Below are 57,671 nucleotides of genomic sequence, written 5' to 3' on the forward strand. Positions count from 1 at the left end.
AGATACTGCTCGCGAATCGCGCGGGCAGACCAGTAAGCCAACGCGGCCACGGTGCCGGTCGGGTTGTAACCCAGCCCTTGCGGGAAGGCCGACGCGCCGATGGAAAACACGTTGTGCACGTCCCAGCTTTGCAGATAGCGGTTTACCGCGCTGGTCTTCGGATCTTCGCCCATTACCGCACCGCCGTTCATGTGCGTGGTCTGGTAACTGGTGGTGTCAAAATGGCTGTTGGCGTTTTTCGGGCTGCCGGCGATCAATTTCGGGTTCATCGCTTTGGCGATCGGCGCCATTTTGTCGTACATGAATTGCGCCATCTTGACGTCGTTTTCCTGCCAGTCGAACGTCATGCGCAGCAGCGGCTGACCAAACACGTTCTTGTAGGTGGGATCCAGGTCCAGATAGTTGCTGCGGTACGACTGATGCGCACCGTGGGCGTCCATCGACACGTGATGGGTGTAGGCATCCGCCACTGCCGCTTTCCACTTGCTGCCCCAGGCAGGGGTGCCCGGAGGCGTCGGCAAGCCGGAAATCGGTTTGGTGCCCGCCTGGTTGACCCAGAATGGCGAACCGCCGACGAAGCCTTCTTTGGCGTGGTCGAAGTTATCGGCGTTGAAATCGTCCACCCCGACGCCGTTGCCGCCAGCGCCGATGAACGGGTTGGTGAACACGTCTTTGTCGAAGAACGCCTTAATGGTGGTCAAGTTCTGATAGGCGAAATTACGCCCAACCACGCCCTCACCGGTCACTGGATCGTAAGGTTTGCCAATGCCGGACAACAGCATCAGATGCACGTTGTGGAATTGGAAGGCACCCAGGATCACCAACTCAGCCGGCTGTTCAATTTCGCGGCCCTGGGCATCAACATAATTCACGCCGGTAGCGCGGGATTTGTCAGCGCTCAGGTTCACTTTCAGCACGTTGGCGTTGGTACGCAGCTCGAAGCGCTTCTCCATGCGCAACGCCGGCAAAATATTGACGTTCGGCGATGCCTTGGAATACATGTAGCAGGCGTAACCACTGCAGAAACCGCAGAAGTTGCACGGCCCCATCTGCGCGCCGTAGGGGTTGGTATAGGAGTCCGAGGTGTTGGCGGAAGGCAGATTATACGGATGATAACCCACATCCCGCGCCGCCTTCTCGAACAGCTGCGCCGAAAAAGTATTCTTTTGCGCCGGCAGCGGGAAATCGCTGGAGCGATCGGCCGCGAACGGATTGCCGCCCTTTTGGCTCACTTTCTGCCCGTTTACCGTCCAGGCGGTGCCGGACGTGCCAAACACTTTTTCGGCTTTATCGAAGAACGGCTCCAGCTCGTCGTAAGTCACGCCGAAGTCCTGAATGGTCATGTCTTTCGGGATAAAACTCTTGCCGTAGCGCTCTTCGTAGTGGCTGCGCATGCGCAACTCGATCGGGTCAACGCGAAAATGCACGCCGGACCAGTGCAGGCCCGCGCCACCTACGCCGGTGCCCGGCAGGAAGGCCGCCAGTTGGCGATAAGGCACTGCGGTTTGGCTGGTGTTATGCCGAATGGTCACGGTGCTTTTCGACAGATCCTGGAACAATTTTCGGCGGATATTATAGGTAAGCTCGTCAATCACCTGCGGGTAGGAGCCGTCCGGATAGGTATCGCGCATCGGGCCGCGCTCCAGCGCCACCACGTTCAGGCCCGCCTCGGTCAGTTCTTTGGCCATAATCGCGCCGACCCAGCCGAAGCCGACGATCACCGCGTCCACTTTTTTCATTACCGTTGCCATTGTTACCCCCTCTCCCCACGAATTGATACCGGTGGGAAGGGATAACGTTCCCCTCGCTCAACCCAGTCCATAAAGTCGGCGCGCGCACCCGGAAAATTAATCAGCTTCCAGCCAACCATGTCTTTGTTGCCGCCATGGATTGGATCGCTGAAGAAACCTTCGCGGGTGTTTTGCAGCAGGTAGGAAAAGAACAGTTTGGCCGGTAACTGCGAGAATTCCGCCTCACCTGATTCAAACTTCTGCAGCAGCGCATCCTGCTGTGCAGCGTCCAGCTCGGCAAAGGGCTTGCCGGCGGTTTTCTTGCAGTAGGCATCGGCGTCACTGATACCCAGGTTATAAATCTGCTTCGGCACCAGCGGTAGCTGGTAACCCATCTCTTTCGGCACATCCGGGTTGAATGGCCCTTGCATGTACCAGATTGAACCTGTGGCATACGGAGTATTCATCTGGCGATCGATAAACTCCGGCACGCCGGCTTCCAGGGCACCAGGGCCACGATCGTCAGCCGGGATCAGGCGCGCCGCAGCAGCCTTGATAAATGCCCATTCTTCCGGGGTGAAAAACGTGGGCTGGTAGTCCGTTGGGGTGTCTGTAGCTGCGACAGCTGGCATAGGTGCCGTCAGGGCGCTGACGCCACTGCCGCCAATTACCGCTGCGGGAATTAAAGTCATCGATTTCAGCAGGAAATCGCGCCGTGAGTTGTTAGTTTTATCGTCCGACATGTCACATTCCATCCAAAGATAATCACAACTATTTAACCTCAACCTTGTGAACATTGCGGGATTTAAAAATAATTTGTTACGTATTTGTCTATTTTTTGAAGGTTATTTTGTGAACTCAAGCCAGAATGTTACCGGTAACTTATTGAATGAACGTAAAGAAATGACCGTGAATGTAAAATTAACTATTTGTGCGGTTTTTGAGGTAACAGGATGGGAAATAACGAAAAATGAGAGATACGTCGCGATGTTGCCGCGTCGATAACGAAAAACCGGCCGCTGCGAGCGACCGGTTTTAGTGAGAAATAAAGTTTACTGCGACATCGCCTGATAGGCCGTCGTGACCTTCCATAAATAGCGCGGCGCTTGCGGGGCCGGGTGCTTTTTCTGGATGTGCTGGTAAAACTCATCCGGGCTCATCTGATTAATGCGGTTTACCGCCACGCGCTTGTCTGATGAGAACGTGCGCAACATGGCGCCGGCCCCATTGACATAAGAAACGATGGTGGCGTAACGCAAGGTCTGTGGGTTGTTGATCCCGGCTAGCTGCTGGCTTTGAAGAATATTGATATAGGCCGTTCCCAGATCAATATTAACCGCCGGATCCTTCAACTCACGCGAGCTGGGCTGCCCGCTTCTGCCTTTCAAACGATAGGCGTCACGCCCGGCGGTTGACGGTTTCAGCTGCATTAATCCCACGGCGTTCGAGGTGCTGACCACGTTCGGGTTAAACCCGGACTCCACCTGAATAATCGCTTTAATCAGCGTTTCGTCAACGCCATAACTGCTGGCGGCCTGACGAATGTAATCGTTATAGGCTATCGGCGTCCCTGTACGGTTAACCGGAGCCTGCGGGGGAGTCTTTAACCAACCGCCGCGCGATGTGCCACTGCCCGAAATAGTACTTGTCGTTTGCGGGTCTTTGGCGCACCCCGACAAAAGCAAGATTGCCGTCAGGCAACCGATTTTTGTTTTCACAGAATCCCTCACTCCTTTCAATGGGTTGCGTAGCATATACAACTTGTAAGGACGCCTGCATAATTTTTTTGGTCTAATCTCAAGCTATTCATATACCAAGAGGTGATTTATGAGTCAATCTGCGACGACGTGTTTTGTGGTGACTTTCCGCTATCAGGAAGAAGGATTGGCTGATTTGGCCAAGCTTACCGGACAATTAACCCGCGATGGATTTGTCACTTCGGTGACAGACGAACAGGGCATTCCGCATCCGTTGAGCAGCAACAGTTTTGCGTTTATAACCTCATTGGATCAACAGGATGTACAACAGTTGGCGCAAAAGCTCGGGGAGGTTGCCCTGGGGAAAACGCCGGAGGTCGACATAGCCCGCTATGAGGAGTACGTTAAGCGGTTACATACTGATACATAAAATGCTATAACTCACCTGACGGTATTATTTTTGCAATGGATTAGTAACCTGCCGTCAGCCTGAAGGTGACGCTTGACTTTGCCATAAATGATATTGATAATCATTTTCATTTGAGCCAGGAGATGTCACCATGCTTTTGAAACAACGCGCTTTTCCCCGCCTGCCACTCATTCAGGCTACGGCGTTTTACCGCCCTTTTGCCCTGCTGTGTCTGCTGCTCGTCGCGGGCCTCGCCGGCAATCCCGCTTTAGCGGAAAAGAAACTGCGCGTGGTGACGACCTTCACCATCATTCAGGACATCGCTCAAAACGTGGCCGGCGACGCCGCGGTGGTTGAATCTATTACCAAGCCAGGAGCGGAGATCCACGATTATCAACCCACGCCCCGCGATATCGTTAAAGCGCAGCACGCCGATTTGATCCTGTGGAACGGCATGAACCTCGAACGTTGGTTCCAACGCTTCTTCGAAAACATCAAACAGGTTCCCGCCGCCGTGGTGACCGAAGGCATCACCCCGCTGCCAATCCGCGGAGGGCCGTATAACGGCAACCCGAATCCGCATGCCTGGATGTCTGCCAGCAATGCGCTTATCTATATAGAAAATATCCGTAAAGCCCTGGTGCAGCACGACCCGGCCAACGCAGAAACCTATAACCGCAACGCCAAGGCCTATGCCGCCAAAATCAGCGCGCTGGATGCCCCGCTGCGCGAGCGCCTGTCGCGTATTCCTGCAGCCCAACGTTGGTTGGTTACCAGCGAAGGCGCATTCAGCTATCTGGCGAAAGACTATCAGTTGAAAGAAGTCTATCTGTGGCCAATCAACGCCGACGAGCAAGGTTCGCCGCAGCAAGTTCGCCGGGTCATCGACGCCGTTCGCGCCAACCGTATTCCTGTGGTCTTCAGCGAAAGCACCATCTCCGACAAACCGGCCAGGCAGGTGGCGAAAGAAACCGGGGCGAAATACGGCGGCGTGCTGTATGTCGATTCGCTGTCTACCCAGGGCGGCCCGGTACCGACGTATATAGACCTGCTGAACGTCACCGTACAAACCATCGCCAAAGGATTTGATCAATGACCACCGAGGTTTTTGTCCGCCCTGAGCTGATCGTGGATGACGTTACCGTTACCTATAACAACGGCCATACCGCGATCCACAACGCCAGTTTTAACCTGAGCGGCGGCGCCATTTGCGCGTTGGTCGGCGTCAACGGCAGCGGCAAATCGACGCTGTTCAAAAGTATCATGGGGCTGGTCAAGCCCACCACCGGCCGTGTGCAGTTGAACGACAAACCGGTGGCGCAAGCGCTGAAAAAAAATATTATTGCCTACGTCCCGCAAACCGAAGATGTCGACTGGAACTTCCCGGTTCTGGTGGAAGACGTAGTGATGATGGGCCGCTACGGCAAGATGAATTTTCTGCGCATTCCCTCCCGGGAAGACCGACTACGCGTCGACAAAGCGCTGGAGCGCGTTGGCCTGAGCGAGCTGCGTACTCGCCAGATCGGCGAGCTTTCCGGCGGGCAGAAAAAACGGGTGTTCCTGGCGAGGGCGCTGGCGCAACAAGGTTCCGTACTGCTGCTGGATGAACCCTTCACCGGCGTGGACGTCAAAACCGAGAACGCAATTATCGATCTGCTGCGCGCGTTGCGTGACGAGGGCCACCTGATCCTGGTTTCCACCCATAACCTGGGCAGCGTGCCGGAATTCTGCGACCGGGTGATCCTGATTAACCGCACTGTGCTGGCCGCCGGCCCAACCGAAACCACTTTTACCCAAAGCAACCTGGAACAGGCATTCGGCGGCGTGTTGCGCCATATCAACCTGTCCGGCCCGGATCTGCACGACGATAACGATCCGCGCACCGTGACGGTATTGACCGATGACGAACGCCCGGCGGTGTTCTATGGCCATACCAAGAGCGACCCTCCGGCGCAAAGCCAGCCAAAGGAGAAGCAACTCTGATGCTGGACATTTTGCTGCAACCCTTCCATTACAACTACATGGTCAAAGCGATCTGGGTCAGCGCCATCGTCGGCGCCGCCTGCGCGTTCCTGTCGGCCTACCTGATGCTGAAAGGCTGGTCGCTGATGGGCGATGCGCTGTCGCACTCGGTGGTGCCTGGCGTCGCCGGGGCCTATGCCCTTGGTCTGCCGTACGCCGCCGGGGCCTTCTTCACCGGCATGCTGGCCGCGCTGGCCATGACGCTGGTACGCCACGTCACCCGCCTGCGCGAAGACGCCATCATCGGCTTTATTTTTTCGACCTTCTTCGCCGTTGGGCTGCTGATCATTTCACTCAATCCTACGTCGATTAACGTACAGTCGATTATCTTCGGCAATATTCTCGGCATCGCCGACGAAGACGTGCTGCAGGTCGAGATTATCATCGGCGTTTCGCTGCTGATTCTGTGCCTTGTGTGGAAAGACCTGCTGGCGGTGTTCTTTGACGAAAGCCACGCGGTGTCGATTGGTCTGTCGCCGCTGCGGATGAAAATCCTGTTCTTCACCCTGCTCAGCGCCTGCACCGTCGCGGCGCTACAAACCGTCGGGGCGATTTTGGTGATCGCCATGGTGATTACGCCAGGCGCCACCGCCTATCTGCTGACCGACCGCTTTAGCCGTTTAGTGATCATCGCCATCGTAATCGGCGCACTGACCAGCGGTGTCGGTGCCTACCTGAGCTTCTTCCTTGACGGCGCTACCGGCGGCGTGATCGTGACCCTGCAGACGCTGGTGTTCCTGGCGGCGTTTTTCTTCGCCCCCAAACACGGCCTGCTGGCGTCCCGGCGCCGCGTCGCCCGTGAACAGACCGGAGATCACTGATGGAAACCCTATATCAACTGCTCAGTGAACCCTTCGCCTACCCGTTTATGCAGCGGGCGATCCTGGCCGCTATCGTGACCGGCGTGGTGTGTGCGGTGCTGTCGTGCTATCTGGTGCTCAAAGGCTGGTCGCTGATGGGCGATGCTATCTCGCACGCTGTTCTGCCAGGCATTGTCGTGGCGTTCGTACTTGGCATCCCGGTGGTTATCGGCGCGTTTTTCTCCGGCATTTTCTGCGCGGTAGCCACCGGCTATCTGAAAGAGAACAGCCGGGTGAAAGAGGACACGGTGATGGGCATCGTTTTCTCCGGCATGTTCGCCTTCGGGCTGGTGCTGTTTTCCCGCGTCGATACCGATCAGCATCTGAGCCACATCCTGTTCGGCAATATGCTGGGGATTACCGACGCCGAGCTGAAACAAACGCTGCTGATTGCCGGCATTACGCTGGTGGTGGTATTGCTCAAGCGCAAAGATCTGATGCTCTACTGTTTTGACCCGAGCCATGCGAGGGTCATCGGTCTGCCGGTAAAACTGCTGCATTATGGGCTGCTGTGCCTGCTGGCGCTGACGATTGTCGCTTCTCTGCAGGCAGTCGGGGTGATACTGGTGATTGCGATGCTGATAGCCCCGGGCATCATTGCCTTTATGCTGTGCCGCAGTTTCGATCGCATGCTGATCATCGCGACGCTGGTGTCGGTATTCTCCTGCGTGCTCGGTACCCTGATCAGCTTTCACATCGATGGTGCCACCGGCCCCTGTATTGTGATCGTTCAGGCGATTGCGTTTATTATCGCCCTGCTCTACAGCAAACTCAGGCCATTACAACGTCACGAAGAGGCGTTGCGCAACGAGAAACCTTAACGCTTGCAGCGGTGAGCCCCCTCACCGCCGCTTATCCTTACCGCTGCCGGTAGATATCTGGCCGAACGATATGCCAGACATAGTCCTGACGATTCAGCGCTTCATATCCCACTTTTTGATACAGCCACGGCGCGGTGCCGGTCACCAGTATAACGCGCCGCAACCGCTGCAGCAGTGGATGTTCCAGCGTGCAGTCCATCAGCCAGCGGGCCAGCCCACGCCCCTGATAATCCGGCGCGACAAACACATCGCACAGATAACCGAAGGTGGCGTAATCCGTCACCAGACGCGCAAAACCTATCTGTTGCCGGTGATGATAGAGGCCAAAACACAGGCTGTTGTCGATGGAAAGTTGCACAGTCTCCTGAGAAATGCCTGACGCCCAACTCGAGGTGGTCAAAAATGCGTGAGTGAACGCCAAATTTAATTCACTTTTATCCGTATCTATCAGGTATTCGTCGCGACGCCACTGCCGGTTCTGCTCCATAACTCCCTCATCTTATTGATTATAAAAATCATTCTATACGAATCCTGTTGCCGCCAACCTGATAAACATCGCTCCGGTGCCATGAAGTTGCAATAGGCCGCGTGCTTAAATGAATCAATAGCGTATATACTTTGAGCAAACGCGACTGGCGAAAAAATCGCCTTCCGTCGGTGCCAGCTGTGCGCCAGGTCGTGTTTTCGGAACGGTAAAGAGGCTAACCTAATGAATTCGCAGGCAACACAGAGGGGGTGTACCATGTGGCAAGCCGTTAGCCGTCTGTTAAGTGAACATCTTGGCAGCGCAGAAATCCGCGAAAGGACTGAACTGCCCGGGGGAGAGATCCACCCGGCGTGGCGCGTGAGTTACGGTGACAACGAGGTATTTGTCAAATGTGATGCCCGCGAAATGCTACCGATCTTTACCGCCGAAGCCGATCAGCTGGCCCTACTGGCACGCAGTAAAACCGTGCGGGTGCCGCAGGTTTATGGCGTCGGCAGCGATCGTGACTACAGCTTCCTGCTGCTGGAATACCAGCCGCTGAAACCCTTCGATGCCCACGGCGCTCATTGCCTCGGCCAACAGCTGGCTCATCTGCATAAATGGAGTGAACAGCCGCAGTTCGGCCTCGACTTCGATAACGATTTGACCACCACTCCACAACCCAATGCCTGGCAGCGCCGCTGGTCGGAATTCTTTGCCGAGCAACGCATCGGCTGGCAGCTGCAGTTGGCGGCGGAGAAAGGCATGACCTTTGGTGATATTGATGAAATTATCGACGTAGTGTATCTACGCCTGCAACACCATCAGCCGCAACCTTCACTGCTGCACGGCAACCTGTGGCCGGGAAACTGCGGCATGACCGCCGACGGTCCGATCCTGTTCGATCCTGCCAGCTACTGGGGCGATCGCGAGTGCGATCTGGCGATGCTGCCACTGCACCCTGAGCTACCGCCGCAGATTTATGACGGGTATCAGAGTGTCTGGCCGTTGGAACATGGCTTTATTGAACGCCAGCCGCTGTATCAACTGTATTACCTGCTTAACCACAGCAATCTGTTCGGCGGCCAACATCTGGTCAAGGCGCAGCGTGCGGTAGACGCGTTGCTGCACCCTCAAGCGCGATAGTATCAAGGCGCTGAATCCAGCGCCTTGGCCTCGTCCAGTCTTAAGCGGCGCCAGCCAGTTGGCCGAGTAACTTGATGACGAACCAGGCAATGACCGCGATCACTACCGGCAGAATGTACAACGGGAAGTACTGCAGAAAAATGGTGTGGCGTGGCAGCGTAATGCGTTCTTCCAGTTGCACACGCGTATGCCCTTCACTGCCCTTGGCCTGCTCGAGGATCATCTGGTCCTCCAGGCCTTCACGGATAAACTTCACCTGGCGTGACATGCGTGCACCTGAGGCTTGCAGCGCCAGCCCGACAAAAATCAAAAAATAGATAACGATAAACATCAGATTGGCGCCGCTGAACAGGCTTTTCGCTACGTCCGGCACCGGCGAGTTATACCAGAAGATATTCAGGAACGGCGTATTGAAGCGCACCATATCCACCATGACGTGGACAAAATCCAGCATCACCGCATTAATGCCTTTGGTCTTCTCACTGTGCTGATAGAAAAACAGCAGCAGCGAGATCAGCGTTGACAGCAACGCGGGGATGAAAACTACCCAACCAAGAATACGTTTCACAATGGCGATGCGCCCAGCCTGTTGATACGTCATGTGTTCCCCTTGTAAGCGACGTAACCGTAATTGGCTAAGTCTACCTGTAGTTACTGAAACTCGCCCACCGTTTTCTTTAGCCTTGCTGTGCTACAAGCGTAGCCGGGATTATCCGTTTTCAACAACTTAACGGTGACAACGCATTCTCGTTAAATGGCTATATAGTTAATTCAATCCGTTCTGAAAGGGGGCGCCATGGTTCGCCTTATCATCTTGTTATTGGGTCCACAGGCGCTGCGCGGTCAGCGGCGTGCGCTGCTGCTGTTTGGCTGGGCATGGATCGCCGTCGGTCTGCTGATGTTAATTGACGTGCTAGAAGATGGCCGCTCGGTGTTGGCGCTGGACGCACTGGCGGTGGTACTGGCACTCGAGGGGCTGGTGGCGATCTCCGCCGCACTGGTGATTGGCTCCACTGCCAGCCGACCGGTATTGCTAAAGGGGCTGGGTTTTCTGGTGATGGCTTTTTTGGTGCTGGACGTCCCCGCAGACGACAATATTGTCGCCACTCTGGTGTTCGGCAGCGCGTTGCTGCTGGACGGTTCAGTGCGTATCGCCTCTTCTACCCTGATCCAGCACAGCCGCTGGAAACTGATCGCGTTGGCGGGCGGTTTCGAAATCTTGCTGTCGCTATTTATTTTTACCGGCTGGCCGGTGCCGCACCGCATGACGGTCCCCTTTTGCGTCGGCGTCATGCTTTTGCTGTCGGGCTGGGCGTTACTGCGCATTGCACAGCGGCTGGAGAGCTTCTCCCTGAACCGACAGCAACCTGCTGCTGCGCTAACGGTTCAGGCTGCCCCCTTGACGGTCTATGTCTGGACTCCGGTGGCGGCGGCGAAAGATGCGCGCCGGCGCTACATTGTTGACCGCTATATCGCCGCAGTGGATGGCGGCGGCCATATCTCCACCGGGCATGCCGCTCTGGCGCTGGCCCCGGATTTGTACATCAGCCATTATCCGCTGAATGACATCAGCCATTCAGTGCAGGATTTCCGTCAGTTACTGCACTCCGGCGAACAAAACAACGTCGAGGGTCGCTTTCTGCCCGGCTTGCAGCAAGAGGTGGCGGCCTGGTGCGCACCCGACAAGAAAATCCAGTTCCGCCGTTATAACCCAGCTGCCTTGCACGCCTTCTGGCAAGGGTATCGCCAGGACACAACCTACAACCTGACGCGCCGCAACTGTTCCACCACGGTGATCCTGGCGCTGGACAGTGCGTTGGAGGGCGTATTGGGCGACAAACCTCTGTGGCGGCGCTTTCTGTTTTTGATCCTCGACCCCAACCTGTGGATGCTGGCGGTGTTGCGTAGCCGCGGAGAGACCATGACCTGGACGCCGGGGTTGGTGCTGGACTATGCCCGCATGCTACAGCAGGTTACCGAGCGACAGCACCAGCGCTGGTGGTCAAAACTGCGCGATCTGTGGCGTATCCTGCGTTTCGGCAAGGCGCCAAAAGCGAATGCGACGCAATCCGGCAGGCAAAAATTTTAGTCTGGTTCCCGGCGATGCTAAAGTGGTGGCACATTCACCGACGCCGGCAGGAGCTCATCGCTAATGGCCTATTCGCAACGCATTGAAACCGCTATTTTTGATATGGACGGTTTGTTGATCGACTCAGAACCGCTGTGGCTGCAGGCGGAGCTGGATATCTTTGGCTCGCTGGGGCTGGATCTGTCTGACCGCCATAAACTGCCGGACACCCTCGGGCTACGCATCGATCTGGTGGTGAAAATGTGGTTTCAGGCCATGCCGTGGCAAGGCGTTTCGCTGGAGGAAGTCTCCGCGCGGATTATTGAACGCGCCATTGAGCTGGTACACGAAAAAAGGCCGTTGCTGCCGGGCGTGCAACAGGCGTTGGAACTGTGCCGCAGTCTGGATCTGAAGATTGGCCTGGCCTCCGCATCGCCGCTGCACATGCAACGACAGGTGTTGAAGATGTTCGATCTGGCGGGGTATTTCGATCAACTGGTGTCCGCCGAATATCTGCCTTACAGCAAACCGCACCCGGAGGTTTACCTTATCGCCGCCGAACGTCTCGGCAGCGATCCGTTGCGCTGCATCACGCTGGAAGACTCGTTCAACGGCATGATTGCCACCAAGGCCGCGAGAATGCGTTCAATCGTCATCCCGGCGCAAGAGTATCGCCACGACACGCGCTGGGCACTGGCGGACCATAAACTCGATACCCTCGAACAGCTCACTCCCGGCCATCTGGCGTAATCTTTCGCGGTGGCGTTATCGCGCTGCCGCCCTGCCTCTCTCTTTTATCCCCTGGTTCCTCCCGCTAATTTTCAAGACCCTGCCTTAGGCCTGAAAATAAATAAAACATTATTTCATTTTTATTGAATTAATGTACCGGAATATCTATGCTGAGGCATCAAGAAAGCGCCGGGTAGCCGGTAAGCGCTGTCACTGCCACGCAGCGCAACTCTGCCGCTCGGCGCTTTCTCCCGCAGGCCTACAGTCGAGATGCATTCGCTGGAGGTAGTCAACGCATTCCTTACGATCATCCACGGCATCCACAACGGTCAATGCTTAACCTTTTACGTAACAACTCGTTGTAAAACCGGGTAAAACAAACAATTAGTTACAGGGTAACCGCTTCCGCAACTGTTAATTTTCCCATATACTGGATAAATTAACAGTTTATCAGCCGGAACAACAACAGCATGACCGCGGAAGGACATCTTATTTTCTCTGTCGCTTGCGCGATTTTCGCCAAGAAGGCCGAGGTGACACCGGAGCTGGCCACCGGCGACTGGTGGCACATTATCCCTGCCGCACTGCTAACCTCACTGCTGCCCGATATCGATCACCCCAAATCGGTCCTGGGCCAACGCCTGCGCTGGATTGCCATTCCCATCTCCAGAGCCTTCGGGCATCGCGGTTTCACCCACAGCCTGCTGGCGATCGCCGGCGGTATGGCGCTATTCCAGTTAGATGTGCCGCGCAGTTGGCCTATCCCGCCCGACGTGCTGCATGCGATGATTATTGGCTATTTCAGCCACCTGTTGGCCGATATGCTCACCCCTGCCGGCGTACCCTTGCTCTGGCCCTGCCGCTGGCGCTTTCGCCTGCCGGTGCTAAATTCCCAGAAAGGCAACCAGTTGGAGCGAGCCCTTTGCCTCTGCCTGGTGGCCTTCGCTATCTATTGGCAAGGAGGGTGCACCATTCCTGTGCAGTCCTATTTTGAGCAAATCAAAAATATCAGACTGTGATCACAAAAAACCGGCCACTAACCATTCATAAAGCATATTAATTAAACAAATTCACATTCAAAGTTATATCAAATTCCATTTGAATATAAGTGAGCTGTTGCGCAAACTGTTACGATATTTGATTCGTTACACCTTGGCGCGTAGCCGTTTTTATATAAGAAAAATGATTGGAGACATTGGGGATGAATTTTCCGCTGGTAATTAACGTGGTGGTTTTTGTCGCCCTCCTTTTGCTGTTGGCGCAAACCCGCCATAAGCAATGGAGCCTGGCGAAAAAAGTACTGATCGGCCTGGTGATGGGCGTAGTGTTCGGCCTGGGCCTGCAACTGGTGTATGGCTCGGATAACCCAGTCCTGAAAGAATCCATCAGTTGGTTCAACATTGTCGGTAACGGCTATGTGCAACTGCTGCAAATGATCGTAATGCCGCTGGTATTTGCCTCAATCCTGAGCGCGGTAGCCAAGCTGCACAATGCCTCTTCACTGGGCAAGATCAGTTTCCTGACCATCGGCACCCTGCTGTTCACCACGCTTATCGCCGCATTGGTGGGTGTGCTGGTGACCAACCTGTTTGGCCTGACCGCAGAAGGCCTGGTCCAGGGCACGCAGGAAAGCGCGCGCATGGCGGCTATCCAGAGCAACTACGTCGGTAAAGTGGCGGACCTGACCGTACCGCAACTGGTGCTGTCGTTCGTGCCGAAAAACCCGTTCGCCGATCTGACCGGTGCCAGCCCAACCTCAATCATCAGCGTAGTGATCTTCGCCGCCTTCCTGGGTGTGGCTTCGCTGCAGTTGCTGAAAGACGATAAAGAGAAAGGCCAGCGCGTGCTGGTGGCTATCGACACCCTGCAATCCTGGGTGATGAAGCTGGTGCGCCTGGTGATGAAACTGACTCCGTACGGCGTACTGGCGTTAATGACCAAAGTGGTGGCCGGTTCCAACATCCACGACATCGTCAAACTCGGCAGCTTCGTGGTGGCATCTTACCTCGGTCTGGCAATCATGTTTGGGGTACACGCCCTGCTGTTGGCCTTCACCGGCGTTAACCCGGCGAAATTCTTCCGCAAGGTCTGGCCGGTCATCACCTTCGCCTTCACCAGCCGCTCCAGCGCCGCCAGCATTCCACTGAATGTTGAAGCGCAGACTCGCCGCCTGGGCGTGCCGGAATCCATCGCCAGCTTCTCCGCTTCGTTCGGCGCTACCATCGGCCAGAACGGGTGTGCAGGCCTGTATCCGGCGATGTTGGCGGTTATGGTTGCCCCAACCGTTGGCATCAACCCGCTGGATCCGGTGTGGATCGCCACGTTGGTGGGTATCGTCACCATCAGCTCTGCCGGCGTTGCCGGTGTGGGCGGCGGTGCCACCTTCGCTGCGCTGATTGTACTGCCTGCGCTGGGCCTGCCGGTCACGCTGGTTGCCCTGCTGATTTCGGTCGAACCCTTGATCGACATGGGGCGTACCGCACTGAACGTCAGCGGCTCAATGACCGCCGGCACCGTCACCAGCCAGTTGATGAAGCAGACGGACAAAAGCATCATGGACAGCGAAGACGAAGTGGAACTGGCTCACCAATAAGTGAGCGTCCGCAATAAAAAAACCGGAGCTGCGATGCTCCGGTTTTTTTATGTCTGCGATAGCGGTTCATTTAAAGGATAAAGGCGCTCCCGTGAACGGCACACCTTTAGGCATCAACCACCGGCAGGATCAAAAGGGATAATCGTGGTAGCCCATTTGATCGGAAATGTTACGTGCGGCAGCATGCAGGCGTTTAACGTAATCCGCCTTGGCCTCCTCGGAGAAACGGATAGTGGGGAACGAAATGCTAAGCCCGGCGATCACCACGCCAAAGCGATCGAATACCGGCACCGCAATGCAACGCAGCCCCTCTTCCTGTTCTTCAATGTCTTCACCCACTCCGTGCTCGCGCACCTGTTCCAATACTGACAGCAGCGTAGCGGCGCTGGTAAGGGTATTCGGAGTACTGCGGGTAAACTCAATCTGCGACAGAATTGCTTCCACTTCCGCCCGATCGCGCCAAGCCAGCAGCACTTTACCGATGGCGGTGCTGTGCAGCGGATTACGGCGGCCGATGCGCGAATACATCTGCAGGTTGTACATCGAGTCGATTTTATGGATGTAGACAATACTGTCTTCATCCAGCGCCCCGAGGTGAATGGTTTCACGGGTGTGATTCGACAACTCGCGCATCTGAATATCGGCGCTGCGGACCAGATCGACGTTCTGCAGCGACTTGGCACCGAGTTCAAACAGCTTGAGAGTAAGCGCATATTTTTCCGATTCCCCTTCCTGCGACACATAGCCCAGCGACTTCATGGTCTGCAGAAAACGATAGACGGTGCTTTTGGACATCATCACCCGTTGGGAAAGCTCAGTAATGCCGATTTCGCGTTCATCGCCCAGTGCTTGCAAGAGACCAAACACTTTCAGCACTGATGAAACAGAATCCGGTTGTTTATCTAAATCTGCGTTAGCCATAGTAAATGCCCTACTCAGCTTTTCTGTTTTAAGAAATTTGAACACGGGTTTCAGTATACGCGCAAGCCTTGATACCCTGCAATGAAACCAAGAAAAAATGCTTGAAGATGAATGAATTAGACTCTAATTCTCATCGGTTATTACAATTGAGCCGGCCACTGAAGGTGCAATTACCGACGAATATGATTAGCATGTTAATACTCCCCTGTATTAATACCTTCGAGATCAACATGCGTTCTTGTACTGACGGCCTCCCCGTCCCTCAACGCTATGGGGCCATCCTCGCCATCGCCCTGGGCATTACCGTTTCCGTGCTTGACGGTGCGATCGCCAATGTGGCGCTGCCCACCATCGCCCGCGATCTGAACGCCAGCCCAGCCAGTTCGATCTGGGTGGTTAACGCCTATCAGTTGGCCATCACCATTTCGCTGCTGTCGCTGGCCTCGCTCGGTGACCTGATTGGTTATCGCCGTATCTATCAGGCCGGCTTGTTGGTCTTCAGCATTACCTCGCTGTTTTGCGCGCTGTCCGATTCGCTGGTGACATTGACCATAGCCCGCGTGCTGCAGGGGTTTGGCGCCGCCGCCATCATGAGCGTCAACACCGCGCTTATCCGCATTATCTATCCGCAGCGCTTTCTCGGGCGCGGCATGGGCATCAACTCACTGATTGTCGCTTTTTCCTCGGCGGCGGGCCCCACGGTAGCGGCGGCGATACTGTCCGTGGCATCCTGGCAATGGCTGTTCGCCATTAATCTGCCGATTGGCATTGTGGCGCTGGCGCTGGGGATGAAGTACCTGCCCGCCAACAGCCAGAAAAGCAGCAATCAGCGTTTTGACCCGACCAGCGCCGTGATGAACGCCCTGACCTTCGGGCTGCTGATCACTGCCATCAGCGGCTTTGCCCAGGGTCAGAGCCTGACGCTGATATTCAGCGAGATCGCCGTACTGATGGTGATCGGCTTCTTCTTCGTCCGTCGCCAACTGCGGCAAGAGTTTCCGCTGCTGCCGGTCGACCTGCTGCGCATCCCGATTTTCGCCCTGTCGATGGGCACCTCGATCTGTTCCTTCGCTGCACAAATGCTGGCGATGGTTTCGCTGCCGTTCTTTCTGCAAAGCACGTTGGGCCGCGATGAGGTAGCTACCGGGCTGCTGCTGACACCCTGGCCGCTGGCGATTATCGTTATGGCACCGATCGCCGGGCGGCTGGTGGAGCGCGTTCACGCCGGGCTGTTGGGCTGTATCGGGTTGGGAGTGTTTGCGCTAGGGCTGTTCCTGCTGGCGATGCTGCCGCATAACCCGTCGGACCTGGATATCATCTGGCGTATGGTGCTGTGCGGCGCCGGATTCGGGCTGTTCCAGTCACCCAATAACCACACCATTATTTCTGCCGCGCCCCGTAACCGCAGCGGCGGCGCCAGCGGCATGCTCGGCACCGCCCGCCTGTTGGGACAAACCTCCGGCGCCGCGCTGGTGGCGCTGATGTTCAATCTGTTTCCCACCTCCGGTACGCACGCCTCGCTGATCCTCGCCGGCACCTTCGCCACGCTGGCGGCAGCGGTCAGCAGCCTGCGAATCACCCAACCGCGCGCGGAGCCGGTGGAACACAGCCCGCAAGCCAAATAGCAGACATAAAAAAACCCCGGCAAGCCGGGGTTTTTAACCTTCTCAGCGTTACTTCAGGTACTGACCTGAACGCAGCGCTTCGATACGCTTGTCGAGCGGTGGGTGCGACATGAACAGTTCGCTGAACGACTTGGATTTGCCGTTGATGCAAAACGCCATCATGCTGCCCGCTTCCTGCGGCTCGTAGCTGGTTTTCAGACGCTGCAGCGCAGCAATCATCTTCTCGCGGCCCACCAATTTGGCGGAACCTGCATCGGCGTAGAACTCACGGTGGCGTGAGAACCACATGGTGATGATGCTGGCCAGAATGCCGAACACCAATTCCAGCACCATCGACACGCCGAAGTAAATCATCGGGTTGCCGTTGCTTTCGCCTTCACCGTCGCGGTTGCCGAGGAAACCGGCGGCCACTTGCGCAATCAGGCGCGAGATAAAGATCACGAAGGTGTTCACGATGCCCTGAATCAGCGTCATGGTGACCATGTCGCCGTTGGCGACGTGGCTGATTTCGTGCGCGATAACCGCTTCCGCTTCATCCCGACTCATGCTCTGCAACAGGCCGGTACTGACGGCAACCAGCGAGGCATCGCGGCGTGCGCCGGTGGCGAAAGCGTTAATGTCCGGTGCGTGATAAATAGCGACCTGCGGCATGGCAATGCCCGCCTGCTGCGACTGGCGGCGCACCGTTTCCAGCAACCAGTTTTCGGTTTCGTTACGCGGCTGTTCAATCACTTCCCCGCCTACGGAGCGCAGCGCCATCCATTTGGACATCAGCAAGGAGACAAACGAACCGCCGAAACCAAACAGACCGGCCATAATCATCAGGCCCTGAACGCTACTGGATTGGATTCCTGTCAGGCTGAGCACCAGCCCGAAAACCAACATCACCGCCAGGTTGGTGAGCAGGAACAGAGCTATACGCATCATAAAATGTTTACTTCCTCATAAATGTTAACAAAACGCTGTCTCGGATACCCTAGATCGTATGGGCATTCGTCACAGTTTCAAGAGTTGCACGCCATTAACCTACTAAAAATACGAAACTTTACAAAATCGGCGTTCCAGCATGGCTTTTCAAATTGTAAACGATTGTTGCGTAATGCGGTGGTTTTTCTGCGGCAAATCAGCGGTGTTTGTCGTTCAAACGCCCAAGGTGGGTATAGGCGAAACCTTGGGCATATTTCAACCCGTAGCCCAAGGTGCGGTCAAAACCGATATGGGCACACCAAATCAGCGCCGTTATCAGCCAGAACGGCTGTGGGAAAAGGACAAACAGTAAGGCGCACAGCACCGGGCCGATATAGGAATGAGCAAGGTTATAACCGATCGCCCCCACCTTTTTGCCAAACGCATAACCCAGGAACGACATGTCCGGTATCAGGAAACAGCCAGCGAACAGCCACCAGCTGTATTCCTGGTGCTGATACAGCGCTACGGACACCAACAGAACCAGCAGCGACTCAAGCCGCAGAATAACGCGCATCGGGGGCGTTAGTTCGCTCATCATTGCCTCACAGGATGTTTGGCGCCTAAATGCGCCTTCAACTGCGCTTAACAAAAAACGCACCCGAAGGTGCGTTTTTTTATTTACCCGGCTGCGTTACTTCGCCGCCGGCTGCTGGGTTGGCTGCGCCTGTTCAAGGTGAGCCAGATCCAGTGCGATATGCACGCTTTCATCCAGGTATGGGTCCGGCTCCTGGTAATCCTTCGGCAAATCTTCCAACGCCTTCAACGGTTTCTTACCGGCACGCTGCAGACGATCGTTGATGCGCTGCAAACGGGTAGCGTCATCATCGTGGTTCTCTTTCTCGCGCTGAGCAAGATTGAGTGAGACGATGTTACGCTTGTCTTTCAACGCCTTGTAATGGGCGATGTCCTGCGCGATGTACTGGAACTCCGGATCCTTGGCGATACGCTGCTCATGGTCCTTCAGCAGTTCAGGATCGAACGCGGTCAGGTCGCCGGTTTTGCTGTAAGTAGCCGCATTGATGCTGTCCCAAGGCATGGCATTATCTTCGAACGCCTCACCGGTTTCCGCTGGATCGACGCCAGTAGGCATCAGGATATCCGGCGTTACGCCCTTACGCTGGGTGCTGCCGCCGTTAACGCGATAGAACTTCTGGATGGTGTATTGCACCGAGCCCAGCGCCGGCCATTCCGGCCGCAGCATTTGATCGTAAATGCGGTTCAGCGAGCGATACTGTTGCACGGTACCTTTACCGAAGGTCGGTTCACCGACGATCAGCGCACGGCCGTAGTCCTGCATCGCTGCGGCAAAGATCTCGGAAGCCGAGGCGCTGAAACGGTCAACCAGCACCACCAGCGGGCCTTTGTAATAAACGACGCCGTCGGTGTCCGCGTCTTCACGCACTTTGCCGTTGTTATCACGCACCTGCACCACCGGGCCGCTAGGAATGAACAAGCCGGAGAGCGAGACCGCTTCGGTCAGCGCACCGCCGCCGTTGGTCCGCAGATCGATAATCAGGCTCTTGACGTTCTGCTTGGCCATCTTCTGCAGTTGCACTTTCACGTCATCGGTCAGGCCCACGTAGAAACCAGGAATGTCCATCACCGCGACTTTCTCTTTGCCGACGGTCTTGATGGTCATTTTCACCGCACGGTCTTCCAGGCGGATACGTTCGCGTGTCAGCGTAACAACGCGGGTTTTGGTGCCCTTGCCGGCAGGCAGGATTTCCAGGCGGACTTTACTGCCCTTCGGCCCTTTGATCAGGGAAACCACGTCGTCCAGACGCCAGCCGATAACATCGACCACAGGTTTACCCGTCTGACCGACGCCGACAATGCGGTCGCCCACGGTGATCGCCTTGCTCTTGGCGGCCGGGCCGCCCGGTACCATGGAGTTGATCAACGTGTAATCGTCATCCATCTGCAGCACCGCACCAATGCCTTCCAATGACAGGCTCATCTCGGTGTTGAACTGTTCGGTGTTGCGCGGGGAGAGATAGTTGGTGTGCGGGTCGATCTCATGCGCAAAGGCATTCATCGCCAGTTGGAACACGTCTTCGCTGTTGCTTTGCGTCAGGCGCTTAATGGCGAACTGATAGCGCTTGGTCAGCGTTTCGCGGATTTCTTTGTCGGTTTTGCCGGTCAGCTTGAGGTTCAGCTCATCATATTTGACTTTCGCATCCCACAGGCTGTCCAGTTCGGCCTTGTCTTTCGGCCACGGCGTTTTGCTGCGGTCGAGATCGATAGTTTCGTTGCCGGTAAAGTTCATCGGCTTTTCGAGCAACGACAACGCATAGGTGTAACGCTCAAAACGGCGTTTCTGAGCCAGATTGTACAGCGCATATGGCGTATCCAGCTTACCGCTTTTCAGTTCTTCGCCCAGTTGATTGCGCTTGTCGGCGAACTGCGCCACGTCGGAGGCCAGCAACACGTTATGGTTGTAGTCCAGCATATTCAGGTAGCGATCGAAGATCTTGCCTGAAAAATCCGCATCGAGGGCAAACTGACGGTAATGAGAGCGAGTGAAGCGCGAGGTTACGCGCTCACTCACAGTAGCATGCTGCGGTTCCTGATGAAGCTGAGGCAGTTGATCGATGCGGATGTTGGCTGTATCCGCTCCGTAACTGACACCCGCCCACAACAGACCCGCGACTGCTGTTAATCTGACAAATTTGTTCATGCCTTGGTTGGCCTCCGTATCAGAACTGCAAGTGTTCTGCGCGCACAATCATCGCCAGACCGGAAGAGAGCTGCACACGTACGCCATCTTTAGCGATTTCAAGTACGGTTGCATCCATCGCGCTCTGGCCTGCTCTGACTTTGATTTCTTGGCCAATTTGCAGTTTAGAGATATCCGTGACTGGCACATGACGCTGCTGGCTTTCCTCTTTTGCTGCACGAGGTTGACGAGCTTGCTGTGGGCGAGGCTTGCGGTTCTCCGGTGTAGCTCCGCCTTCGCGACGCGCAGCAGGTTTTTTACCGGCTGGACGTGGACGGCGTGGCTCGGCATCGGCTGATTCACCGGCAGCTTCACGTTTTTTGGCATTTTGTTCGGCACGCTGTGCCTGAACGCGCGCTTTGGCTTCTTCAAGCTGTTGGCGGGCATGATCGACATGCTGCTGTTCCAGCTCACCGCACGGATTACCGTCCAGATCGACGCGCTGCGCGCCAACTTTGACACCGTACAGATAACGCCAGCTTGAGGTGTACAGGCGCAGTGCAGAACGTAATTGCGTTTTGCTTAAGCTTTCTTCCCCCTGAACACGCTCTACCAGATCTTAAAAAATACCGATTTTCAACGGGCGAGCTTCGCCCTCGGCGCTAAAGCAGAGCGGAAAACGCTCGGCAAGAAAAGCAATGACTTCTTTACTAGAGTTCAACTTAGGTTGATTTTCCATGAAATTTCCTGATTACAACGGGTTGCCAACAAGCCACAGGCATGAACAGGCGTCATTATAATGACGTCATCGGTAAATGCCACGTTAACCGTAGATCAACTTGCCGTCACAGTGATGTATTTCGCACTATCACAGTGTTCCAGTTGCACGCAAAGCCCCGCCACCACTGCTTCCAGGCCCTGTTGGTCCTGTTCGTCGAAACGTTGATAAACTGTGCTGTCGATATCAAGAACGCCGATGATCTGACCGCTAACCCGCAGCGGCAGTACGATTTCCGCATTACTGGCCGCGTCGCAGGCGATATGGCCAGGGAACGCGTGGACGTCGCCAACGCGCTGCACGCGATTTTCCGCCACTGCGGTTCCACATACGCCCTTGCCCACCGGAATGCGCACGCAGGCGATTTTCCCCTGGAACGGACCGAGCACCAGTTGGTTACCGTCCATCAGGTAAAAGCCGGCCCAATTGACGTCGTCGAGACGCTCATTAATCAACGCGCTGGCGTTGGACAGTGCGGCAATGAAGTTGGTTTCCCCGTCGAGCAGCGCACTCAAATCGCGTTTTAATTCCGCGTAGAATTCTTCTTTTGTCATTAGTTAACCATGGTTATCTGTTCCCATGCCGAATAGAGAGAGAAACACAGGAACCAGTCATAATGTATGCAAGCGGCAATAGATTTGATTTTCTATTGTATATCATGCAGGTAGTTTCGCTGTCTTGCCATTTTCCTGTCGGCTTGCCCCCAGCATAATTGCTATTGCGTCGCGTTGTCCAAAGCAATCATGAGACGTTTTGAAACAGGGAGTTAGCACAAGGAACGACGGGTCAACCGCCATGAACTTTATTCTTTTAATATCAATGCATTGGTAATTATGACGTTCAACGACGCTCAATGTCGGCCCTCCATTGCCCCGCCGGCAGCCCGCAAATGGCCGCCGTGGCTATAATGAGGCCATGTCCAGAAAGACCACCCCAGAAAACGCAGCGACGATCGCCGGTCCGCATTGTCCTTCCTACAAAAAATGCGTATAGCCAGCGGGTTATTCATCTGTTGCTTCACAAACCCCTGCCGGGCAAGGTATGTTTGCCTCGCAGAAACCCTGTTTACCGCGCCGCGCGTTACCCGAAGCGGGTTACAGCAGGTTTATTTTTCAGCCACGCTATCCCTCCGGCGGGCTTTAGAGCAGCTTTGTCATGATGAAAATACACGCGATCACCGGCCCTCTTTCCAAAGCACGCCACCAGCGCTGTTGCGAATGCGACCTGCTGTTCGTGTTGCCGCCGCTGAACGGCAATCAAGCCGCTTACTGCCCGCGCTGCAATGCTAAAGTGGTGCATGGCCGCGACTGGTCAATGACCCGCCTGACCGCCATGGCGGTCGCCATGCTGCTGCTGATGCCTTTCGCCTTCAGCGAACCCTTGATCAGCATCCGCCTGTTAGGCACCCGCATCGACGCCAGCCTGCTGGAAGGCATCTGGCAGATGAGTCGCCAGGGCGATCCCCTTACCGCCAGCATGGTCGCGTTCTGTACCCTGGGTGCCCCGCTGACGTTGGCGCTGTCGCTGCTTTATCTGCGTTTCGGGCACGCGTTCGGCATGAATTTGCGTCCGGTATTATTGATGCTGGAACGGTTGAAAGAATGGGTGATGCTCGATATTTACCTGATCGGCATGGCGGTGGCGGCGATCAAAGTCAAAGAGTATGCCGATATCCAGGCCGGCAGCGCGCTGATCGCCTACCTGTCGCTCACTCTGCTCAGCATCCTGACCCTGATCCACGTCAATCTGGAACAGCTGTGGGAACGTTATTATCCGCAGGAACAACCGGAAGGCCCGCCGACGGCGCTGCATGTGTGCCTGTCGTGCCATTTCACCGGTTATCCGGACGAGCAGGGACGCTGCCCGCGCTGCCATATTCCCATGTGTCATCGCCAGCCCTATAGCCTGCAAAAAACCTGGGCGGCGCTGATTGCGGCGATGATCTTGCTGATCCCGGCCAACCTGCTGCCGATTTCAATCGTCTACGCCAACGGCGCACGATTGGAAGACACCATTTTCTCCGGGGTAGTGTCGCTGGCGACCTCCGGCAACGCGCCGATCGCCGCTATCGTTTTTATCGCCAGCGTGCTGGTCCCCTTCACCAAAGTCATAGTGCTGATCACCCTGCTGTTCAGCATACACTTCAAGACCTCGCACAGCCTGAAGACGCGCATTCGTCTGCTGCGGTTGGTCACCTGGATCGGTCGCTGGTCCATGCTCGATCTGTTCGTTATTGCCTTAATGATGTCGCTGGTGAATCGCGACCAACTGTTATCTTTTACTATGGGGCCGGCAGCCTTTTACTTTGGTTCTGCGGTCATTTTAACTATTCTTGCCGTAGAGTGGCTGGATAGCCGATTGATTTGGGATGCACATGCAACAGGAAACGCCGAATACACCGACTGAAGCGCGGGTCAAAAACAAGCGCCGCATTTCGCCATTCTGGTTACTGCCGTTTATCGCCCTGCTGATCGCGGGGTGGTTGGTTTATAGCAACTTCCAGGAACGCGGCAGCACGGTCACCATCGATTTCCAGTCTGCGGCGGGCATCGTCGCGGGCCGTACTCCTGTGCGCTATCAGGGGGTGGAAGTCGGCACAGTGCAGTCCATCAGCCTGAGCAAGGATCTGCGCAGCATTGTGGTTGAAGCCAGCATCAAGAGCGATCTGGAAGACTCGCTGCGCGAAGGTACCCAATTCTGGCTGGTTACGCCAAAGGCTTCACTGGCCGGGATATCCGGTCTGGACGCGCTGGTCGGCGGTAACTACATCGGTATGATGCCGGGCAGCGGCAAAGAGCAAACCCATTTCACCGCACTCGATACCCAGCCCAAATACCGTCTGAATACCGGTGAACTGATGATTCACCTGCATGCCGACGACCTCGGTTCGCTCAATACCGGTTCGCTGGTGTATTACCGTAAGATTCCGGTCGGCAAAGTCTACGACTACACCATCGCCGAAGGTAATAAGGGCGTCACTGTCGACGTGCTGATCGACCGCCGCTTCGCCAATCTGGTGAAAGGTAACAGCCGCTTCTGGAATGTTTCAGGCTTTAAGGGCGATTTCAGCCTGGCGGGCGCCTCGGTGCAGGTTGAGAGCCTGGCGGCGCTGGTCAACGGCGCAATCGCCTTTGACTCGCCGCCGGACGGTCAACAGGCCAAGGCCGACCAAAGCTATGATCTGTACCCTGATCTGGCGCACAGTCAACGCGGCGTGAACATTACGCTTGATCTGCCGAGCGGCAATAACCTCAGCGAGAACCGCACCCCACTGATTTACCAGGGGCTGCAGGTGGGCACCCTGACCAAACTGACGCTCCAGCAGGACAGCAAGGTCAGCGGCGAACTGACTGTCGATCCCTCGGTGGTGGATCTGATGCGCAGCGGAACGCGTATTGTGATGCGCAGCCCGCGCCTCAGCCTTAACGACGCCAAAATCAGCCAACTGCTGACCGGCAATACCCTGGAACTGGTGCCGGGCGACGGTGAACCGCAGCAGCATTTCAACGTACTCGACAGCAGCGAAACCCTGCTGCAACAGCCGGGTGTGCTGACCGTAACGCTCAACGCCCCGCAAAGCTACGGCATCGACGTAGGGCAGCCGCTGATTGTGCATGGGGTTAAAGTCGGCCAGGTGATGAGCCGCGCATTGACCGACAGCGGCGTAGTATTTACCGCCGCCGTCGAAGCCCAATACCGCCGTCTGCTGCATAAAGACAGCAAATTCGTGGTCAACAGCCGCGTCGACGTCAAGCTGGGGATCGACGGCATGGAAGTGCTGGGCGCCAGCGCGCAAGAGTGGCTGGACGGCGGCGTACGCATCATCCCCGGCAGCAAGGGCGAACCGGTTGGCCAGTATCCGCTGTATGCCAACGCCGAGAAGGCCGAAGCCGGCATTATCGGCAACAGCCCAACGCCAACCCTTACGCTGAACGCCGTCAGCCTGCCGGACGTGCAGACCGGCTCGGTGGTGCTGTACCGCAAATTCCAGGTGGGCGAGATTGTTAACGTTCGCCCGAAAGCCAACGAGTTTGAGGTGGACGTCTATATCAGCCCGGAATACCGCAAACTGCTGACCAGCGAAAGCATCTTTTGGGCCGAAGGCGGCGCCAAGGTGCAACTGAACGGCAGCGGCCTGACGGTACAAGCTTCGCCGCTCAACCGGGCGTTGAAAGGTGCCATCAGCTTCGACAATCTGCAGGGCGTGACGCTGGATAAAGGCGCCAAACGCGTGCTGTATGCCAATGAAACCGCCGCCCGCGCGGTAGGCAGCCAGATTGTCCTGAGAACTTACGATGCCAGCAAACTGTCGCCCGGCATGCCGTTGCGTTATCTCGGCATCGATATTGGCCAGGTGGATTCGCTTAAACTGGCGCCGGAGCGCAATGAAGTGCTGGCCAAGGCGGTGCTGTATCCGGAATACGTACAGACCTTCGCGCGTCTGGGCAGCCGTTTCTCCGTAGTGTCGCCGGAAATTTCCGCCGCGGGGGTCAGCAACCTCGATACGCTGCTGCAGCCGTATATCAACGTTGAACCAGGCCGCGGCCGCGAACTGCGCAGCTTCGAACTGCAGGAAGCCAGCATCACCGACTCACGCTATCTGGACGGCCTGAGCGTGATCCTCGACGCAGCGGAAACCGGCTCGCTGCAGGTCGGCACGCCGGTGCTGTTCCGTGGCATGGAAGTGGGCACCATCACCGGTTTCTATCTCGGCGCCATGTCCGATCGCGTTCACGTTGCGCTGCGCATCAGCAAGAAATATCAACACCTGGTGCGCAACAACAGCGTGTTCTGGCTGGCCTCCGGCTACAACTTGCAGTTTGGCCTGACCGGCGGCGTGATCAAGAGCGGCACCTTCCAGCAGTTCATCCGCGGCGGCATTGCCTTCGCCACCCCGCCAACCATTCCGCTGGCGCCTAAATCGACGCCGAACAAGCACTTCATGCTGAATGCGGAAGAGCCGAAAGACTGGAAAGAATGGGGCACCGCAATCCCGCGGGATTAAGCGCGTAACCCAATGCCGGCAGGGGGCACCCACTCCCCCTGTCGGCCCGTTTTTATGCTAGAATCCCGCCCTTATTTTGATTGCTGCCAGAGAGCTCGCCCCGTGGCCAAACCTGCCTCCGTTTTTTTGCCTCCCGCGTTTCTCGACGCGACGCGCGCCATTATGCCCGCCGAACTGTCGATGGACGATTTTATAGCCGCCTGCCAACGCCCGCTGCGCCGCAGCCTGAGGGTCAATACGTTGAAGATCAGCGTCGCCGATTTTCAGGCGTTGATACAAGATTATGACTGGCGGCTGGAACCCATTCCCTGGTGTGCGGAAGGTTTTTGGATCGAGCGTGAGGATGAAGAGTTGCGGCTTGGCAGCGCGGCGGAGCACCTGAGCGGCCTGTTTTACATTCAGGAAGCCAGTTCAATGCTGCCCGTCAGCGCCCTGTTCGCCGATCGGGAAAAACCGCGTCGGGTGCTGGACGTCGCCGCCGCCCCGGGCTCCAAAACCACCCAGATTGCCGCGCTGATGAACAATCAGGGCGGTATCGTGGCCAACGAATACTCCGCCAGCCGGGTTAAAGTCCTTCACGCCAACATCAGCCGCTGTGGCGTAAAAAACGTCGCGCTGACCCACTTTGACGGCCGGGTGTTCGGCGCGGCGCTGCCGGAAAGCTTTGATGCCATTTTGCTGGACGCCCCCTGCTCCGGCGAAGGCGTGGTGCGCAAAGATCCGGACGCCATGAGCAACTGGTCGCCGGAAAGCGTTACCGCTATTGCGGCAACCCAACGCGAACTGCTCGACAGCGCTTTCCATGCACTGGCCCCAGGCGGCGTCATGGTCTACTCCACCTGCACGCTCAACGCACAGGAAAATCAACAAATCGTCAACGGCCTGCTGGCGGCGTATGGCGATGCGGTGAGCATTGAACCGCTGGGCGAGCTGTTCCCCGGTGCGGAAAAGGCGCTAACCGCCGAAGGCTTCCTGCATGTTTTCCCGCAGATCTACGACAGCGAGGGGTTCTTCGTGGCACGCCTGCGCAAGAACCATTCTGTTACCCCTTTGCCGAAACCGAGCTACAAACTGGGCAAATTCCCGTTCACCCCGCTTTCCGGCAAGGATTCGGCCGTGATTAGCCAGGCCGCTGCGGCTTCCGGCCTCGCCTGGGATGAAACCAGCCGATTGTGGGCGCGCGATAAAGAGATCTGGCTGTTCCCTGCCGAACTGGAGGCGCTGATCAGCAAAGTGCGCTTCTCGCGTATTGGGGTGAAGCTGGCAGAGTCTTTCCCTAAAGGGTATCGCTGGCAGCATGAAGCCGTCATCGCGCTGGCCACTGCCGACGGCAAACAGCGTTTCGAGCTGGACGCCGCGCTGGCGCAAGAGTGGTATCACGGCCGCGATCTGTATCCGGAAACACCGCCGCAGAGCGATGAATGCATAGTGACCTACCAACAGCAGCCGCTGGGTATTGCCAAACGCATCGGCAGCCGGATTAAAAACAATCTGCCGCGCGAACTGGTCCGCGACGGCGCTTTGGATTTCCATCAATAATGTATAAGTTGGCCGGGAAATCCCGGCCAACTTATACCGTTAATAATATTCCTAAGGGTAAGTATTACCCTTCTAATGATTCTACATTTACGCCTTTCCGCTTCCCAGACTGCGCAATATCGATACCTTTCAAAATAAAGACAATTTTTCGCCCCCCACCAAGACAATTCTGAATTCCTATTCTATTAATTAACCTATAAAGAAATTAATGCGCTCAGCCTTTCCGGATGGCGCTTTGCGGATCTCTCTGGCACAGCAAGGAATAAAAAATGAAAAAAACTCTGGTGGCATTGGCCTCGGTAACAACCCTGCTGTGCGCAAACGGCGCAGCCCACGCAGCAGGCACCATTCAGGGCAACCTGGGGGTGACGTTAACCATCGGCGCAGGTTGCGTAGTGGGTGGCGGAAACAGCAGCGGCTCAGTCAATGATTTTGGCTCCATCAGCTTCGGCACCTACTCCTCGCTTGCAAATATTATCGACGCCAGCGCAACCGGTTCCGGCGGCGCTGGCACGCTGTCGCTGACCTGCACTGACGGGACCGACTATACCGTAGCGCTGGACAACGGGTTGCACGTGACCACCGGCAGCCAGCGCCGCATGGCCAGCACCGCTGGCGCCTTTATCAATTACAATCTCTACCAGGATCAAGCCCGCGCTACAGCCTGGGGCAGCGGTGCCAACGCTCTGACCGGCACCGGCACCGGTGTAGCGACTCCCCTGATTGTCTACGGACGCGTTCCGGCAGCAGGCAGCACTCCGGCGGCCGATACCTATAACGATACCGTGACGATGACGGTAACCTGGTAAGGGTGCGGCAGGCGGTTTTCGGTTGCGGATTACTGGCGTTAAGTCTGGCGGTTTATGCCGATAGCAAAACCGCCAATATTGGCGTCAGCGCCACTCTGCTGAATGCGTGCGAAGCCGGCAGCAGCTCGGGGGGCAACGTCAGCTTCGGCTCGCTGAACTTTGGCACGGTGTATTTTCTCACTACCGCCGTCAGCATAGCAGGGCAACAAAATGCCGGCGCCATCCGCGTGAAATGCAACAACGGCACCAGCTACAACGTGCTGCTCGGCGGCGGGCAAAGCGGCAACACCGCAGCCCGCTACCTGCAGAGCGCCGCCAACCAACGGGTAAACTACAACCTGTACACCAACAGCGCCCACAGCGTCATTTGGGATAACCTGAACGGGGTGTCGCAAACCGCTAACGGCCAGGATAACTGGTTGCCGGTGTATGGCATGATCCCGGTGCAATCCACCCCGCCGGTCGGCAGCTACACCGATACCGTACAGGTGACCATCAATTGGTAAAGGCAATGCGCATTTCAGCCTGCGGGCTGCTGCTCGGGATGACGGCGGCCCCGGTAATCGGTGACACCGGCGTCAACGACTTGCAAAAGAGCACGCCGTTTACCGTCAATGCGACGGTTGTGAAAGGTTGCGTCTTGGGCAGCGGCAACAGCGATGTCACCACCTTCGGCACCCTCAGCTTTGGTCAGATCTCTTCGTTGGCCAGCAATGTCAGCATCGTTTCCAGCGCCGGGGCCGGTTCAGTGCTGCTACGTTGCAACCCGGGCCTGAGCGTCACGCTGGCGCTTGGCATAGGCAACAACATCACCGGTTCCATCTCCGCAGGGCGCAAACTAAAAAACACCCTGACTACGGAGACGCTGCTTTATCAACTCTACCAGGACAACAACTACGCCACGCCGTGGGGCGATGGTGGCAACGGCGGCACTGCGCAAGTGATCGCCGCCACCGGCAGCACTCAGGAAATAAAAGTTTATGCCCGTTTGTTTTCGGCCAGTACCTTGCCCACCAGTGGCACTTACAACGATACGGTCTTACTGACGGTAACTTATTAAGTATTTTGAATAAGGATTTAGCTATGCGTATCCCCTTCCGTCTGCCATTGACGGCAGCGCTGCTGCTGGTCGGCCAGCAACAGGCATTGGCCGCAGCGTCGATTCTGATTTGGCCCATCGATCCGGTGATTGAAGATCAACAGCCCGCCACGGCGCTGTGGTTGGAAAACCGCGACACTAAACCGGTCTATATGCAGGTACGGGTGCTTGGCTGGAGGCAAATCGACGGTAAAGACGATTACAGTAACCAGAGCGAAGTGATCGCCAGCCCGCCGGTCGCTTCGATAGCGCCGGGCAAGCGCCAGTTGATCCGGCTGATTAAGCAGACCCCGCCGCCCGCCGGCCAGGAACGCGCCTACCGCATTCTGATTGATGAAGTACCGGTAAAAGAAAACGACAGTTCATCCACGCCCGCCGGCGCCCAGATGGGGTTGAAATTCCAGATGCGTTATTCCGTGCCGCTGTTTGTCAGCGGCCAGGGCGTCTGGACCAAGCCGGATTCTGAAAAACCGCGCGACTACGCCACCGCCAACCAACCGCAACTCAGCTATCGGCTATTGCAGCAAAGCAGCCAACGTTGGCTAGAGGTGCGTAATCAGGGCATCGTGCACGCACGCATCTCCAAAGTGACGATACAGGGAAAAACGCTCAATGCCGGGCTGATGGGTTACGTGTTGCCCGGTTCGCAAATGCGCTTTGCCGTGCCGCCTTCAGGCAGTTTCAGCAGCGGTAAACTGCAGGCCACGGTCAATGACAATAAACAACCGATAACCTTCTCGTCTTACTGAGTTTCACATGCGGTTAACAGGGACGCCGTCACTCAGGAGCAACGGATTCGGGCTGAAGCCGTTGGCATTCGCCATACTCTGCGCGGTGGCCACGCCGTGGGCGACGCTTGCGCACGCCGATGATTTGCCGCCGCCGCCCAGCGCCATCAGCATGCCGGATACCACCCTGTATCTGGAGCCGGTGGTCAATGGCCGCCAGACCGGCAAAGTGGTGCCGGTGAACTACCGTGGCGGCCACTATTACCTCACGCCGCAGCAATTGATCGACGCCGGCCTGCCGGTGGCGGACAAGCAGGCAAAAGAAATTGCGGTCGATCTGTTGAAGCAGGTGGATGTCACTTACAGCGGCGAAACCCAGCAATTGCTGATCAACATCCCCAACGACTGGCTGCCCAAACAAAAATTCAACGCGCAGAATCCGCTGGATCGCCTGCCGGCGCAAAGCAGCCTCGGTCTGCTGTTCAATTACGACGTTTACGCCAGCCAAAGCAACGCCGACGGCCAGCCGGGCTACCTTTCCGCCTGGAGCGAACAGCGGCTGTTTGACGGTTTTGGCGTGGTGGCGAACACCGGCATTTTCCGTGGCAGCTTTAACCGATCCAGCAGCGATAGCCAGGAGAGCCGCTATATTCGCTACGACAGCCAGTGGCGTTACACGGATGATGAGCGTCTGCTCAGCTATACCGCCGGCGACCTCACCACCGGTTCACTGCCCTGGAGCAGTGCCGTGCGTATTGGCGGCATCCAACTGGCGCGTAATTTTACCGCCCGCCCAGACCTTATCACCTATCCGCTGCCGCAGTTTTCCGGCCAGGCGGCGGTGCCCAGCAGCGTCGATCTGTATATCAACAGCTATAAAAACAGCACCACCAGCGTCAATCCCGGCCCCTTTACCCTGGATACGGTGCCGTACATCAACGGTGCGGGCGAGGCCAGGGTGGTCACCACCGACGCGCTGGGCCGCCAGGTCAGCACCCTGGTGCCGTTTTATGTCGCCAGCAACCTGTTGCAGGCCGGCATGAGTGATTTCAGCCTTTCCGCCGGTGCCCTGCGCCGAAATTATGGCTTGAATTCAGCCGATTACGGTCAGTGGGTTACCAGCGGCAGCGGGCGTTACGGCGTCACTGATTGGTTGACGATGGAAGGCCGCGCCGAAGCGGCGGCGGAACTGGCGGTGGGCGGTGCAGGTGCCGATATCCGCCTAGGCCAGTGGGGCGTGTTTAACGCATCGTACAGTTACAGCCAGGCTGGCGACAGCGCGTTTAACGATTATCACCCTTCGCGGCAGATGAACTATTACGATCCGCTGACCGGCCAACCATTGCCGCAGCCCGATCCGCAAGCGGTCTACCAATACACCAGCAACCGGGGCGATCAAAGCAGCTTCGGCTACACCTACAGCAACCGGTATTTCAGCCTCAACGCCCAGCGCATCCTGCGTAGCGCGGGCTTTGGTGATATTTCGGTGTATAAAAGCGACTACCGCCTGAGCCGCCGTACCGATCAACTCACCGGCAGCCTCGGCCTTGGCCGCGCCGGCAGCATTGGCGCCGGCTATTTCGACGTGCGTGACGCTATCGGCACGCGCACCCGGCTGGTCAACTTCTCCTACAGCCTGTCGTTATGGCGTAACATGAGCCTGTATGCCTCGGTCAACCGGGAGATCGGCAGCAGCGGTTACAGCACCCAGCTGCAGCTCTCCATTCCCTTCGACAGTTGGGGCACCGCCAGCGTCAGCGCTTCCCGCGACAACAACAATCGGTGGAGCGAACGCGTCAGCTACAGCCGCGCCGCACCGACCGACGGCGGCCTGGGCTGGAACCTGGCCTACGCGGACGGACAAGACAGCAACAGCTACCGTCAGGCCGACATGACCTGGCGTACCCGCTTGCTCGAGGCCCGCGCCGGTATGTACGGCAACAGTGATGACTATACCCGCTGGGGAGAAGTGAGCGGTTCGCTGGTCATGATGAAAAGCGATCTCTACGCCACCAACACCATCAACGACGCCTTCGCACTGGTCTCAACCCAGGGCTACCCGGACATTCCGGTGCGCTATGAAAATCAGTTGATCGGCGTGACCAACGCCAAAGGCTATCTGCTGGTGCCGACCGTGACCTCGTATTACCACGCCAAATTCCAGATCGACCCGCTCAACCTCCCTGCGGACGTTGCCATTCCTACCGTCGAAAAAACCGTGGCGATCCGCGATCACAGCGGTTTCCTGGTCGATTTTCCGGTCCAGCCGATCGCCGCCGCCGACGTCAAACTGGTCAATGCGCAAGGCAAACCGCTGGCCAACGGCAGTGAGGTTGCAGTTATCGGCGGCAGTCAACGCAGCTATGTCGGTTGGGACGGCATGGCCTATCTGGATCCGGTGCAGCAGCACAACCGGTTGAGCGTTATCCCCGCAGACGGCGGTGCACCTTGTCAGGCGCAGTTCAGCCTGACAAAAACGCAGGGCATCCAGAGCATCGGGCCGATCGTTTGCCAGTAACCCATTATGGAGAAAGATATGATTCGGGGATTCAAAGCGATATTACTGACGCTGATGCTGCTGGCAAGCCAGCGGGCGTTGGCTGACTGCGCCACCACCAATGGCAGTGTGACGCTGCCTGGCGGCAGCTCTTTTACCGTCTACAACGGCCAGACTAGCGCCCAGGGTACCGCCGGGTTGAACTGCACCGGCCTCGGCTTGTCGTTGCTGTCGCAAAACACCGTAACGGTGAAAATCACCTCGACCACCCACAATATGGCGATAGCCGACGGCTCCGGCGATCAAATTCCGTACCTGATTTACCCCGATTCAAATTACCAATACGCGTATAGCGTCGGGCAAACCATCGATTACAGCTCATTGAACCTGCTGTCGCTGATCCTCATCTCCTCCAACGTCAATTTCCCGCTGTATGTCAGGACCACCGCCGGGGCTAACGTGCGCTCGGGCACCTATACCGATACCGTCAATCTGACCTGGAACTACCACATCTGCGGCCTGGGCGTGCTCGGTCTGTGTATCTGGTGGGACGGCGTCGACAAGCTCAGTACCGTGACCATTACCGCCGTGATCACCAAAGACTGCCTGATTGGCACCGCGCAGAACGTCAATTTTGGCAGCATGGCGCTGGTGGGCCAGTTTAACCCGGTGAACCAGAGCATCACCCTTACCTGCACCAAAACCGAGGGTTACAACACCTATTTCACCAACGGCAATAACCCGGTCACCGGCTGGCGGCAGATGAAAAACGGCACCAGCAATTTTATGCAGTATCAAATTTACCTGCCCAATACCACCACCGTCTGGGACAGCACCAACAAACAAAGCGGTGCCGGTACCGGCCTGGCGCAGAGCATTCCCTATCTGGCGGTGATTAACTCTGCGCAAACCGAAAAGCCGGTCGGCACCTATCAGGACAATCTCAGCTTTGTCGTGGAATATTAGCCTTATGCGCTAGTCGCTGACGACGATTGTTGCCAGTTTGTATTTTTTATGTGGCATTTTTTGCTCATTTAACTATGCTCATAGGTGTGACCCTAACTGGTCATACCTCATACCAGAAAATCGAGCAAGGAGTTCCAATGGGCAAAACCGTGGTAAAAATAGGCAGTTTTGAGGTTGATGATGCGCATTTGTCCTCCTCGTCCGAGCAGGCCGGCACGCTGACCATTCCCTGCAAGTCGGATCCCGACCTGTGCATGCAATTAGACGGTTGGGATGAACACACCAGCATTCCGGCGACGCTGGATGGCAAGCATTCGCTGCTGTTTAAGCAGCATTACGATCGGCAATCCGATGCCTGGGTGATGCGGCTGGCATGAACAACGATGAACTGAAAAACGCGCCGTGTACCACAGGGAACACGGCGCGTTTTTTTATGTGATGGCGATACCGCGACCGGCGAAGAAACGGCCAAAACGGCTCAGCGGCAGCGTTACCTGTTGGCGCGTGGCTTGGCTGTCACCGGAAGGATTGTGAAAGGTCACGTTTTCGGCCTCAACGGCGGTGACCAGCACCAGATGGCCGCCCCGCTGCGGCGGGTGCCGATCGGGCTGGCGAATGCCTGGGTGCACCGAAGCCATAAAATAGCGTCGCTGCGCCAGCAATTGCGGCAACGCCTCCACGTCGAGGCCGACCCGCACCTCGGCGTCCAACGCAAACTGCTCACGCACATAGTCGACAAAGGGCGCGTAGATCAGCCCTTTGATGCGTTCGCCTTCACGCACATAGGCACCGTACGGCAGGCTGCGGCGCGCCAGCTCCAACACCGGCGGCGCATCGCCGTCGCGGTGGCTCAGGACCATTTTCAGGCAGGCCATGCCGCAAACGTGATTGGCCCATTCGATATATTCCGCCCGATCGCGCGCCCCGCTGCGCGCCCAGTTGACGTCTTGCGCCAATGTCGCACGCCCGGCAATCAGATCGGCCGCCAGTTCAGGCGTCGCCCATTGGCAAACGTAGGGGACCGCGTTCGTCAAATCAGAAAGTCTCTATCACTTTGAAATTCATCAGCACCAGCGTCATATCCGGCGAAAACAGGTCGTACTCTTCAAAGAAACTCTGCAGCTCTTTACGCCAGTAAGCCAATGAACGATCGCCTTCCCCTTCGGCATAGGCATGCGCTTCATCAACCTGATCGTAGGTTTTCATCTCCACGGTGGTCAGTTCTACCGCACAGATCGGAACATTTTTACCGTCAACGACCACAAACACGTCGCCGGCCAGCGGGATACCTTCCCCGTCAAGATTGGAACAGGTGGCGGTCTTGGTGCCATTGAGGATCAGCTTGACCACATCATCGGCCTGCTGCTCGGTGTTGCCGAACGCCCAACGCTCGGTGTTCTCATATTTCTTCGGAATTGCGTCTGCCATTGCCTTACCTTATTAAATGAATCATTGTGCAGAGAGAATAGTACAACGTATTCCCCACCGCCTGCACCTGCCGAATTCACCGCACGGCGACGCAAACCCATACCATTTACAGGCTTTTTACGGTAAATCTCTGTGCCTGAGCCGGGACAACAGGCATACTGTGGACGACATCCACACCATGGCTTACGGCCAGGCGGTAACATGAAAAATGACGACAAAGACCCCGATGACACCTTCAGTGACTTATTAAAAGTCATTGCGCTGGTCGTGATTGCTCTCTTTGTTATCGGCGGCTGGTATTTCAGCTGATCAATAGAACAGGAGATCACCTTGGCAACCAAACGCATGCGCACCAAGCACTGGAAAATGTTTTTGATTTTGTTGTTAATCTGCGTCGCCCTATTGTTATTGCGCTGGGCGGCAATGGTCTTCGGTTAACGCCAACCGGACGCCGGCGCTATTTTCAGTTCCGCCGTTCGCCCGGCGTTTTAGCCACCAGCTCCAACAGCTCTCGCAGATAGGCTATTCGCGCCTCCCCCTGCGGCAACCACAGACGGCACAACCGATTTTGCACTTCTGCCCGCCGGCTCAGGCGATAGTATTCCGCCAGTTGATCGACCAGTTTCATCACGCACCCTCCAGATATTCGACAAGCTAAGTATTGGGCGAAAAAACCAGAAGAAACACTGATGCCTTATTTTTTATGCTTCCGGTTTTAGCGTTGTGCGACCGGTGCAGTGGCGAACCCCGGGCCCAACTGCTACATTGACCAAAAATCACCCAGCCGAGGTAAACGATGATGTTCTCGGAGCAGGAGATAAAACCCGTGTGGGATGAAGTCGCCCGTTTGATCGGTGACAGCGTGATGCAACTGCGCCATCGCGGCGAGGTGTTATCGGTAGAAACGCTGGCGAAGCACCTGGCGCGGCAGTTGGCTGAAAGCAACGATATCGAACGCCGGATCCTGATCGGTGCGGCGATCAACATGCTGAAAGATGGAAAGTGAATCGCCAACCGGAATGGTTGGCGATTCGGCAGAAGCCCGAGGTATGCAAGCCCGGCCTTCTGAGCGCTACTATGTCAGGCTGACCCGATGAAATTAATAGGAATTATCGCGTTTTTGCCAAAAATTACTCTTTTTGTTGCCTTGGCCTATCAACAGCAAAATAAAAAACCGGAGGAATCCCCCCGGCTATCCATCATGAATGTTGTGCTCAGATTAACCAACCCAGCAATAAGGTCGCGCCAATCACCGTCGAAGCACCGCCAATGCGCGTGGCAATTTGCGCGAACGGCATCAGCCCCATGCGGTTGGACGCGGAGAGGATCGCCACGTCGCCGGTACCGCCCAGCCCGCTGTGGCAGCAGGTGACGATCGCCGCTTCAATCGGGTACATTTTCAGGTAAGGCGCAATCAGGAAGCTCACCACGCCCATCGACAACACCACCGAACCGCAGACCACCACATAGCCCACCGAAAACACCGCCACCACACTTTCCAAGGGGACATACAGCATGCCCAGGCCAATCATCAGCGGCCACACCAGCGCGGTGGAAACGAACTTGTAAAAACTGTGCGCGCCGGTTTCCATTGAGACCGGGATCACCCGGCAATATTTGCACAGGACGGCAAACAGAATCATCAGCACCGGGCCGGGAATATGCACAATGTGTTCAAACAGGCCGCCGACGATAAAGAAGGCGCAAATCACCAGCAGCCCACCGCCCATCAGTTGGAAATCGACATTGCCGTTGGTTTCCTTGATGGCGAACACCGCGTTTTCCTGCGCCGAGCGGATCAACATGCCTTCCCCGCTCAGCGCTTTGCGCTGCAGGCCGATACGCGCCAGAACCCCAGCCGCGACGATAGCGAAGATATTGCCCAACACCGCCGCCGGTGCCAGTTGCGCCACGTAAACGTCCGGCGTCGATCCCAAAATGGCGGAATACGCCAGCGACAGCGGCAAGATACCTTCACCTATGCCGCCACCGATGATCGGCACAATGATAAAGAAGAAGGTGTGATAGAAGGTAAAGCCAAACAGCTTGCCCACCAGCAACCCGGTGACGACCGCCGTTACCGTGCCGACCACCAAAGGCACGAACATGCGAATCATGCCCTGGATCAGGATCACCCGGTTCATGCCGAGTATGCTGCCCACCACCAGACTGGCGATAACGAAGTACAGCAGGTTGGCTTCTTTCATCAGCAGATGGACAGTGCCCATAACGTTAGGCTGGAAGACGTTAAAGTAAACCAGAACCGAAGGCACCATCAGGCATAAAATGGCCGGGCCGCCGATATCCCGCAACACGGGAATACTTTTGCCTAAATGCGCCAGCGCAAAACCCAGCGTCATAATCACCGCCAGGCCGCCGATCATATTTTTCGGCAAGAAGTTGGCGTAGGCCGACACGGTAACAATGGCGCAAATAGTGATAAACAACGCGACCGGAACCGCGCCGATATCCATTTGTCGAATTTGATTAATTAATCCTGATGAATCAGGGAGTGGCGTATTTTTTTCACAGGCAACTTCTGCATTTATCTGTTTCATTATTCACCCTGCTGACAAGTGTTCGGTGCGGAACGGTTCGCCTGACCACAGGCGAAGAACGTTATCAAACAAAAACAACTGTTTATCATAAATTTTATTGCGTATTTTCGTTTTTTAATAATGGAAAAAACAGTGGACAGCTCAGACAATATGATAAAAAATAAAAATACAAAACTAAATTGCGTCGCATTAATTCAATATTGTGAGCCCCAACCAATGTTGGTTTTAATTAATTATCGTCAGCGTTTTGTAATTAAATTAATCAGGTCAAAATTCGCTGCTATGCTATAGATGGAAGTAAAAATCCGTGCGTTTATTAATGAGAACCGGAGCAGTAATTAGCTGAATCCGGTCAGCTGTACCCGAGCCTCTTCTCTGCACGCGGCACCGTGCGGGAGTGAGGCACATAATATATGCCGTATGGCTTTCATCTTTGCCAATGCCCCCGGCTTGAAAGGCTACGGACATAGAACCGATAAGGAAGTAGATATGTCTTCAACCGCTGTTACCCCACAAACGCTGGCCCGCTACGGTATCCATCAGGCTACCGAGATCGTCTATAACCCAAGTTACGAACAACTGTTTATCGAGGAAACCCGCGCCGACCTGCCGGCACTGGAACGCGGTACGCTGACCCGGCTTGGCGCAGTTAACGTCGATACCGGCGAATTCACCGGCCGCTCGCCGAAAGACAAATACATCGTCCGTGACGACACCACGCGCGATACCGTCTGGTGGTCCGATAACGGCACCGGCAAAAACGACAACCAACCGCTGTCGCCGGAAGTCTGGCAGCACCTGAAAACCCTGGTGGGCAATCAGCTCTCCGGCAAACGCCTGTTCGTGGTGGATGCATTCTGCGGCGCCAATGCCGATACCCGCCTGAAGGTGCGTTTCATTACCGAAGTGGCCTGGCAGGCGCACTTCGTCAAGAACATGTTTATCCGCCCGAGCGAAGCCGAACTGGTCGATTTCGAACCGGACTTCGTGGTGATGAACGGCGCCAAATGCACCAACCCGGACTGGCAACAGCAGGGGCTGCATTCAGAGAACTTCGTCGCCTTCAACCTGACCGAACGCATTCAGTTGATCGGCGGCACCTGGTACGGCGGCGAAATGAAAAAGGGTCTGTTCTCCATCATGAACTACCTGCTGCCGTTGCAAGGCATTGCCTCCATGCACTGCTCGGCCAACGTCGGCGAACAGGGTGACGTGGCGATATTCTTTGGCCTGTCCGGCACCGGCAAAACTACCCTCTCCACCGATCCCAAGCGCCAGTTGATCGGTGACGACGAACACGGCTGGGATGACGACGGCGTGTTCAACTTTGAAGGCGGCTGTTATGCGAAGACCATCAAGCTCTCGCAGCAGGCCGAGCCGGAAATTTATCAGGCAATTCGTCGCGATGCGCTGCTGGAAAACGTGCAGGTGCTGGCAGACGGCAGCATTGATTTCGATGACGCCGGCAAGACCGAGAATACCCGCGTCTCCTACCCGATCGACCACATCGAAAACATTGTCAAGCCGGTGTCCAAGGCCGGCCACGCCAAGAAGATCATCTTCCTGACGGCGGATGCTTTCGGGGTTCTGCCGCCGGTTTCTCGCCTGACGCCGGAACAAACCCAATATCACTTCCTGTCCGGCTTTACCGCCAAACTGGCCGGTACCGAACGCGGCATCACCACGCCAACCCCTACCTTCTCCGCCTGTTTCGGCGCCGCGTTTCTGACGCTGCACCCGACGCAGTATGCCGAAGTGCTGGTGAAACGCATGGAAGCGGCCGGTGCTCAGGCCTATCTGGTGAATACCGGCTGGAACGGCAGCGGCAAGCGTATCTCCATCAAGGACACCCGCGGCATTATCGATTCGATTTTGAACGGCGAGATTGAGCACGCCGAGACCTTCACCCTGCCGATCTTCGGCCTGGCGGTCCCGACGGCGCTGCCGGGTGTTGATCCTTCGATCCTCGATCCGCGCAAAACCTACGCCGATGAATCGCTGTGGCAGGAAAAAGCGCAGGATTTGGCACAGCGCTTTATCGATAACTTCGCTAAATACACTGTGACTCCGGCAGGCGAAAAGTTGGTGAACGCCGGGCCGAAACTGTAAACACTCCCTGTTTTATCCGGGCGCCTGAAGGCGCCCTTTTTATTTCCATGACCCGTCCTGAATGGGTGAAACGACCGGTAGTCAGGCTGTAGTATCACAGGCAGGATGCCAGTCCCATCAGCAACACCTCTTTGCAGTCAGCCGGAAAAAAACGCAGCCCCTCTGTCACCCAACAGGGCGATGGCCAGCAGATAACAGACTGCGCTCATCTTTCTCCTCCTTACCGGGCCGACTCAAGCGGCAGAAACGTCTCAGTAAAAAGGGGTGATCGGTCAACGTGAGTGGACCGGTGACATTTATCGATTCCGCGCAGCCATGGCATCCCGTACTAACCCCGGCAGCACCAGCGTCAACGCCGCCGTAATGCGAGTGTCGATGTCGCTGCCCGGCGGCAACAGTCCAAGCGCCATCTGGCGCAAGGGTTCGGCCATCACCATCGCCAGCAGCAGATCGCTGGTCTGCGCACAGTCCAACTCACGTAACCAGCCGTGCTGTTGTTGGCGCTGCAGCCAGTCCGCCACAATGGCCCGACCGCGTTCAATGCCGTTACGCTGATAGGCCGCCAACAGGGCTTCCCGCCCAGGAAACTCGCTCTGCAACAGGCGAAAGACCCCCACCGCCTGCACGCTCAGCACGTGATGCGCAATCGCGCGCAAACCCTGCTCAAGCAGCGGCTGCACCTCTGCCGCCCGCTGCGCATCCTGTTCAAACGCCGGCCGAAAAGCATCGGTCCAGCTGGCTATCGCCTGCATCACCAGCGCATCGCGGTTCTCGGCAAAACGGTACAGGGTTTTCTTGGCCATACCGGCCCGTTTCGCCACCGCGTCCACGGTGGTGGCGGCATACCCCTGCGTCAGCAACAGCGCCAGAGTGGCCTCAACCGCCGCCGCGCGCAGCTCCGCCTCCGGGGCCGAAGGCCTTCCACGCGAGCGCGGTGCGGCATCCTTTTCATTTGCCATGATAGTTCCTCGAAATCGTTGACAGAGACAGCATACCGGCCTAGCCTTAATTAGGAAACCTATATCGTTTCCTAATTTATAAGGATGACCGTTATGACACATCAATCGCTGATGCTCCCCTGGGGCGTTAATGATATCAACGCGTTGCTTAAACCGGAACCGCTGCTGCTGGAGATGGGGCTGACGCGCAGCACCGACGGTTTACTGACCGTGGCGATCCGCACCGATCTGCCCGGCTGCAAAGGCCGCATGCTGGACTGGTGGTTTACCTTTTTTGAGACCACCCAGCACATTCGCTGGTGGCATCCGCACGATCACGTTGAGCACCGCGGCTGGGACGGGCACTGGAAAAAAGGCGAAAGTTACATTGGCGCCAGCATCAACGCGGTTGAATGGCTGGCGGAGTTGCCGCCGGTGCCGGCTCGCCTCAAGTTTCACGCCGCCGAAGATTTTTTTGCCACGCAACCGCTGCAACAGGCGCGCGACACCCAGGCGCTATCTGCCGCCATTTGCGCCCGTATCGGCTTCGGCGAGCAGGTGGCGCTGGATGACAATGGCGACCCTCGCGACGGTGAAATGCTGCATTTGGCGCGTGACACGCCCTACGGCTGCGTGCTCCGCAGCCGCTTCCTGCTGGGTAAATCCTGTGCGAACGCGCATGACGAGCTGCCGGACGAGATTGGCTTTAATCTGATGCGCCACTGCTATAACGAATTCAGCTATCTGGCGCAGTTCCTGCCGTCGTTGTACTACGCCGAAAATGGTCGTGAGGCGGCGCCGTTACCCTGGTAATGATTAGGCGTAAGCGTTTTATTTTCAGGTGGAATCTCTATAGTTGGGGACGCTCAATCCACAACGGCAAACAACCGGAGAACCTATGGCAGAACAACAGTATTCAGGCGGCTGCCTCTGTGGCCATATTCGCTTTCAGGCCAGCGGGTATCCGGGCAATCCGCACAGTTGTTCTTGCGAGAACTGCCAGCGGCACTCCGGTGCACCGACGCTGTGCTGGGTGGAGTTTCCCCGCCAGGCCGTCAGTTGGGTCGGCGCTGGCGGCATGCCCACACTGTACCGTTCTTCCGACTATTCCAGCCGCGCATTTTGCCCACGCTGCGGCAGCACCCTGGGAGCGGTGGATGATGAGCCGACCATCGCGCTGGTCACCGGCAGTTTCGATCAAAGTGGCCTGCCGGTGCTGCGCCCCACCGCCCACGCCTTCGCCGACGGTTGCCCCCACTGGTGGAAAATCGACGGCATTGTTTGATGCCGCCATCGCCCTTCACACTTCCCGTTGAAAATAATTGATTGTTTTGTCATATGAATTTAGAAGTGGATGACAACAATTCAAACACACGGGAACGGGAATGGACGCACAAACGACGGTTATCGACGCACGCCAGTCGCGCCAGGCATTGCTGGCCGGATCGGTCGGCAACTTTATCGAATGGTATGAATTTGGCGTTTACGGTTTTCTCGCCACCGTCATCGCCGCCAATTTTTTCACTCTGCAGGGTGAAAGTGAAATCACCAGTCTGATCCTCACCTACGCCGCCTTCGCGCTGGCCTTTTTCTGCCGTCCGATCGGCGCGGTGATTTTCGGCCGCATCGGCGACAGGATCGGGCGCCGACCGACGCTGATTGCGGTATTGCTGCTGATGACGCTGGCAACCGCCCTGATCGGCGTGATGCCGACCTATGCCTCTATCGGCGTCGCCGCCCCGTTGCTGCTGACCCTGTTGCGCATGTTTCAGGGGCTGTTCGCCGGCGGCGAGTTCGGCGGTGCGGTGTCGCTGATGACCGAGTTCGCGCCCAAGGGCAAGCGTGGGCTGTACGGCGCCTGGCAATCGCTGACCGTGGCGTTCGGGCTGTTGGCCGGTGCCGGGCTGGTGGCGCTGTTGGCCGCGCTGTTGACGCCGGAACAGTTACATGACTGGGGTTGGCGCATTCCCTTCCTGTTGGCGTTACCGATGGGCGCGGTGGCGTTGTGGCTGCGGCTGAAACTGCAGGAAACGCCGACCTTTAAACAGGCGCAACAAAGCGGCGGCGAAACGGCGCAAGCGCCGGAAGTGAAGCTGGGCGGCATGCTGAAAACCATTCTGATCGGCATTGGCCGCATGATGGGCTGGTCCGCCGCCGGTTACACCTTCCTGGTGGTGATGCCGTCCTACCTGCAAACCTCGCTGCACGCCACCTTCCAACAGGCGCTGGTGGCCACGGTGCTGGCCAACGTCGGTTTCGCCCTGACCATTCTGCCCGCCGGCATTCTCAGCGATAAGCTGGGGCGCAAAGTGGTGATGCTGGCGGCGGTCATCGCGGTGATCCTGTTTACCTTCCCGCTGCTGCACTTGCTGCAAAACCCGCAAAGCTCGCTGCTGGCCAAAGGCATCGCAGTATTGATCGCCGGCGCGGTGGTCGGGATGCTGGCCGGCCCCGGCCCGGCGATGCTGGCAGAGATGTTCCCGACCAAAGTGCGCTACACCGGTCTGGGGCTGGCATACTCGTTGTCCAATGCGGTATTTTCCGGTTCAGCGGGGTTAATCATCACCGGTTTGATCAAGCAGACCGGCAACCTCGATATCCCGGCTTACTACGTGGTCGCCACCTCGGTGGTCAGCCTGTTCGCTCTGATGACCCTGCGACGCGACGATCATCTGCGCTCGCTGAACGCGCGTTAATCTTGAAGGGGCGCATAGCGCCCCAAGTTCGAACCGCTGCGCAATTTTTGTGCGCCGTTCTAGTGCATCCCTCCAGCCACCGTTTCAACGCCCCTCTCGTCCCGTCAGCAAAATGACTGATTATTTATAGTTATTAATAAGTTGAAAAATAATTCCCACCACTATTCGCAGTTGGCCCTTAACTTGCTCCGCCTTGTATATACATGGACGGACATTACCGACACGGACATCACTATTACTCACCAGTGCGAAAGACGAGGTTCACCCATGAAGCAACCCATAAAAACGCTGCAAAAAATGCTCGCCACCGCCTGCTGCCTCAGCATGCTTGCCGCCCCGGCATTCGCCGCCGAGACACCTCTGACCAAGCCGGAGGCCGGCACCTTCAAAATGGGCATTGAACCCTGGTTGGGCTACGGCCAGTGGCACGTAGCCAATAGCCTTGAGCTGTTCAAACAACAGGGGCTGGACAAGGTGGATATCATCAACTTCGCCGAAGATAAAGACATCAACGCCGCACTGGCCAGCGGCCAGATCGATGCCGCCAATATCGCCACCCACACCGCCATGGGCATGGTGTCCGCCGGTCTGCCGGTCAAAATCGTGCTGCTGCTTGATCAAAGCCAAACCGCCGACGCGTTGATTGTCGGCCCAGGCATCAAAACGCTGAGCGATCTGAAAGGCAAACAGGTGGCATACGAAGAAGGCACCACCAGCGACATCCTGCTGCACAGCGCCCTCGCCTCCGCCGGAATGAAATGGAGTGACATAGTGCCAGTGCCGATGCCAGCCGACGCCGCAGGCAGTGCGCTGATCGCCAAACGCGTCAGCGCCGCCGTCACCTACGAACCTTACCTGAGCATGGCGAAGAAACAGGATGCCGACGTAAAAATGCTGTACAGCGGCGAGTCCGATCCGGGCCTGATCAGCGACGTGCTGGTGGTACGCGATGAGGTGATCAAGTCCAGGCCGGGCCAGGTCGCCGCCATGATTAAAAGCTGGGATGCCGCGTTACGGCATTATCAGCACAACACTGCGGCGGACCGGGCAATCATCGCCAAACAGGTTGGCGCCAGCCCGGCCGATCTGGCCAGCGCGTTTGACGGCGTGAAGTACTACTCGCTGGCGGAAAACAAGCAGGTCCTGAGCGAGCACTTCGCCAAACACACCTTCGCCCACGTGCTGAAAGCGGCCACAGAAGCCAAGCTGGTGAGCAAACCGGTCACGCCGGAAAATCTCATCGACGCGCGATTCGTTAACGGTCTGTAAGCCGGATTAGCGCCGGCCGGCGGTTTATGACCGGCGCAACGCCCCATCAGAGGAAAGACCCGATGAGCTCGATAAAACTGGATGCGCCTAACGCGCGCACGCATCTGAACAACGCCCCACCGCCAGGGCGGCGCAGGCGCAAGCCGCTTGGGCTGATGGTGATCGGCAAAACGCCGTCGCGCGGGCTGTTCGTCGCCATCGCCGTGGCCGTGTTCGCTCTGCTGCTGCTGAGCTGGTGGCTGGCGACCCGCAGCGGCGCGGTACAGGCGATTTTTATGCCCACGCTGGACGGCGTATGGCGCCGCATGGTCAGCCTGGCGCAGGACGGCACGCTGTGGAGCGATATTCGCAGCAGCCTGTACCGCATCTCGGTGGCCTTCCTGATTTCGTCGGTGATGTCCATTGTCATCGGCGTATTGGCCGGCTGTTACGGTTTTTTCAAAGCGGTCACCGAACCGCTGGTGGATTTTGTCCGCTATATGCCGGTGGTGGCCTTTGTGCCGCTGACCATTTTGTGGACCGGCACCGATGACGTACAGAAATTCCTGATCATCTGGATCGGTACCTTCTTTCAACAGGTGCTGATGGTGATCGACACCGTAAAGCGCGTGCCGGGGGATTTTGTCGGCCTGGGACGCACGCTCGGCATGCCGGACCGCAATATCCTGTTCAAGATCGTGCTGCCCAGCGCGCTGCCGGGCATCTGGGATGCGTTGCGCATCAGCCTCGGTTGGGCCTGGACCTGGCTGGTGCTGGCGGAGCTGGTGGCCTCCACCTCAGGGCTGGGCTACCGCATCGTGGTGTCGCAGCGCTTTTTCCAGACCGACACCATTATCGGCTACATCCTGCTGCTGGGGCTGCTTGGGCTGATCACCGATCAACTGATGCGCGCCGCCGAGCGCGTGTTGTTCCGCTACAACGCGAGGCGTAAATAATGGCGACCCTAACCCTAAACGGTCTGAACAAAAGCTTTCAGGTCGGTAAGCGATCGCGTCAGGTATTGCATGACATCGATCTGACGCTGCACGACAACGAGTTTGTCTCTGTGGTCGGCAGTTCCGGCTGCGGCAAAAGCACCCTGCTGTCGATCGCCGCCGGGCTGGAGGATTTCGACAGCGGCAGCGTGCGCGTTGACGGCGTGGACATTCGTGGGCCGGGCATCGATCGCGGCGTGGTGTTTCAGTCTTATACCCTGCTACCGTGGCTGACCGCCCGCCAGAATATTGAATTCGCCCTGAAGGCGGCGGGCTATGGCCGCGGCGAATGCCGTGACATCGCCGGCGACCACCTGGCGCTGGTCAAGCTGACCGAATTCGCCGATGCCTATCCCAACGAACTGTCCGGCGGCATGAAACAGCGGGTGGCGATTGCCCGCGCGCTGTCCTACCGGCCAAAAATCCTGCTGATGGATGAACCCTTCGGCGCGCTCGACGCCATGACGCGCCACCAGATGCAGCTGTTGCTGACGCGCATCTGGGAAACCCATCGCCTGACGGTGATGTTTGTCACCCACGATATCGAAGAGGCGGTGTACCTGTCGGACCGTATCGTGGTGATGGGGCCGGGCAAAATCAATACCACCTTTCAGGTCGATCTGCCGCGCCCGCGCAGCGAAGAAGTGAGCGGTGACGCACGCTATATCGATCTGCAACGTCAGGTTCTGAAATCTATCCGGGAACAGGCTTCCCAACACGAATTAGCTTAGGAGCATCCCCATGTCGCACACAGTGACCTTTCACGATCTCAGCCACAGCCGGCAATTGCCGGAAGCCCTGTTCCAACGCACCGAAGCCGACTTGTCGTTCTTTATCGAGCGGGTGCAGCCGATTATCGCGGCGGTACGCAGTGAAGGCGATGCCGCGCTACAGCGCTTCGCACGGGAATTCGATGGCGTACAGGCCGAGCGCATGTCGATTCGCGTCGAACAAAGCGAGTTCGACGACGCCATGGCGCGGCTGGATCCCGCCGTCACCGCCGCTATCGCCTATGCCGCCGGCAATATCCGTGCGTTTCATGAAGCGCAGAAACCGGAAGAAATGTGGTTGAAAGAGATGCAGCCCGGCGCTTTTGCCGGCGATCGCCACCTGCCGATCGATTCCGTGGCCTGCTATGTGCCGCGCGGCAAAGGGTCGTTCCCCAGCGTGCTGCTGATGACGGCGATCCCGGCGCTGGTGGCGGGCGTACCCCGGCCGGTGGTGATCACCCCGCCCGGCCCGGATGGCAGAGTCGACGATGCCACGCTGGTGGCGGCGCAGTTGGTCGGCATCCGCGAAATTTACAAGTGCGGCGGCGCGCAAGGGGTAGCGGCAGTGGCTTATGGCACTGAGACGGTGCCAAAGTGCCTGAAGATCGTCGGCCCCGGCAGCCCCTGGGTGGTGGCGGCCAAACGCCAGTTGGCGCAGTTGATCGATCCCGGCGTGCCGGCCGGCCCCAGCGAAAGCATTATTTTGGCCGATGACAGCGCCAACGGTGCACTGGCGGCGTTGGACTTGATCATTGAATCGGAACATGGCCCGGACTCCTCCGCCTGGCTGGTGACCTCCAGCCGCCGGGTAGCCGAACAGGCGATCGCCGCGCTGCCGGGCTACTGGGCGCAACTGGACGAAAAACGCGCCGGTTTCTCGCAAAGCGTGCTGTGCGGTGCCCACGGCGGTGTGGTGCTGACGCAGGACTTCGCCGCCGCAGTAGCCTTTGTTAACGGCTACGCACCGGAGCACCTGGAGATCCTGGCGGAAGAGCCGCTGGCGGTGATGGGCCAAATTCGCAACGCCGGTGAAATCCTGCTGGGCAATTACACCCCGGTGACGTTAGGCAACTTTGTGCTCGGCCCCAATGCGGTGCTGCCGACCAATGCCGCCGCCAAAGTGGCCGGGCCACTGTCGGTATTCGACTACATGAAGCGTATTTCGGTGGGTTATGTCACCCGCAGCGGCTACGACGCGTTGGCGGAAAAGGCGCACGGGTTTGCCCTGTATGAAGGCTTCCCCGCACACGCGCTGGCGGTGTCACCGCTGCGTAAAACCCTGCTCGATCGTCAGTCCTGAACAGGCAGTGAGGTTACGATGACCGATAATCCTATTCCCCGCATCGCCCGAGGCGAACCCTTGGCGGCGCAGGCCAGAGCGCTGACCCACGCCGGCGAATGGCGGCAGGCGGCGGACAAACTGCGCCAACTGGTGCTGGAGATCACCGGAGTGGCGGTGGGCGAGTTGAGCATCAACCGCGATCAGTACAGCCTGAACTCGCTGAACGGCCAGTTGCAATTGGCCGACGGCCGCGGCCTGTTCTTTAAATATCACCACGAGGAAGGCGAAGACCACACCATCGAGGAGTATTACAACGCCGAGCTGCTGCGCAACAACGGTTTTCACGTCGATGTGCCGCTGTATGCCTGCGGCGAGCCGGGGCGGCAGATCCTGCTGTACCGGTTGCGCCACGACCGGCGGCTGGCCGACGTGTGCCGCGAAATCGAACTGCAACAGAGCTGGCCGCAGATGGCCCCGGTGGTCGATGCCCAGCACCGTGCCGATGCGGAGATCCTGCGGATGACGCTGCCGACGCTGAAAATCGGCCAGCCTGCGGCGGTGGCGCGTGAGCCGATCCACCAGCTGTTTCATCACCGGTTGGTCAGCCCTGGTGCCACACCGGGATTGGGCGGCCGGGTGGCGCAGTTCTACGTAGGCAAAACCTTCCAACTGGCGCAGCAAGCGTTGAGCTGGGCGCAATTGCAAGACCTCCAGTGGGAAATCAACGGCGTGCGCTATCGCCATACGCTGGGTGAACTGCTGTTGCAGGCCGGTGAACTGTTGGCCCCGGCCGAACTGGCGCAGCACGGCGTGGTGATCGCCCACGGCGATGCGCACAACGCCAACGTATGGTACGAAACCGATCGTCCGCCGCCGCAGTTGGTCAGCTTCGATCCGGCCTTCGCCGGGCGCAATATCCCGGCGCTGCTGGCGGAGATCAAAGCGACTTTCCACAATATTTTCGCTCACCCGTTCTGGCTGTACGAACCGCAGCGCTGCGCGACGCATTACCGGGTGGCAGCCCGGCTGGAGGGGCAACGGCTGATCGTCGAGCATGACTGGCAGTTGACGCCATTGCGCGCCGCCTTCCTGCAGGACAAAGGTGCGCTGTACTGGCGGCCATTGCTCAGCGAACTGACGACGCGCGGCTGGTTGCCGCATAACTGGCGGCGGTTGATGCGGCTGGCGCTGTTCTGCTGCCCGACGCTGGTGCTCGATCTGCGCGCCGGCGGCGGCAGCGGCCATACGCCGGAAAGCTCGGCGCTGGGATTTGCCATCGCCATGATGCTGGGCAGCGAACCCGTCGACGGCAAGGACGTGGCCAGCCGCTGGTTCACCGCCATCGATCCGCAGTTCGGCGGTGAAGTATGAAAGCCGCACGTTTTTATGGCGTAGGCGACCTGCGCATCGAAGACATCGCCCCGCCGTCCGCCCTGCCCGACGATGCGGTACGCGTGCGGGTGCTGGCCGCCGGTATTTGCGGTTCCGACCTGCATAACTTCCGCACCGGGCAATGGATCGGTCCTCTGCCGGTCACCCCCGGTCATGAGTTCTGCGGCGAAGTGCTGGCGATCGGCAGCGCGGTAAGCCGCTTTGCCGTTGGCGACCGGGTGGTGGCCGACTCACGCGTCGGTTGCAGCCACTGTGCCGCCTGCCAAAGCGGGCGTCACAACCTGTGCCGTTCGCTGGGTTTTGTCGGCGAAGTCTGCGACGGCGGCTTTGCCGAACAGGTGCAGTTGCCGGCCTCACGGCTGCTGCGGGTACCGGATACCCTGCCGGCGGCGATTGCCGCCCTGAGCGAGCCGCTTGGCGTGGCGCTGCGGGTGGTGAATCAGTTGAACCCGCCCCCCGGAGAACCGGTGTTGATCGCCGGTGGCGGCACCATAGGCGGGTTGGTCGCCTTGTTATTGCACCATCTGCGCGGCTGCCCGTTGCTGGTGGCGGAGTCCAACCCGCTGCGGCTGACAGTGCTCAGCCAGGTGCTGCCGCTACAGGCGGTGGAGCTGGATCACGACTTACCGCTGGCGGCAGCCTACGCGGTGGAGGCCACCGGCGTTACCGGAGTATTGAATCAACTGATTAACCTCGTCACCCCTGGCGGCCGCATTGCCATGGTCGGTCTGTTTCATGGGCAGACGGCAATCGATGCCAATAGGCTGGTGGAGCGCGAGATTTCGCTAATCGGTTGCAGCGTGTTCGCCGATGAGCAACGCAGCGCCATCAGTCTGTTGCCGCAGTTGGCCGGCGAACTGGCGCACTGGATATCCCGGCAGATCCCTCTCGACGCCCTGCCGGATACCTATCGGCAATTGCTGGCGGGGCGCGTCGGATCGCTGAAAACCCTGGTGGTTCCCTGAGGAGAATTTATGCAAAACACCTATTTACCGCCGGGCCTGGCCCCCTTTTCACTGCTCGGCAAGCGTGCCCTGATCACCGGCGCTACGCGGGGGATTGGACAGGCGCTGGCGATCGGGCTGGCGCAGGCCGGTGCGCAAGTGATCGTCGCCGGACGACAACGCGCCGCGCTGCAAGAGGTGGTGCAACAGCTGAATAACTGGGGAGAACACCCAGAAATGCTGCTGTTGGATGTTCAGGACCCGGCGTCGATTGAAACCGCCTTCGCCACGCTGGCGGGCAAACCGCTGGATATCCTGATCAACAACGCCGGTATCGAACGCCTGTGCCCGTCGCTGGAGGTGGATGAAACGTTGTGGGACAGCATCGTCGGCACCAACCTGAAAGGCGCTTTCTTCTGCGCGCAGGCGGCGGCGCGCCTGATGGTCAAACAGGGCAGCGGCAGCATCATCAACCTGTGCTCATTGACCAGCGAAGTCGGCGTGCCGGGGGCTACCGCCTACGGCGCGTCAAAATCAGGGCTGGCGGGCATGACACGTGCGCTGGCCAGCGAATGGGCTACCCACGGGATCCGGGTCAACGGCATCGGACCAGGCTATTTTCAGACCGCGATGACCGAGGTGTTTTACCAGGACAACGGTTGGCGCGAGTCAATGCAGAATAAAATCCCGCTAGGCCGCTTTGGCAAGCTGAGCGACCTTACCGGTGCGGCCATTTTCCTCGCCGGCCCGGCGGCAGCCTACATCACCGGCCAGATCCTGTATGTCGACGGCGGCTATCTGGCCAGTATCTGAATAAACGCAGGCGCGGGGCGATATCCTGACCCCGCCCTCTCCGGCGCCTTGCATCCATCCAGTGATGACGATCACAACGCAAATATGTTAACGTTAACTTTTGTGATTAACATCGCAATCCCTGACGTTGGTGGCTTTATTTGGCCAAAGGTTAACGTTAACAATAAGACTGACATCATCCATCAGGGCATCCCACATGAACCGCGAAACAAAAAAATATTATGTGCTTCTAAGCGGCCTGCTGTTTTTCTTCTTCTTTACCTGGTCGGCCAGCTTTTCACTGATCTCCATCTGGCTAAACCAGAAAATCGGCCTGAAAGGCACCGAAACCGGCCTGATCTTCTCGGCCATGTCGATCATGGCGCTGTGCGTGCAGCCGCTGTACGGGTTTGTTCAGGACAAACTCGGGTTGCGTAAGCATCTGCTGCTGTTCGTCGGCGTGCTGCTGTTGCTCACCGGGCCGTTCTTTATCTATGTTTACGCCCCGCTGCTGCAAACCAATCTGGTGGCCGGCGCACTGGTTGGCGGCCTGTTCGTCAGCCTGGCGTTCAACGCCGGCATTGGCGCGCTGGAATCCTATACCGAGCGCGTCAGCCGCATCGTCGGCTTCGAGTTCGGCCGGGCGCGTATGTGGGGCTCGCTGGGCTGGGCCAGCGCCACCTTCTTTGCCGGCTTTATCTATAACATCAACCCGAACATCAATTTCTGGATTGCCTCGGCCTCGGCGGCGGTATTCCTGCTGTTGCTGTGGCAGGTGCGAGAGCTGAAACCCAACGCCATGGCCGGGCTGGAATACGGCAAACCGGAAAACCTGAAGTTGCAGGACGCCCTGGCCTTGCTGCGCCTGCCGGGGTTCTGGGCGCTGGTGGTGTTCGTGCTCGGCACCAGCATCTACGGCGTCTTCGACCAGCAGTTCCCGGTGTATTTCGCTTCGCAGTTCGCGACCCACGAGGAAGGCAACCGCATGTACGGTTTCCTTAACTCGCTGCAAGTGTTTCTGGAGGCCGGCGGCATGTTCCTGGCGCCGCTGCTGGTCAACCGCATCGGTATCAAGCAAAGCCTGCTGCTGGCCAGCAGCGTGATGGCGTTTCGCATGTTCGGCTCCGGCTTCGCCAACGGCGCGCTGATGATTTCCGCCATGAAACTGCTGCATGCCGTGGAGCTGCCGATTCTGCTGGTAGCCATGTTCAAATACATCACCACCCGCTTTGACAGCCGCCTGTCCTCCACGCTGTACCTGGTGGGCTTCCAGTTTATCAGCCAGATCGTCGCCGGCATTCTGGCGCCGCTGGCCGGTCTCGGCTACGACCGCATCGGCTTTGCCGACACCTATTTGCTGATGGGCTGCGCCGTCGCCGGTACCACGCTGGTTTCCTGCTTCCTGCTGCGCGGCGAGACTCCCGCCCGCGCACCTCAATTTCAATCCACGATAAAATCAAGTGAGCCAATCCAATGAACAATGCCTTAGCTCAAGCCGACCATGCGGTCGAAACCCTGCGCGCACAGCGTCAGGACGATTACTACCCGCAGTTTCATCTGGCGCCTGCCGCCGGCTGGATCAACGATCCCAATGGGCTGGTGTACATTAACGGCGTTTATCATGCGTTCTATCAGCATCACCCCTACGACGAAAACTGGGGGCCGATGCACTGGGGCCATGCCATCAGCCGGGATCTGGCGCACTGGCAGCACCAGCCGATAGCCTTGGCACCCGGCGACGACTACGACAAAGACGGCTGTTTCTCCGGCTGCGCAGTGGACGATAACGGCGTGCTGACGCTGATCTACACCGGCCACGTCTGGCTGGACAAAGTGGGCGATGACGATCAGGTGCGCGAGGTACAGTGCCTGGCCACCAGCGAGGACGGCGTACATTTCGTCAAACATGGGCCGGTGCTGGCGCCGCCGGAAGGCATTCAGCATTTCCGCGATCCCAAGGTCTGGCGCGAGAATGACGGCTGGTGGATGGTGGTCGGCGCCAAACAAAACGGCCTCGGGCAGGCACGGCTTTATCGTTCAAAAGATCTGCGCAGTTGGCAATTTGACCGCGTGCTGGACGGCGCGCAGACGCTGCATCAGGGCTATATGTGGGAGTGCCCGGATTTCTTCCCACTCGGCGAAAAACAGGTGCTGCTGTTCTCGCCGCAGGGGCTGGCGGCGCAGGGTTACCGCCACCGTAACCGCTTCCAGAGCGGCTATTTGCTCGGTCACTGGCAGCCGGGCGCCGATTTCAACGTCACTCAACCGTTCTGCGAGCTGGACGCCGGGCATGATTTCTATGCGCCGCAAACTTTCACCGCCGCCGACGGCCGCCGCCTGCTGTTCGCCTGGATGGACATGTGGGAATCGCCGATGCCGAGCAAGGCGCACGGTTGGGCCGGCGCGCTTACCCTGCCCCGCGAACTGACGCTGAATGCCGAAGGCGATGTGCTGATGAACCCGGCGCGGGAGTTGGCGGCGCTGCGCGGCCTGCCGCAGAGGTTTGCCGCAGCGCAACTGCGCAACCAACGCCAGCTTCTGGCGGAAAACCTGCAAGAGCTGACGCTGTCGTTGGATCTGGCCGCCAGCGATGCCGAACGCTACGGTATCGCCATTGGCGACGCCGCCCGGTTGTACGTGGACAACCAGGCCCACAGACTGGTGTTGGAGCGTTTCAGCGAGGAACCGGGTCTGTGCGGTTGCCGCAGCGTGCCGCTGCCGGCGGGCGACACATTGTCGCTAAGGGTGTTTATCGACCGTTCATCGCTGGAAGTGTTCGTCAATCAGGGCGTTGCCTGCCTGACCAGCCGCATCTACCCGACCGATGGCCGGCGCGGCGTGAGCCTGTTTGCCGAAAGCGGCCAGGCGCAGTTTGAAGCGCTGCAGGGGTGGGAACTGGCGAGCATCTGGGCCTGATTGCCCTCGGCGCCTGACTGGCAGGGCACGCTTGTCGTGCCCTGTTTCGCTCACATCGATTCGCGCAGCAACAGCGGGCAGGCCACCTTCACCGTCTCGCAGTGATCCAACTGGTTAATCAGATGCAACGCCGCCTGACGGCCCAGTTCGTAATGCGGCAGTTGCACCGTGGTCAACGGCGGCAGGAACAGTTGACCGATGCCGACCATGTTGTCATAGCCCAACACCCCCACCTGCTGCGGGATCTGCCAGCCCTGCGCCAACAGCACCTGATACACCATAAACGCCACCCGATCGTTGCCGCACACCACCACATCGCAATCGCGCCGTCCCGGTGCGAAATGCCGTTCCAGCAAGGCCACGCAATCGCGGTAGCGCTCATCGCCGTCGCTCAAATCAAGGTGATATTGCTTGAGTTGGTCTACGTCACCGCCCGCGTCACACCAGGCGCGCTCCAACCCGCGACGGCGCAGCCCGGCTGCCAGCGTATTTTCCGGCAGATGAATGCAAAGCGGCGCCCGGTAGCCTTTGGCGATCAACGCACGTATGGCGTCGTACTGGCCCTGTTCGTCATCCGGAATGTAGCTGGCAACGCGGTTTCCCCGGCTGACGCAGTTGGCCAGCACCAGCTTTTTATCCAGTAACTTGGGCGGCACCGTGACCTGTCGCAGCCCCATGGTGGTGAAAATCACCCCATCCGGCCGGTGCGCCAGCAGCAAATCTATGGTGTGTTCGGCGCTGTCGTCGGCGAACAGGTTGACCACAAAGCTGTTCCAACCGTGTTCGCGCGCGGTCTTTTCGATCGACAGGATCATTTCCACCGAGAACGGCGTGGTGGCAGTGTCCAGCGCCAGCACGCCGAGCGTCTGCACCCGGCTGCTGTCGCCGCGAATGCGCCGGGCAGAGAGATCGGGCACGTAATCCAGTTGGTCAATCGCCAGCTTGACGCGCTGGTAGGTGTCTGGCCGCAGTTTGCCTGGCTCGTTGATGGCACGGGAAACTGTCATCAGCGACACCCCGGCAAGTTTTGCAACGTCTTTCAGCGAGGCCATGCGCCCTTCTCTGTGTAGGATAGAAAACCAAATAATCCCACAACTTAACGCCGGACTCTACCCCTTGCGCACCTGCTGCCAGATCATGCACCTGGTGCATAGCTCGCGCCAACCGGGTTCAGCGACATATTGGCCCTCTCCGACGCTGCAACCACCGTACACCCCACGCGCCGGGAAAGCGATTTTCGCTAAAGCCACCTCGGGTGGCCTTATCCTCGGTCATTCACCGGCCGCAGCAAGTGCGGCCCCAACTCCTGCACGCTGCAACAGCCCAGTTGCGCCAACGTGCGGTCGATTTCTTCGCTGAAAATCCGCAGCGCCTGAGTCGCGCCTGCCTGCCCGGCCAGCGCCACGCCGTACAATAACGGGCGGCCGAGCAACACGGCATTGGCACCCAGCGCCAACGCTTTCACCACGTCGGTGCCGCGCCGAAAGCCGCTGTCGATCAGGATCGTCGCCGTCGGCCCACAGGCAGCACGCACCGCCGGCAACAGGCTGATGGGGGCAACGCTGCCGTCGAGCTGGCGGCCGCCGTGGTTGGACAGCACGATGCCATCCGCCCCGGCATCAAGCGCCTGACGGGCATCCTGAGGATGCAGAATGCCCTTCACCAGCAGCTTGCCCGGCCAGCATTGCCGTACCCAATCCAGCGTTTGCCAGTTCAGCGCGGCGTCCATCTCGCGGGCGAAATAAGCGGCCCCGCTCAGGCCCCGCTGCCGCTCCGCCGGCAAATAGGGTTGCAGATTGCCGAAACCGGGCATACCCGCCGGGCGCAAGGTATGCCACAACCAGCGAGGGTGCAGCGCCACGTCGCACAGGCTGGCGAGGGAGAGTTTCATTGGCCGCCGGTAACTGCGCCGATCGCGCTCGCGGTTGCCGAAATGCACCGCATCCACCGACAGCACCAGAGTGTTGCAGCCCGCGGCCAGAGCGCGTTGCAACAGCCCGGCGGTAACCTGTCGATCGCGCAGCACATACAGCTGGAACCAGTGTTGCCCCTGGCCGTCGGCGGCAATCTCCTCCAACGAGGCGGTCGACACCGTGCTCTGGATATAGGGAATGCCGAACGCCCGGGCGCTGCGCGCCAGCATCAGATCCGCCTGATAGCGCAGCATGCCGTTGTAGCCGGTGGGCGCAATCAGCAGCGGTGCCGCCAGTTCCTGCTGCCAAAGCCGAATGTTGAGCATGCGGCGGCTGGCGTCACGCAGTACCGGCGGTACAAACTGCCATTGGCCGAACGCCACCCGGTTACCGTGCAGCGTGTGTTCGTCTTCCGCGCCGCCCGCCAGGTAACGGTAAGCGAAACGCGGCAGATAACACCGCGCCGCACGCTGTAAATCCGCCACGTTGAGTATCGCCCCGCTCATCAGCGCGCCGCCTCCGCCAGTACCTGTCGCAACGCATAGAGGAAACGCCGGTTATCCGCCGCGCTGCCGATCGAAACCCGGATAAACCGTTGATAACCGGCTTCGCGCCAGGGTTTGACGATGATGCCGTGCGCCAGCAAGGCTTCGGCGATCTGCACGCTCGGGTAGCCGCAATCAAAGAACAGGAAGTTGGCGCTGGAAGGCGCCACCTGCAACCCCAGCGCACGCAACGCCGCCGCCATCGCCGCACGCGCCTCACTGACCCAGGCGACGCTGTCGGCCACATGTTGACGATCGCGCAATGCCGCCAACGCCGCATTTTGCGCCGCCCGGTTAATGTTGAACGGCGTACGCACCCGGTCCAGCAGCGTCACCAACTCGGCATCGCAAGCCAGACCGTAACCGACGCGCAGCCCGGCCAGCCCGTAAGCTTTGGAGCAGGTGCGCAGCACAATCCACGGGCGGTCCTGTAACGGTAATAGCGCCAAGCTGTCCGGGTAATCCGCCTGGTTGGCGCAGTATTCGTAATACGCCTCGTCGATCACCAGCAGGCAGTCTTGCGGCACTGCGGCGATCAATTGCAAAAAGTCATCACGCCCGAGCATGCAGCCGACCGGGTTCGACGGGTTGCTGAATACCACCATCTTGGCCGGCCGTTGCAATGCCAGCCGCCAGGCAGCCAGATCGAACTCCAGCGCCTGATTGACCGCCACCAGCGTCACCTCCGCCCCCATCATGCGCGGGTAGATTTCATGCAACCCAAACGACGGCAGCAGGGTCACCACCCGATCATCCGGATTAATAAACGCCAGACACAGCATTTCCAGAATGTTTTCAGACCCGTTGCCAATCACCACCTGCTGCGGCGCAATGCCGGTCAGCGCGGCGATTTCCGCCCGCAGCGCCTGGCTGTTTGGGTCAGGGTAAATGCCACTATGCTGAGCCAAATCGCTCAGCGCCTGTTGCACCAAAGGGCTGGCGCCAAGCGGGTTTTCGTTGCTCGCCAGACGGGCAATTTCAGTGACACCGTAACGATTGCGCACCGCCTCGC

54 protein-coding genes and 1 pseudogene (2 of these 55 only partly in view) are annotated in these 57,671 nt (G+C 58.0%); 36 read left to right on the forward strand and 19 right to left on the reverse strand.

What is annotated here, in order from left to right; translation table 11 throughout:
- The 3 genes from SPL01S_RS03715 to SPL01S_RS03725 all read right to left on the reverse strand — a co-directional run.
- A protein-coding gene (locus SPL01S_RS03715) for a GMC family oxidoreductase (RefSeq protein ID WP_062791963.1) crosses the window boundary here: on the reverse strand, positions 1-1,751 show its 5' portion. 31 nt of this gene lie to the left of the window's left edge; the window shows 1,751 of its 1,782 coding nt (coding positions 1-1,751); its start codon is at positions 1,749-1,751; its stop codon lies beyond the left edge, outside the window.
- A gap of 2 nt (positions 1,752-1,753) precedes the next feature.
- Complete coding sequence (locus SPL01S_RS03720) at positions 1,754-2,473, reverse strand: gluconate 2-dehydrogenase subunit 3 family protein (protein ID WP_006324895.1); 720 nt, start codon at positions 2,471-2,473, stop codon at positions 1,754-1,756.
- 309 nt (positions 2,474-2,782) lie between these two features.
- The gene (locus SPL01S_RS03725; RefSeq protein ID WP_004943568.1) at positions 2,783-3,448 is read right to left on the reverse strand and encodes a transglycosylase SLT domain-containing protein; all 666 of its coding nucleotides are present in this window, start codon (positions 3,446-3,448) and stop codon (positions 2,783-2,785) included.
- 109 nt (positions 3,449-3,557) lie between these two features.
- Here SPL01S_RS03725 and ghoS point away from each other — a divergent pair, with 109 nt between their 5' ends.
- The 5 genes from ghoS to SPL01S_RS03750 all read left to right on the forward strand — a co-directional run bounded on the left by ghoS (position 3,558) and on the right by SPL01S_RS03750 (position 7,539).
- Complete coding sequence (gene ghoS / locus SPL01S_RS03730) at positions 3,558-3,857, forward strand: type V toxin-antitoxin system endoribonuclease antitoxin GhoS (RefSeq protein WP_013812623.1); 300 nt, start codon at positions 3,558-3,560, stop codon at positions 3,855-3,857.
- 130 nt (positions 3,858-3,987) lie between these two features.
- Entirely contained in the window at positions 3,988-4,932 is a 945-nt protein-coding gene (locus SPL01S_RS03735) for a metal ABC transporter substrate-binding protein (protein ID WP_063197646.1), read from the forward strand.
- The gene (locus tag SPL01S_RS03740; RefSeq protein WP_013812621.1) at positions 4,929-5,819 is read left to right on the forward strand and encodes a manganese/iron ABC transporter ATP-binding protein; all 891 of its coding nucleotides are present in this window, start codon (positions 4,929-4,931) and stop codon (positions 5,817-5,819) included. Before SPL01S_RS03735 ends, SPL01S_RS03740 begins: the two co-directional genes overlap by 4 nt.
- Complete coding sequence (locus SPL01S_RS03745; RefSeq protein WP_063197648.1) at positions 5,819-6,679, forward strand: metal ABC transporter permease; 861 nt, start codon at positions 5,819-5,821, stop codon at positions 6,677-6,679. The genes SPL01S_RS03740 and SPL01S_RS03745 overlap by 1 nt, the downstream gene beginning before the upstream one ends.
- Positions 6,679-7,539 (forward strand): metal ABC transporter permease, encoded by an 861-nt coding sequence (locus SPL01S_RS03750; protein ID WP_063197650.1) that lies wholly within the window; start codon positions 6,679-6,681, stop codon positions 7,537-7,539. Before SPL01S_RS03745 ends, SPL01S_RS03750 begins: the two co-directional genes overlap by 1 nt.
- Positions 7,540-7,576: 37 nt before the next feature.
- On the opposite strand, the gene SPL01S_RS03755 is transcribed toward SPL01S_RS03750, so the two are convergent.
- Positions 7,577-8,026, reverse strand: a complete 450-nt coding sequence (locus SPL01S_RS03755) for a GNAT family N-acetyltransferase (protein WP_063197652.1) — start codon at positions 8,024-8,026, stop codon at positions 7,577-7,579.
- A 255-nt stretch (positions 8,027-8,281) separates the two neighbouring features.
- Here SPL01S_RS03755 and SPL01S_RS03760 point away from each other — a divergent pair, with 255 nt between their 5' ends.
- On the forward strand, positions 8,282-9,151 hold the full coding sequence (locus SPL01S_RS03760; protein WP_004943546.1) for a fructosamine kinase family protein: 870 nt from the start codon (positions 8,282-8,284) through the stop codon (positions 9,149-9,151).
- Between the two features lie 40 nt (positions 9,152-9,191).
- On the opposite strand, the gene SPL01S_RS03765 is transcribed toward SPL01S_RS03760, so the two are convergent.
- On the reverse strand, positions 9,192-9,752 hold the full coding sequence (locus SPL01S_RS03765; RefSeq protein ID WP_004943543.1) for a YniB family protein: 561 nt from the start codon (positions 9,750-9,752) through the stop codon (positions 9,192-9,194).
- A 195-nt stretch (positions 9,753-9,947) separates the two neighbouring features.
- Here SPL01S_RS03765 and SPL01S_RS03770 point away from each other — a divergent pair, with 195 nt between their 5' ends.
- From SPL01S_RS03770 to SPL01S_RS03785, 4 genes are all read left to right on the forward strand, one after another.
- The gene (locus SPL01S_RS03770; RefSeq protein ID WP_063197654.1) at positions 9,948-11,240 is read left to right on the forward strand and encodes an HdeD family acid-resistance protein; all 1,293 of its coding nucleotides are present in this window, start codon (positions 9,948-9,950) and stop codon (positions 11,238-11,240) included.
- Between the two features lie 63 nt (positions 11,241-11,303).
- Complete coding sequence (gene hxpB, locus SPL01S_RS03775) at positions 11,304-11,969, forward strand: hexitol phosphatase HxpB (RefSeq protein WP_063197656.1); 666 nt, start codon at positions 11,304-11,306, stop codon at positions 11,967-11,969.
- A 449-nt stretch (positions 11,970-12,418) separates the two neighbouring features.
- Positions 12,419-12,967 (forward strand): metal-dependent hydrolase, encoded by a 549-nt coding sequence (locus tag SPL01S_RS03780; protein WP_004943534.1) that lies wholly within the window; start codon positions 12,419-12,421, stop codon positions 12,965-12,967.
- A 182-nt stretch (positions 12,968-13,149) separates the two neighbouring features.
- Entirely contained in the window at positions 13,150-14,541 is a 1,392-nt protein-coding gene (locus SPL01S_RS03785) for an L-cystine transporter (protein ID WP_063197658.1), read from the forward strand.
- Between the two features lie 129 nt (positions 14,542-14,670).
- On the opposite strand, the gene kdgR is transcribed toward SPL01S_RS03785, so the two are convergent.
- Positions 14,671-15,462, reverse strand: coding sequence for a DNA-binding transcriptional regulator KdgR (gene kdgR / locus SPL01S_RS03790; protein WP_063197660.1), 792 nt, complete (start codon positions 15,460-15,462; stop codon positions 14,671-14,673).
- Between the two features lie 230 nt (positions 15,463-15,692).
- Between kdgR and SPL01S_RS03795 the strand changes: the two genes are divergently transcribed.
- A complete protein-coding gene (locus SPL01S_RS03795) occupies positions 15,693-17,087 on the forward strand; it encodes an MFS transporter (protein WP_062871331.1) in 1,395 nt (464 codons plus the stop codon).
- A gap of 48 nt (positions 17,088-17,135) precedes the next feature.
- On the opposite strand, the gene htpX is transcribed toward SPL01S_RS03795, so the two are convergent.
- The 5 genes and pseudogenes from htpX to msrC all read right to left on the reverse strand — a co-directional run bounded on the left by htpX (position 17,136) and on the right by msrC (position 22,044).
- The gene (htpX, locus tag SPL01S_RS03800; protein ID WP_004943526.1) at positions 17,136-18,014 is read right to left on the reverse strand and encodes a protease HtpX; all 879 of its coding nucleotides are present in this window, start codon (positions 18,012-18,014) and stop codon (positions 17,136-17,138) included.
- Between the two features lie 196 nt (positions 18,015-18,210).
- A complete protein-coding gene (locus tag SPL01S_RS03805) occupies positions 18,211-18,594 on the reverse strand; it encodes a DUF4260 domain-containing protein (RefSeq protein WP_232246013.1) in 384 nt (127 codons plus the stop codon).
- A 93-nt stretch (positions 18,595-18,687) separates the two neighbouring features.
- Entirely contained in the window at positions 18,688-20,733 is a 2,046-nt protein-coding gene (gene prc / locus SPL01S_RS03810; protein ID WP_063197664.1) for a carboxy terminal-processing peptidase, read from the reverse strand.
- Between the two features lie 19 nt (positions 20,734-20,752).
- Positions 20,753-21,451 (reverse strand): annotated as a pseudogene (proQ, locus tag SPL01S_RS03815) (RNA chaperone ProQ).
- 95 nt (positions 21,452-21,546) lie between these two features.
- A complete protein-coding gene (gene msrC, locus SPL01S_RS03820) occupies positions 21,547-22,044 on the reverse strand; it encodes a free L-methionine (R)-S-oxide reductase MsrC (RefSeq protein WP_004943516.1) in 498 nt (165 codons plus the stop codon).
- 604 nt (positions 22,045-22,648) lie between these two features.
- Here msrC and yebS point away from each other — a divergent pair.
- From yebS to SPL01S_RS03870, 10 genes are all read left to right on the forward strand, one after another.
- Positions 22,649-23,896, forward strand: a complete 1,248-nt coding sequence (gene yebS, locus SPL01S_RS03825; protein WP_063197884.1) for a membrane integrity lipid transport subunit YebS — start codon at positions 22,649-22,651, stop codon at positions 23,894-23,896.
- Complete coding sequence (locus tag SPL01S_RS03830; protein ID WP_063197666.1) at positions 23,865-26,495, forward strand: PqiB family protein; 2,631 nt, start codon at positions 23,865-23,867, stop codon at positions 26,493-26,495. Before yebS ends, SPL01S_RS03830 begins: the two co-directional genes overlap by 32 nt.
- Positions 26,496-26,597: 102 nt before the next feature.
- Complete coding sequence (rsmF, locus tag SPL01S_RS03835; protein WP_111738448.1) at positions 26,598-28,034, forward strand: 16S rRNA (cytosine(1407)-C(5))-methyltransferase RsmF; 1,437 nt, start codon at positions 26,598-26,600, stop codon at positions 28,032-28,034.
- Positions 28,035-28,303: 269 nt separating this feature from the next.
- Positions 28,304-28,843, forward strand: a complete 540-nt coding sequence (locus SPL01S_RS03840) for a Csu type fimbrial protein (RefSeq protein ID WP_063197670.1) — start codon at positions 28,304-28,306, stop codon at positions 28,841-28,843.
- A gap of 2 nt (positions 28,844-28,845) precedes the next feature.
- The gene (locus SPL01S_RS03845; protein WP_063197672.1) at positions 28,846-29,349 is read left to right on the forward strand and encodes a Csu type fimbrial protein; all 504 of its coding nucleotides are present in this window, start codon (positions 28,846-28,848) and stop codon (positions 29,347-29,349) included.
- A 5-nt stretch (positions 29,350-29,354) separates the two neighbouring features.
- Positions 29,355-29,903, forward strand: coding sequence for a Csu type fimbrial protein (locus SPL01S_RS03850; protein ID WP_063197674.1), 549 nt, complete (start codon positions 29,355-29,357; stop codon positions 29,901-29,903).
- A gap of 23 nt (positions 29,904-29,926) precedes the next feature.
- Entirely contained in the window at positions 29,927-30,691 is a 765-nt protein-coding gene (locus SPL01S_RS03855) for a fimbrial biogenesis chaperone (RefSeq protein WP_062870606.1), read from the forward strand.
- A gap of 7 nt (positions 30,692-30,698) precedes the next feature.
- On the forward strand, positions 30,699-33,188 hold the full coding sequence (locus SPL01S_RS03860) for a fimbria/pilus outer membrane usher protein (protein ID WP_174523942.1): 2,490 nt from the start codon (positions 30,699-30,701) through the stop codon (positions 33,186-33,188).
- An 18-nt stretch (positions 33,189-33,206) separates the two neighbouring features.
- Positions 33,207-34,133: a Csu type fimbrial protein gene (locus SPL01S_RS03865; protein ID WP_063197678.1), complete on the forward strand. Its 927-nt coding sequence runs from the start codon at positions 33,207-33,209 to the stop codon at positions 34,131-34,133.
- A 137-nt stretch (positions 34,134-34,270) separates the two neighbouring features.
- Complete coding sequence (locus tag SPL01S_RS03870; RefSeq protein WP_062791987.1) at positions 34,271-34,510, forward strand: YebV family protein; 240 nt, start codon at positions 34,271-34,273, stop codon at positions 34,508-34,510.
- A 54-nt stretch (positions 34,511-34,564) separates the two neighbouring features.
- Here SPL01S_RS03870 and SPL01S_RS03875 read toward each other — a convergent pair whose 3' ends face one another.
- Positions 34,565-35,167: a C39 family peptidase gene (locus SPL01S_RS03875; RefSeq protein WP_063197680.1), complete on the reverse strand. Its 603-nt coding sequence runs from the start codon at positions 35,165-35,167 to the stop codon at positions 34,565-34,567.
- Position 35,168: 1 nt separating this feature from the next.
- A complete protein-coding gene (locus SPL01S_RS03880) occupies positions 35,169-35,561 on the reverse strand; it encodes an ASCH domain-containing protein (protein ID WP_062791991.1) in 393 nt (130 codons plus the stop codon).
- 330 nt (positions 35,562-35,891) lie between these two features.
- Between SPL01S_RS03880 and yniD the strand changes: the two genes are divergently transcribed.
- Positions 35,892-35,999: a small membrane protein YniD gene (gene yniD, locus SPL01S_RS25640; protein WP_020438901.1), complete on the forward strand. Its 108-nt coding sequence runs from the start codon at positions 35,892-35,894 to the stop codon at positions 35,997-35,999.
- A 25-nt stretch (positions 36,000-36,024) separates the two neighbouring features.
- On the opposite strand, the gene SPL01S_RS25440 is transcribed toward yniD, so the two are convergent.
- Positions 36,025-36,189, reverse strand: coding sequence for a hypothetical protein (locus SPL01S_RS25440; RefSeq protein WP_169800854.1), 165 nt, complete (start codon positions 36,187-36,189; stop codon positions 36,025-36,027).
- Between the two features lie 168 nt (positions 36,190-36,357).
- Between SPL01S_RS25440 and SPL01S_RS03885 the strand changes: the two genes are divergently transcribed.
- Positions 36,358-36,567 (forward strand): hypothetical protein, encoded by a 210-nt coding sequence (locus tag SPL01S_RS03885; protein WP_004943477.1) that lies wholly within the window; start codon positions 36,358-36,360, stop codon positions 36,565-36,567.
- A 208-nt stretch (positions 36,568-36,775) separates the two neighbouring features.
- Here the strand turns inward: SPL01S_RS03885 and SPL01S_RS03890 are convergent, their stop codons facing one another.
- Complete coding sequence (locus tag SPL01S_RS03890) at positions 36,776-38,119, reverse strand: 2-hydroxycarboxylate transporter family protein (protein ID WP_062870602.1); 1,344 nt, start codon at positions 38,117-38,119, stop codon at positions 36,776-36,778.
- 489 nt (positions 38,120-38,608) lie between these two features.
- Between SPL01S_RS03890 and pckA the strand changes: the two genes are divergently transcribed.
- Positions 38,609-40,228: a phosphoenolpyruvate carboxykinase (ATP) gene (gene pckA / locus SPL01S_RS03895; protein ID WP_062870601.1), complete on the forward strand. Its 1,620-nt coding sequence runs from the start codon at positions 38,609-38,611 to the stop codon at positions 40,226-40,228.
- Between the two features lie 296 nt (positions 40,229-40,524).
- On the opposite strand, the gene SPL01S_RS03900 is transcribed toward pckA, so the two are convergent.
- Positions 40,525-41,187, reverse strand: a complete 663-nt coding sequence (locus SPL01S_RS03900) for a TetR/AcrR family transcriptional regulator (protein ID WP_063197682.1) — start codon at positions 41,185-41,187, stop codon at positions 40,525-40,527.
- A gap of 93 nt (positions 41,188-41,280) precedes the next feature.
- Between SPL01S_RS03900 and SPL01S_RS03905 the strand changes: the two genes are divergently transcribed.
- The 12 genes from SPL01S_RS03905 (at position 41,281) to SPL01S_RS03960 (ending at position 54,201) form a co-directional block, all read left to right on the forward strand.
- Positions 41,281-41,979: a DAPG hydrolase family protein gene (locus tag SPL01S_RS03905; protein WP_062870599.1), complete on the forward strand. Its 699-nt coding sequence runs from the start codon at positions 41,281-41,283 to the stop codon at positions 41,977-41,979.
- An 85-nt stretch (positions 41,980-42,064) separates the two neighbouring features.
- The gene (locus SPL01S_RS03910) at positions 42,065-42,451 is read left to right on the forward strand and encodes a GFA family protein (RefSeq protein WP_063197684.1); all 387 of its coding nucleotides are present in this window, start codon (positions 42,065-42,067) and stop codon (positions 42,449-42,451) included.
- Between the two features lie 100 nt (positions 42,452-42,551).
- Positions 42,552-43,862 (forward strand): MFS transporter, encoded by a 1,311-nt coding sequence (locus tag SPL01S_RS03915; protein ID WP_063197686.1) that lies wholly within the window; start codon positions 42,552-42,554, stop codon positions 43,860-43,862.
- Positions 43,863-44,129: 267 nt separating this feature from the next.
- Positions 44,130-45,131 (forward strand): ABC transporter substrate-binding protein, encoded by a 1,002-nt coding sequence (locus SPL01S_RS03920; RefSeq protein ID WP_062870596.1) that lies wholly within the window; start codon positions 44,130-44,132, stop codon positions 45,129-45,131.
- 62 nt (positions 45,132-45,193) lie between these two features.
- A complete protein-coding gene (locus tag SPL01S_RS03925; RefSeq protein ID WP_174523943.1) occupies positions 45,194-46,066 on the forward strand; it encodes an ABC transporter permease in 873 nt (290 codons plus the stop codon).
- A complete protein-coding gene (locus SPL01S_RS03930) occupies positions 46,066-46,836 on the forward strand; it encodes an ABC transporter ATP-binding protein (protein ID WP_004943452.1) in 771 nt (256 codons plus the stop codon). Before SPL01S_RS03925 ends, SPL01S_RS03930 begins: the two co-directional genes overlap by 1 nt.
- A 10-nt stretch (positions 46,837-46,846) precedes the next feature.
- Positions 46,847-48,175, forward strand: a complete 1,329-nt coding sequence (hisD, locus tag SPL01S_RS03935; protein ID WP_063197688.1) for a histidinol dehydrogenase — start codon at positions 46,847-46,849, stop codon at positions 48,173-48,175.
- A gap of 18 nt (positions 48,176-48,193) precedes the next feature.
- Positions 48,194-49,528, forward strand: a complete 1,335-nt coding sequence (locus tag SPL01S_RS03940) for a hypothetical protein (protein WP_063197690.1) — start codon at positions 48,194-48,196, stop codon at positions 49,526-49,528.
- Positions 49,525-50,514: a zinc-dependent alcohol dehydrogenase gene (locus SPL01S_RS03945; protein WP_063197692.1), complete on the forward strand. Its 990-nt coding sequence runs from the start codon at positions 49,525-49,527 to the stop codon at positions 50,512-50,514. Before SPL01S_RS03940 ends, SPL01S_RS03945 begins: the two co-directional genes overlap by 4 nt.
- 9 nt (positions 50,515-50,523) lie before the next feature.
- The gene (locus SPL01S_RS03950) at positions 50,524-51,306 is read left to right on the forward strand and encodes an SDR family NAD(P)-dependent oxidoreductase (protein ID WP_037432747.1); all 783 of its coding nucleotides are present in this window, start codon (positions 50,524-50,526) and stop codon (positions 51,304-51,306) included.
- Positions 51,307-51,502: 196 nt separating this feature from the next.
- Positions 51,503-52,762: an MFS transporter gene (locus SPL01S_RS03955; RefSeq protein WP_006324864.1), complete on the forward strand. Its 1,260-nt coding sequence runs from the start codon at positions 51,503-51,505 to the stop codon at positions 52,760-52,762.
- On the forward strand, positions 52,759-54,201 hold the full coding sequence (locus SPL01S_RS03960; protein WP_063197695.1) for a glycoside hydrolase family 32 protein: 1,443 nt from the start codon (positions 52,759-52,761) through the stop codon (positions 54,199-54,201). Before SPL01S_RS03955 ends, SPL01S_RS03960 begins: the two co-directional genes overlap by 4 nt.
- 50 nt (positions 54,202-54,251) lie before the next feature.
- On the opposite strand, the gene SPL01S_RS03965 is transcribed toward SPL01S_RS03960, so the two are convergent.
- From SPL01S_RS03965 to hisC, 3 genes are all read right to left on the reverse strand, one after another.
- The gene (locus tag SPL01S_RS03965; RefSeq protein ID WP_063197698.1) at positions 54,252-55,253 is read right to left on the reverse strand and encodes a LacI family DNA-binding transcriptional regulator; all 1,002 of its coding nucleotides are present in this window, start codon (positions 55,251-55,253) and stop codon (positions 54,252-54,254) included.
- Positions 55,254-55,462: 209 nt separating this feature from the next.
- Positions 55,463-56,620, reverse strand: coding sequence for an alpha-hydroxy acid oxidase (locus SPL01S_RS03970; RefSeq protein ID WP_063197700.1), 1,158 nt, complete (start codon positions 56,618-56,620; stop codon positions 55,463-55,465).
- Positions 56,620-57,671 carry the 3' portion of a histidinol-phosphate transaminase gene (gene hisC, locus SPL01S_RS03975; RefSeq protein WP_063197702.1) on the reverse strand. 91 nt of this gene lie beyond the right edge of the window, so 1,052 of the gene's 1,143 nt are visible here — the last part of the coding sequence; the start codon falls outside the window, past its right edge; its stop codon occupies positions 56,620-56,622. Before hisC ends, SPL01S_RS03970 begins: the two co-directional genes overlap by 1 nt.

The sequence above is a fragment of the Serratia plymuthica NBRC 102599 genome (genome assembly GCF_001590925.1).
Lineage (GTDB): Bacteria > Pseudomonadota > Gammaproteobacteria > Enterobacterales > Enterobacteriaceae > Serratia > Serratia plymuthica.

Bases quoted from the DNA above. Each gene is read 5' to 3' on its own strand.
- SPL01S_RS03720 (WP_006324895.1), bottom strand. From the start codon at position 2,473: ATGTCGGACGATAAAACTAACAACTCACGGCGCGATTTCCTGCTGAAA.
- ghoS (WP_013812623.1), top strand. From the start codon at position 3,558: ATGAGTCAATCTGCGACGACGTGTTTTGTGGTGACTTTCCGCTATCAG.
- SPL01S_RS03735 (WP_063197646.1), top strand. From the start codon at position 3,988: ATGCTTTTGAAACAACGCGCTTTTCCCCGCCTGCCACTCATTCAGGCT.
- SPL01S_RS03740 (WP_013812621.1), top strand. From the start codon at position 4,929: ATGACCACCGAGGTTTTTGTCCGCCCTGAGCTGATCGTGGATGACGTT.
- SPL01S_RS03745 (WP_063197648.1), top strand. From the start codon at position 5,819: ATGCTGGACATTTTGCTGCAACCCTTCCATTACAACTACATGGTCAAA.
- SPL01S_RS03750 (WP_063197650.1), top strand. From the start codon at position 6,679: ATGGAAACCCTATATCAACTGCTCAGTGAACCCTTCGCCTACCCGTTT.
- SPL01S_RS03755 (WP_063197652.1), bottom strand. From the start codon at position 8,026: ATGGAGCAGAACCGGCAGTGGCGTCGCGACGAATACCTGATAGATACG.
- SPL01S_RS03760 (WP_004943546.1), top strand. From the start codon at position 8,282: ATGTGGCAAGCCGTTAGCCGTCTGTTAAGTGAACATCTTGGCAGCGCA.
- SPL01S_RS03765 (WP_004943543.1), bottom strand. From the start codon at position 9,752: ATGACGTATCAACAGGCTGGGCGCATCGCCATTGTGAAACGTATTCTT.
- SPL01S_RS03770 (WP_063197654.1), top strand. From the start codon at position 9,948: ATGGTTCGCCTTATCATCTTGTTATTGGGTCCACAGGCGCTGCGCGGT.
- hxpB (WP_063197656.1), top strand. From the start codon at position 11,304: ATGGCCTATTCGCAACGCATTGAAACCGCTATTTTTGATATGGACGGT.
- SPL01S_RS03780 (WP_004943534.1), top strand. From the start codon at position 12,419: ATGACCGCGGAAGGACATCTTATTTTCTCTGTCGCTTGCGCGATTTTC.
- SPL01S_RS03785 (WP_063197658.1), top strand. From the start codon at position 13,150: ATGAATTTTCCGCTGGTAATTAACGTGGTGGTTTTTGTCGCCCTCCTT.
- kdgR (WP_063197660.1), bottom strand. From the start codon at position 15,462: ATGGCTAACGCAGATTTAGATAAACAACCGGATTCTGTTTCATCAGTG.
- SPL01S_RS03795 (WP_062871331.1), top strand. From the start codon at position 15,693: ATGCGTTCTTGTACTGACGGCCTCCCCGTCCCTCAACGCTATGGGGCC.
- htpX (WP_004943526.1), bottom strand. From the start codon at position 18,014: ATGATGCGTATAGCTCTGTTCCTGCTCACCAACCTGGCGGTGATGTTG.
- SPL01S_RS03805 (WP_232246013.1), bottom strand. From the start codon at position 18,594: ATGATGAGCGAACTAACGCCCCCGATGCGCGTTATTCTGCGGCTTGAG.
- prc (WP_063197664.1), bottom strand. From the start codon at position 20,733: ATGAACAAATTTGTCAGATTAACAGCAGTCGCGGGTCTGTTGTGGGCG.
- msrC (WP_004943516.1), bottom strand. From the start codon at position 22,044: ATGACAAAAGAAGAATTCTACGCGGAATTAAAACGCGATTTGAGTGCG.
- yebS (WP_063197884.1), top strand. From the start codon at position 22,649: ATGAAAATACACGCGATCACCGGCCCTCTTTCCAAAGCACGCCACCAG.
- SPL01S_RS03830 (WP_063197666.1), top strand. From the start codon at position 23,865: ATGCAACAGGAAACGCCGAATACACCGACTGAAGCGCGGGTCAAAAAC.
- SPL01S_RS03840 (WP_063197670.1), top strand. From the start codon at position 28,304: ATGAAAAAAACTCTGGTGGCATTGGCCTCGGTAACAACCCTGCTGTGC.
- SPL01S_RS03850 (WP_063197674.1), top strand. From the start codon at position 29,355: ATGCGCATTTCAGCCTGCGGGCTGCTGCTCGGGATGACGGCGGCCCCG.
- SPL01S_RS03855 (WP_062870606.1), top strand. From the start codon at position 29,927: ATGCGTATCCCCTTCCGTCTGCCATTGACGGCAGCGCTGCTGCTGGTC.
- SPL01S_RS03860 (WP_174523942.1), top strand. From the start codon at position 30,699: ATGCGGTTAACAGGGACGCCGTCACTCAGGAGCAACGGATTCGGGCTG.
- SPL01S_RS03865 (WP_063197678.1), top strand. From the start codon at position 33,207: ATGATTCGGGGATTCAAAGCGATATTACTGACGCTGATGCTGCTGGCA.
- SPL01S_RS03870 (WP_062791987.1), top strand. From the start codon at position 34,271: ATGGGCAAAACCGTGGTAAAAATAGGCAGTTTTGAGGTTGATGATGCG.
- SPL01S_RS03880 (WP_062791991.1), bottom strand. From the start codon at position 35,561: ATGGCAGACGCAATTCCGAAGAAATATGAGAACACCGAGCGTTGGGCG.
- SPL01S_RS25440 (WP_169800854.1), bottom strand. From the start codon at position 36,189: ATGAAACTGGTCGATCAACTGGCGGAATACTATCGCCTGAGCCGGCGG.
- SPL01S_RS03885 (WP_004943477.1), top strand. From the start codon at position 36,358: ATGATGTTCTCGGAGCAGGAGATAAAACCCGTGTGGGATGAAGTCGCC.
- SPL01S_RS03890 (WP_062870602.1), bottom strand. From the start codon at position 38,119: ATGAAACAGATAAATGCAGAAGTTGCCTGTGAAAAAAATACGCCACTC.
- pckA (WP_062870601.1), top strand. From the start codon at position 38,609: ATGTCTTCAACCGCTGTTACCCCACAAACGCTGGCCCGCTACGGTATC.
- SPL01S_RS03900 (WP_063197682.1), bottom strand. From the start codon at position 41,187: ATGGCAAATGAAAAGGATGCCGCACCGCGCTCGCGTGGAAGGCCTTCG.
- SPL01S_RS03905 (WP_062870599.1), top strand. From the start codon at position 41,281: ATGACACATCAATCGCTGATGCTCCCCTGGGGCGTTAATGATATCAAC.
- SPL01S_RS03910 (WP_063197684.1), top strand. From the start codon at position 42,065: ATGGCAGAACAACAGTATTCAGGCGGCTGCCTCTGTGGCCATATTCGC.
- SPL01S_RS03915 (WP_063197686.1), top strand. From the start codon at position 42,552: ATGGACGCACAAACGACGGTTATCGACGCACGCCAGTCGCGCCAGGCA.
- SPL01S_RS03920 (WP_062870596.1), top strand. From the start codon at position 44,130: ATGAAGCAACCCATAAAAACGCTGCAAAAAATGCTCGCCACCGCCTGC.
- SPL01S_RS03925 (WP_174523943.1), top strand. From the start codon at position 45,194: ATGAGCTCGATAAAACTGGATGCGCCTAACGCGCGCACGCATCTGAAC.
- SPL01S_RS03930 (WP_004943452.1), top strand. From the start codon at position 46,066: ATGGCGACCCTAACCCTAAACGGTCTGAACAAAAGCTTTCAGGTCGGT.
- hisD (WP_063197688.1), top strand. From the start codon at position 46,847: ATGTCGCACACAGTGACCTTTCACGATCTCAGCCACAGCCGGCAATTG.
- SPL01S_RS03940 (WP_063197690.1), top strand. From the start codon at position 48,194: ATGACCGATAATCCTATTCCCCGCATCGCCCGAGGCGAACCCTTGGCG.
- SPL01S_RS03945 (WP_063197692.1), top strand. From the start codon at position 49,525: ATGAAAGCCGCACGTTTTTATGGCGTAGGCGACCTGCGCATCGAAGAC.
- SPL01S_RS03950 (WP_037432747.1), top strand. From the start codon at position 50,524: ATGCAAAACACCTATTTACCGCCGGGCCTGGCCCCCTTTTCACTGCTC.
- SPL01S_RS03955 (WP_006324864.1), top strand. From the start codon at position 51,503: ATGAACCGCGAAACAAAAAAATATTATGTGCTTCTAAGCGGCCTGCTG.
- SPL01S_RS03960 (WP_063197695.1), top strand. From the start codon at position 52,759: ATGAACAATGCCTTAGCTCAAGCCGACCATGCGGTCGAAACCCTGCGC.
- SPL01S_RS03965 (WP_063197698.1), bottom strand. From the start codon at position 55,253: ATGGCCTCGCTGAAAGACGTTGCAAAACTTGCCGGGGTGTCGCTGATG.
- SPL01S_RS03970 (WP_063197700.1), bottom strand. From the start codon at position 56,620: ATGAGCGGGGCGATACTCAACGTGGCGGATTTACAGCGTGCGGCGCGG.